This is a genomic window from Archangium violaceum, assembly GCF_016887565.1.
Taxonomy (GTDB): domain Bacteria; phylum Myxococcota; class Myxococcia; order Myxococcales; family Myxococcaceae; genus Archangium; species Archangium violaceum_B.
In genome coordinates, this window is the sequence record NZ_CP069396.1 from 870,565 (window position 1) to 926,595 (window position 56,031).

51 protein-coding genes (2 of these 51 cut by a window edge) are annotated in these 56,031 nt (G+C 70.1%); 18 read left to right on the top strand and 33 right to left on the bottom strand.

The window, feature by feature from the left end:
• The 3 genes from JRI60_RS03690 to JRI60_RS03700 form a co-directional block, all read right to left on the bottom strand.
• Positions 1-1,169: the 5' portion of a TIM44-like domain-containing protein gene (locus JRI60_RS03690; RefSeq protein ID WP_204224488.1), read on the bottom strand. 433 nt of this gene lie to the left of the window's left edge; only the first 1,169 of its 1,602 coding nucleotides appear in the window; its start codon is at positions 1,167-1,169; its stop codon lies beyond the left edge, outside the window.
• A 5-nt stretch (positions 1,170-1,174) separates the two neighbouring features.
• Positions 1,175-1,804: a hypothetical protein gene (locus JRI60_RS03695; RefSeq protein WP_204224489.1), complete on the bottom strand. Its 630-nt coding sequence runs from the start codon at positions 1,802-1,804 to the stop codon at positions 1,175-1,177.
• 76 nt (positions 1,805-1,880) lie between these two features.
• The gene (locus tag JRI60_RS03700) at positions 1,881-3,092 is read right to left on the bottom strand and encodes a tetratricopeptide repeat protein (RefSeq protein ID WP_204224490.1); all 1,212 of its coding nucleotides are present in this window, start codon (positions 3,090-3,092) and stop codon (positions 1,881-1,883) included.
• An 88-nt stretch (positions 3,093-3,180) separates the two neighbouring features.
• On the opposite strand from JRI60_RS03700, the gene JRI60_RS03705 reads away from it, so the two are divergent.
• Positions 3,181-4,002 (top strand): GNAT family N-acetyltransferase, encoded by an 822-nt coding sequence (locus tag JRI60_RS03705; RefSeq protein WP_204224491.1) that lies wholly within the window; start codon positions 3,181-3,183, stop codon positions 4,000-4,002.
• Positions 4,003-4,009: 7 nt separating this feature from the next.
• Here JRI60_RS03705 and JRI60_RS03710 read toward each other — a convergent pair whose 3' ends face one another.
• The 9 genes from JRI60_RS03710 to JRI60_RS03750 form a co-directional block, all read right to left on the bottom strand.
• The gene (locus tag JRI60_RS03710) at positions 4,010-5,116 is read right to left on the bottom strand and encodes a GNAT family N-acetyltransferase (RefSeq protein ID WP_204224492.1); all 1,107 of its coding nucleotides are present in this window, start codon (positions 5,114-5,116) and stop codon (positions 4,010-4,012) included.
• 100 nt (positions 5,117-5,216) lie between these two features.
• A complete protein-coding gene (locus tag JRI60_RS03715; protein WP_204224493.1) occupies positions 5,217-5,762 on the bottom strand; it encodes a hypothetical protein in 546 nt (181 codons plus the stop codon).
• A complete protein-coding gene (locus tag JRI60_RS03720; RefSeq protein WP_204224494.1) occupies positions 5,759-5,914 on the bottom strand; it encodes a hypothetical protein in 156 nt (51 codons plus the stop codon). Before JRI60_RS03720 ends, JRI60_RS03715 begins: the two co-directional genes overlap by 4 nt.
• Positions 5,915-5,940: 26 nt before the next feature.
• Positions 5,941-6,456, bottom strand: coding sequence for a hypothetical protein (locus tag JRI60_RS03725; protein WP_204224495.1), 516 nt, complete (start codon positions 6,454-6,456; stop codon positions 5,941-5,943).
• Positions 6,457-6,773: 317 nt separating this feature from the next.
• Positions 6,774-9,629: a type 2 lanthipeptide synthetase LanM family protein gene (locus JRI60_RS03730; protein ID WP_204224496.1), complete on the bottom strand. Its 2,856-nt coding sequence runs from the start codon at positions 9,627-9,629 to the stop codon at positions 6,774-6,776.
• Between the two features lie 116 nt (positions 9,630-9,745).
• Complete coding sequence (locus JRI60_RS03735; RefSeq protein WP_239470328.1) at positions 9,746-9,946, bottom strand: DUF6229 family protein; 201 nt, start codon at positions 9,944-9,946, stop codon at positions 9,746-9,748.
• Between the two features lie 247 nt (positions 9,947-10,193).
• Positions 10,194-10,661 carry an SRPBCC family protein gene (locus JRI60_RS03740; RefSeq protein WP_204224497.1) on the bottom strand — a complete coding sequence of 156 codons (468 nt, stop codon included), beginning with the start codon at positions 10,659-10,661 and terminating at the stop codon, positions 10,194-10,196.
• A 38-nt stretch (positions 10,662-10,699) separates the two neighbouring features.
• Positions 10,700-12,298, bottom strand: coding sequence for a sensor histidine kinase (locus JRI60_RS03745; RefSeq protein ID WP_239470329.1), 1,599 nt, complete (start codon positions 12,296-12,298; stop codon positions 10,700-10,702).
• 57 nt (positions 12,299-12,355) lie between these two features.
• On the bottom strand, positions 12,356-14,779 hold the full coding sequence (locus JRI60_RS03750) for an ATP-binding protein (protein WP_204224499.1): 2,424 nt from the start codon (positions 14,777-14,779) through the stop codon (positions 12,356-12,358).
• A 197-nt stretch (positions 14,780-14,976) separates the two neighbouring features.
• Here JRI60_RS03750 and JRI60_RS03755 point away from each other — a divergent pair, with 197 nt between their 5' ends.
• Positions 14,977-15,771, top strand: a complete 795-nt coding sequence (locus JRI60_RS03755) for an FKBP-type peptidyl-prolyl cis-trans isomerase (protein WP_204224500.1) — start codon at positions 14,977-14,979, stop codon at positions 15,769-15,771.
• 153 nt (positions 15,772-15,924) lie between these two features.
• Positions 15,925-16,773 carry a dienelactone hydrolase family protein gene (locus JRI60_RS03760; RefSeq protein ID WP_239470330.1) on the top strand — a complete coding sequence of 283 codons (849 nt, stop codon included), beginning with the start codon at positions 15,925-15,927 and terminating at the stop codon, positions 16,771-16,773.
• A 13-nt stretch (positions 16,774-16,786) separates the two neighbouring features.
• On the opposite strand, the gene JRI60_RS03765 is transcribed toward JRI60_RS03760, so the two are convergent.
• Entirely contained in the window at positions 16,787-17,362 is a 576-nt protein-coding gene (locus JRI60_RS03765) for a CAP domain-containing protein (RefSeq protein ID WP_204224501.1), read from the bottom strand.
• Between the two features lie 128 nt (positions 17,363-17,490).
• Here JRI60_RS03765 and JRI60_RS03770 point away from each other — a divergent pair, with 128 nt between their 5' ends.
• Positions 17,491-18,432 (top strand): agmatinase family protein, encoded by a 942-nt coding sequence (locus JRI60_RS03770; protein WP_204224502.1) that lies wholly within the window; start codon positions 17,491-17,493, stop codon positions 18,430-18,432.
• Positions 18,433-18,435: 3 nt separating this feature from the next.
• Here the strand turns inward: JRI60_RS03770 and JRI60_RS03775 are convergent, their stop codons facing one another.
• From JRI60_RS03775 to JRI60_RS03785, 3 genes are all read right to left on the bottom strand, one after another.
• On the bottom strand, positions 18,436-22,542 hold the full coding sequence (locus tag JRI60_RS03775; protein WP_204224503.1) for a protein kinase domain-containing protein: 4,107 nt from the start codon (positions 22,540-22,542) through the stop codon (positions 18,436-18,438).
• 118 nt (positions 22,543-22,660) lie between these two features.
• Positions 22,661-23,995, bottom strand: coding sequence for a DUF1552 domain-containing protein (locus JRI60_RS03780; protein ID WP_204224504.1), 1,335 nt, complete (start codon positions 23,993-23,995; stop codon positions 22,661-22,663).
• On the bottom strand, positions 23,992-25,686 hold the full coding sequence (locus JRI60_RS03785; protein WP_204228717.1) for a DUF1592 domain-containing protein: 1,695 nt from the start codon (positions 25,684-25,686) through the stop codon (positions 23,992-23,994). Before JRI60_RS03785 ends, JRI60_RS03780 begins: the two co-directional genes overlap by 4 nt.
• Before the next feature lie 351 nt (positions 25,687-26,037).
• Here JRI60_RS03785 and JRI60_RS03790 point away from each other — a divergent pair, with 351 nt between their 5' ends.
• A complete protein-coding gene (locus tag JRI60_RS03790; RefSeq protein ID WP_204224505.1) occupies positions 26,038-26,949 on the top strand; it encodes a DUF3396 domain-containing protein in 912 nt (303 codons plus the stop codon).
• A gap of 14 nt (positions 26,950-26,963) precedes the next feature.
• On the opposite strand, the gene JRI60_RS03795 is transcribed toward JRI60_RS03790, so the two are convergent.
• Complete coding sequence (locus JRI60_RS03795) at positions 26,964-28,349, bottom strand: hypothetical protein (protein WP_204224506.1); 1,386 nt, start codon at positions 28,347-28,349, stop codon at positions 26,964-26,966.
• A gap of 246 nt (positions 28,350-28,595) precedes the next feature.
• On the opposite strand from JRI60_RS03795, the gene JRI60_RS03800 reads away from it, so the two are divergent.
• The 5 genes from JRI60_RS03800 to JRI60_RS03820 all read left to right on the top strand — a co-directional run bounded on the left by JRI60_RS03800 (position 28,596) and on the right by JRI60_RS03820 (position 32,702).
• Entirely contained in the window at positions 28,596-29,423 is an 828-nt protein-coding gene (locus tag JRI60_RS03800) for a CheR family methyltransferase (protein WP_204224507.1), read from the top strand.
• A gap of 99 nt (positions 29,424-29,522) precedes the next feature.
• A complete protein-coding gene (locus JRI60_RS03805) occupies positions 29,523-30,425 on the top strand; it encodes a hypothetical protein (RefSeq protein WP_204224508.1) in 903 nt (300 codons plus the stop codon).
• Positions 30,425-30,814: a hypothetical protein gene (locus JRI60_RS03810; protein WP_204224509.1), complete on the top strand. Its 390-nt coding sequence runs from the start codon at positions 30,425-30,427 to the stop codon at positions 30,812-30,814. Before JRI60_RS03805 ends, JRI60_RS03810 begins: the two co-directional genes overlap by 1 nt.
• Before the next feature lie 43 nt (positions 30,815-30,857).
• Positions 30,858-31,433 carry a hypothetical protein gene (locus tag JRI60_RS03815; protein ID WP_204224510.1) on the top strand — a complete coding sequence of 192 codons (576 nt, stop codon included), beginning with the start codon at positions 30,858-30,860 and terminating at the stop codon, positions 31,431-31,433.
• Between the two features lie 201 nt (positions 31,434-31,634).
• Positions 31,635-32,702, top strand: coding sequence for a S1 family peptidase (locus JRI60_RS03820; protein WP_239470331.1), 1,068 nt, complete (start codon positions 31,635-31,637; stop codon positions 32,700-32,702).
• On the opposite strand, the gene JRI60_RS53000 is transcribed toward JRI60_RS03820, so the two are convergent.
• The 5 genes from JRI60_RS53000 to JRI60_RS03845 form a co-directional block, all read right to left on the bottom strand.
• Complete coding sequence (locus JRI60_RS53000; protein ID WP_239470332.1) at positions 32,653-33,156, bottom strand: hypothetical protein; 504 nt, start codon at positions 33,154-33,156, stop codon at positions 32,653-32,655. The genes JRI60_RS03820 and JRI60_RS53000 overlap by 50 nt on opposite strands.
• A gap of 96 nt (positions 33,157-33,252) precedes the next feature.
• Positions 33,253-33,531: a hypothetical protein gene (locus JRI60_RS03830; protein ID WP_204224512.1), complete on the bottom strand. Its 279-nt coding sequence runs from the start codon at positions 33,529-33,531 to the stop codon at positions 33,253-33,255.
• An 83-nt stretch (positions 33,532-33,614) separates the two neighbouring features.
• Positions 33,615-34,283, bottom strand: coding sequence for a hypothetical protein (locus JRI60_RS03835; RefSeq protein ID WP_204224513.1), 669 nt, complete (start codon positions 34,281-34,283; stop codon positions 33,615-33,617).
• A gap of 55 nt (positions 34,284-34,338) precedes the next feature.
• On the bottom strand, positions 34,339-34,605 hold the full coding sequence (locus JRI60_RS03840) for a hypothetical protein (protein WP_204224514.1): 267 nt from the start codon (positions 34,603-34,605) through the stop codon (positions 34,339-34,341).
• A gap of 103 nt (positions 34,606-34,708) precedes the next feature.
• Entirely contained in the window at positions 34,709-35,206 is a 498-nt protein-coding gene (locus tag JRI60_RS03845) for a hypothetical protein (protein WP_204224515.1), read from the bottom strand.
• Positions 35,207-35,381: 175 nt separating this feature from the next.
• Here JRI60_RS03845 and JRI60_RS03850 point away from each other — a divergent pair, with 175 nt between their 5' ends.
• Complete coding sequence (locus JRI60_RS03850) at positions 35,382-35,837, top strand: DUF2267 domain-containing protein (RefSeq protein WP_204224516.1); 456 nt, start codon at positions 35,382-35,384, stop codon at positions 35,835-35,837.
• A gap of 160 nt (positions 35,838-35,997) precedes the next feature.
• Complete coding sequence (locus JRI60_RS03855) at positions 35,998-38,598, top strand: response regulator (protein WP_204224517.1); 2,601 nt, start codon at positions 35,998-36,000, stop codon at positions 38,596-38,598.
• 38 nt (positions 38,599-38,636) lie between these two features.
• Here the strand turns inward: JRI60_RS03855 and JRI60_RS03860 are convergent, their stop codons facing one another.
• Positions 38,637-40,142 (bottom strand): HAD-IG family 5'-nucleotidase, encoded by a 1,506-nt coding sequence (locus JRI60_RS03860; RefSeq protein WP_204224518.1) that lies wholly within the window; start codon positions 40,140-40,142, stop codon positions 38,637-38,639.
• Positions 40,143-40,255: 113 nt separating this feature from the next.
• Here JRI60_RS03860 and JRI60_RS03865 point away from each other — a divergent pair, with 113 nt between their 5' ends.
• Positions 40,256-40,894: an SRPBCC family protein gene (locus JRI60_RS03865; protein ID WP_204224519.1), complete on the top strand. Its 639-nt coding sequence runs from the start codon at positions 40,256-40,258 to the stop codon at positions 40,892-40,894.
• 10 nt (positions 40,895-40,904) lie between these two features.
• On the top strand, positions 40,905-41,792 hold the full coding sequence (locus JRI60_RS03870; RefSeq protein ID WP_204224520.1) for an EamA family transporter: 888 nt from the start codon (positions 40,905-40,907) through the stop codon (positions 41,790-41,792).
• A 1-nt stretch (position 41,793) separates the two neighbouring features.
• Here JRI60_RS03870 and JRI60_RS03875 read toward each other — a convergent pair whose 3' ends face one another.
• The gene (locus JRI60_RS03875) at positions 41,794-42,606 is read right to left on the bottom strand and encodes a YwiC-like family protein (RefSeq protein ID WP_204224521.1); all 813 of its coding nucleotides are present in this window, start codon (positions 42,604-42,606) and stop codon (positions 41,794-41,796) included.
• Positions 42,607-42,877: 271 nt separating this feature from the next.
• On the opposite strand from JRI60_RS03875, the gene JRI60_RS03880 reads away from it, so the two are divergent.
• Positions 42,878-43,219 carry a TraR/DksA family transcriptional regulator gene (locus JRI60_RS03880; RefSeq protein ID WP_204224522.1) on the top strand — a complete coding sequence of 114 codons (342 nt, stop codon included), beginning with the start codon at positions 42,878-42,880 and terminating at the stop codon, positions 43,217-43,219.
• A 56-nt stretch (positions 43,220-43,275) separates the two neighbouring features.
• Here the strand turns inward: JRI60_RS03880 and JRI60_RS03885 are convergent, their stop codons facing one another.
• From JRI60_RS03885 to JRI60_RS03900, 4 genes are all read right to left on the bottom strand, one after another.
• The gene (locus JRI60_RS03885) at positions 43,276-43,899 is read right to left on the bottom strand and encodes a pentapeptide repeat-containing protein (protein ID WP_204224523.1); all 624 of its coding nucleotides are present in this window, start codon (positions 43,897-43,899) and stop codon (positions 43,276-43,278) included.
• A 2-nt stretch (positions 43,900-43,901) separates the two neighbouring features.
• Positions 43,902-45,098 carry a SitA5 family polymorphic toxin gene (gene sitA5 / locus JRI60_RS03890; RefSeq protein ID WP_204224524.1) on the bottom strand — a complete coding sequence of 399 codons (1,197 nt, stop codon included), beginning with the start codon at positions 45,096-45,098 and terminating at the stop codon, positions 43,902-43,904.
• Positions 45,099-45,140: 42 nt separating this feature from the next.
• On the bottom strand, positions 45,141-45,515 hold the full coding sequence (locus tag JRI60_RS03895) for a hypothetical protein (protein WP_204224525.1): 375 nt from the start codon (positions 45,513-45,515) through the stop codon (positions 45,141-45,143).
• 315 nt (positions 45,516-45,830) lie between these two features.
• Positions 45,831-46,100 carry a hypothetical protein gene (locus JRI60_RS03900; RefSeq protein ID WP_204224526.1) on the bottom strand — a complete coding sequence of 90 codons (270 nt, stop codon included), beginning with the start codon at positions 46,098-46,100 and terminating at the stop codon, positions 45,831-45,833.
• Positions 46,101-46,418: 318 nt separating this feature from the next.
• Here JRI60_RS03900 and JRI60_RS03905 point away from each other — a divergent pair, with 318 nt between their 5' ends.
• Positions 46,419-47,129 carry a DUF2381 family protein gene (locus tag JRI60_RS03905; protein WP_239470334.1) on the top strand — a complete coding sequence of 237 codons (711 nt, stop codon included), beginning with the start codon at positions 46,419-46,421 and terminating at the stop codon, positions 47,127-47,129.
• Positions 47,126-49,018, top strand: a complete 1,893-nt coding sequence (locus tag JRI60_RS03910; protein ID WP_204224528.1) for a serine/threonine protein kinase — start codon at positions 47,126-47,128, stop codon at positions 49,016-49,018. The genes JRI60_RS03905 and JRI60_RS03910 overlap by 4 nt, the downstream gene beginning before the upstream one ends.
• Here the strand turns inward: JRI60_RS03910 and JRI60_RS03915 are convergent, their stop codons facing one another.
• The 4 genes from JRI60_RS03915 to JRI60_RS03930 all read right to left on the bottom strand — a co-directional run bounded on the left by JRI60_RS03915 (position 49,019) and on the right by JRI60_RS03930 (position 52,470).
• Positions 49,019-49,621: a Uma2 family endonuclease gene (locus tag JRI60_RS03915; protein ID WP_204224529.1), complete on the bottom strand. Its 603-nt coding sequence runs from the start codon at positions 49,619-49,621 to the stop codon at positions 49,019-49,021.
• A gap of 137 nt (positions 49,622-49,758) precedes the next feature.
• Positions 49,759-49,935 (bottom strand): hypothetical protein, encoded by a 177-nt coding sequence (locus JRI60_RS03920; protein ID WP_204224530.1) that lies wholly within the window; start codon positions 49,933-49,935, stop codon positions 49,759-49,761.
• Positions 49,936-49,993: 58 nt separating this feature from the next.
• The gene (locus JRI60_RS03925; RefSeq protein WP_204224531.1) at positions 49,994-51,169 is read right to left on the bottom strand and encodes a hypothetical protein; all 1,176 of its coding nucleotides are present in this window, start codon (positions 51,167-51,169) and stop codon (positions 49,994-49,996) included.
• Positions 51,166-52,470, bottom strand: coding sequence for a hypothetical protein (locus JRI60_RS03930; RefSeq protein WP_204224532.1), 1,305 nt, complete (start codon positions 52,468-52,470; stop codon positions 51,166-51,168). The genes JRI60_RS03925 and JRI60_RS03930 overlap by 4 nt, the downstream gene beginning before the upstream one ends.
• 236 nt (positions 52,471-52,706) lie before the next feature.
• Between JRI60_RS03930 and map the strand changes: the two genes are divergently transcribed.
• Complete coding sequence (gene map, locus JRI60_RS03935; protein ID WP_204224533.1) at positions 52,707-53,711, top strand: type I methionyl aminopeptidase; 1,005 nt, start codon at positions 52,707-52,709, stop codon at positions 53,709-53,711.
• On the opposite strand, the gene JRI60_RS03940 is transcribed toward map, so the two are convergent.
• Positions 53,698-56,031 carry the 3' portion of a sensor histidine kinase gene (locus JRI60_RS03940; protein ID WP_204224534.1) on the bottom strand. 861 nt of this gene lie beyond the right edge of the window, so 2,334 of the gene's 3,195 nt are visible here — the last part of the coding sequence; the start codon falls outside the window, past its right edge — the gene reads right to left on this strand; the stop codon is at positions 53,698-53,700. The two genes, map and JRI60_RS03940, sit on opposite strands and share 14 nt — an antisense overlap.

Below are 56,031 nucleotides of genomic sequence, written 5' to 3' on the forward strand. Positions count from 1 at the left end.
GGACGGGCCCGCTCCCACTGGCGGTTGGACCAGGCCACCTGCATCTCCTGGAAGATGAGCCCGAGGCGCTGGTTGAGTGCGTCCCAGGTCATGTTCGGGTCCTGCGTCAGCAGCCGCCGCATGCGCTCGTCCACCTGGGACTGCTTCACGGTGGGCAGGTGCGTGCCCTCCTCGGGCGTGTCACCGCCGAGCTGCGGTCCGCGCGCCTCTCGCTCCAGCGGTTGCACGCTCTCCACCACCCAGTCGAACTCGCCCGTGTCCACCTTCTGCTCGCAGTACGAGCACGTGCTGCCCCTCATGCCGTCCAGCGGCGCGCCGCAGTTGGGGCACTTGAACACCCGCGCCTGGTCCGGCGAGCGCGACTTCACCGCCGTTCCACGCGACAGCGTCCAGTCCTCCGCCACGTAGTAGCTCTGCTCCGAGCCGCGCGAGCTCTGCTCGGTGTAGTTGGCCTCGAAGCGGATGCTCACGGTCACCCGCGTGCTGTTCGGCCACAGGGAGGAGGTGCTCAGGTACTGCATGGAGCCCACCACCACCGCCTGCACCCGCGCCGGCTGGCCGAGGTTCCGCAGGGCCTCGCGCGCCTGGGGCGACAGGTACGCGGCCAGCGTGTCCAGCCGTCCTCCGCCACGCGCCTCGTGGGCCTTGGCATAGAGCGCGTAGAGGAAGTCCTCGAAGGGCACCAGCGAGAAGTCCGGGTCGAACGGCACCGGCTTTCCATTCGCTCCGGGCGGGCCCACCGTGCGCAGCCGCGTCAGCCTCTCCCTCGCCGCTCCCGCGCGCTCCGCGTTACCTCCGGGCGGGGGCTGCTGGGGCACCGTCGTGCTCCAGTCACCCCCCTTCTTCTGCATCTGTTGCACGACGACGACCGCCCCGATGATGACCATCACCATCATCAGGGTGCAGCAGAAGCCTCCGCCGCTCGAGCTGGAGGAACCGTCGCTGTACGAGTAGCTGCTCCCGGAGTAGCTGGAGCCGCTGGAGTAGCTGCGCGACGAGCTGCTGGAGTAGCTCCGGGAGGAGCTGGAGCTGCTGGACGAGCCTCGGGAGGAGCTCGAGCCGCGGTAGGTGTTGCCACCGCCCGGCCGCGCCAGGCTCTCCGGCACCACGAGCACCAGCGCGAGCAGCAGGGGGGCGGCGAAGGCCAGCCAATGAAGGGAGCGTCTCATGGGTCTCACGCGGCGTGGGGAGCGTCGGGAAGCTCGTTGACGTCATCGGCGGAGCGCGGCAGCACCCGCTCCAACGGGGAGGCCAGCAGTCGCATCGCCTCGAAGAAGGGCTCGGGGGACTCGGAGGCGGCCACGGCGGCCGACAGCTTCGCCAGCGCCTCCTCCCACTCCTTGCCCAGCGCGGCGGTGTCCACTCCGATGTCGGGCACCACCTCCACGCGCCGCTCGAAGGTGGAGACGAACACGAGGATGCCCGTGCGCCCCGTGGTGCGGGAGATGCCGAGCTCCACGAAGGCCGCCCGCGCCGCCCTCCGCACGTTCTCCTCCAGCAGCTTGCGCGACGTGAGCCACCGGCGCACGCCGGGCAGGGCCGCGCTCACGGTCGCTCCCACCACGAAGGACAGCGCCACGTCGATGGGGAAGAACTCGAGCGGGAACTCCTGCGGCAGGTACAGCATGGCCACCAGCGTCACCAGCGCCAGCACGAAGCCCACGAGGTAGTCCGTGTGCCGGTAATGGCCAGAGGTGCGGTGCACGGACACCACCACCTCGGCGGCGGTCCGGGCCTCGATGGCCTTCACCTCGTCCGCGGCCTTCGCCTTGGCGGCGTCATCGAAGAATGCGCGAGCCCACATGGGTCATCTCCTGGGGCGCGCAGCCTAGCCGACCGGTCCCCGGGCCGCACCCCACCCCGGGTCTCCGCGCCACCCGTCACTGTTTTGGCTTCGAGGAGGACTGGGGCTTCAGCTCGCCCCGCAGGATGGAGACGAGCAGCTCCCGCGTCTCGTCATAGGAGGGCTCGCTCTGGAAGAAACCGAAGGTCTCGTGCACGTTGCCCGGGTAGTAGCCGTCCAGGTGGAACACGCGCGGCGCCGAGGGGTCCTTCTCCTTCACGAACGCGTTGGCGAAGGCGTAGGAGCCCAGCGACACGACGAACGCGGGCTGCTCCTTGTCCGGCTCGTACACCTGGAACTCGTAGCGCTTGGCCCAGTCCCCCTCCAGCTCGAAGTTCTCCACTACCAGTACGTTGCGGCCCGACTCCTGGAACTGGTCGCGGATGAAGTAGTCCTTGTCCACCTTGCCCGCCTGGTGCAGCAGCAGCACCGCCTCGCGCTCGGTGTCCCGCTGCTTCTTGTTCCCGAGCGCCTGGTGCATCTGCACCAGCTTGGCGCGCGTCTTCCAGTCCTGTGGCTCCAGGTCCGCCGCCTTCTGGAAGCACTCCAGCGCCAGGGCGGGCTCGCCGCGCAGCTGCCGCAACTGCCCGGCGTTGTAGTGCGCCAGGGCGAAGCCCGGCTCTGCCTCGCGTGCCTTCTCGTAGGCGTCCAGCGCTTCCTGGGGTCTTCCCTGATCCATGTGCAGCAGGCCGAGAAGGAAGAGCGCCTGCGCGTTGCGCGGCTCCAGCACGAGCGTCTGGTTGATGGCCGCCCGGGCCTCGGCCGGCCGATCGAGCTGCAGGTACAGCGTGCCCAGCAGATGCCAGTACCGGCCTCGCTTTGGCTCCAGCTCGGTGGCACGGATGGCGTCGGTGAGCGCGGCCTCGGCCTGGTCCCCGCCGCCGAGCAGGAAGGCCTTGATGTAGTGGGGCTCCGCGAGGTCCGGTGCCAGCGCGAGGGCTCGATCGGCCCCCTCGCGTCCCCAGTCTCCCCGGTGGAGGAGGAAGGTCACCCGCGCCAGCAGCGCGTGGAGCCGGGCATCCTGGGGGTTCTTTCCGACGCGGGACTCCAGCTCGCGCGAGAGCTTCTCCAGGTCCGCGAGCGAGGCCTCGCGCTCCGGTCCCCGAAGACCCAGGGCGGCCCGGTCCAGGCGCGCCTCGTCGGTGTCCGCCGGGGCGCTGGCCGGCGCCGTGGAGGCGTGGCGGGTGGCGCAGCCGGCGCCGAGCAGGAGTCCCGAGCTCAGGACACCCAGGAGTCGGAGTGTTTTCATCCACGAAGCATGGAGTGGACGACGTATACCTCGCAAGCGCGCTCGACCGGCTGGCTGCTCCCGCTCAGACTCGGGCCTGGAGGCTCGCATGACAGCCGTTTCCTTTTCCCACCTGGATCCCCGCGTGTTGGCGCTGCGCATCGAGAACGCCCAGGCGGAGCAGGTCGATCGGACTCCGTTTCCCTCGCGGCAGGGCGTGCCCTCGCTCCGGGTCGCGGGGGGGCGGGCCATCTACCTCGGGCCGCGCTCGCCCTACTCGGTGGCCATCGGTGTGGGGCTCGAGGGGTTGGTGGGAACGGAGGACCTCGAGCGCATCGAGTCCCACCTGGGCGCGGGCGGAGGCACCGTCCGCATCGAGCTGAATCCGTTCTGCGAGCCCTCGTTCTCGGTGAAGCTGGCCGCGCGCGGCTACCGCGTGGAGCGTTTCCTCCAGGTCTGGTGGCGGTCGCCGTCGCCCGTGCCACCGCCCGTTCCGGGTGTCGAGGTCCGGCCCGTGCGCCCGGGCGAGGAGCGGCTCTGGTCCGAGCTCTTCTTCCTCTGCTTCGTGGGGCGGCCTACTTCGTCCGAGGTGGAGCTGGCAGGGGGTCTGGGCATCGCCCGCACCGAGGGAAACACCTGCTTCCTGGCGCTCCAGGAGGGCGAGCCCCGCGGCGTGGGCGTGGTCTCGGCGACGGGCGGGGTGGCCTTGCTGTCGGCGGATGGTGTGGTGCCAGCGTTCCGGGGGCGGAGGCTCCAGCTCGCGCTCATCCACGCGCGGATGGCCTGGGCGGCGGAGCGGGGCTGCGACGTGGTGACCGCCTCGACGGAGCCCCAGACGGCCTCGCAGCGCAACTACGAGCGCGCGGGCTTCCGCTGCGCGTACCCGAAGCTCGTCATGATGCGGCAGCTCTCTCCGTGGGGCTGGGGCTGAGCGGGCTTCAGGCCAGCGCCATCTCGAAGCCGGTGCGCCCCGCGGGGAAGTGCTCGCGCGCCAGGCCCGCCGGTGTCACCGCGTAGAGGTGGAAGTCCAGCCTGCGCTGGAAGAAGCCCTTCAGCGCTGGCTCGTGCGGGTCGTCGTGGTCCATGTACAGCGAGAAGAAGTGGTACCCCTTGCCGTGGTGGTCCGCGTACACGTGCTCCACCAGGGCGCGCAGGATGTCCGGGTCCTCCCCCGTGATGCTGGTGTTGCACAGGTAGAAGTAGCGGAAGTCGTGTCCGGGCTCCGGCAGCCGCGGCGCGCGCAGCACCGTGGCCATCGCGTCGTAGCCCCACTTCACCCAGCGCATCGAGCCCCGGTACGCCAGCACCCGGTAGCGCTTCACCGCTTCCGGATCCCATACCGAGGTGCACCCCACCAGCCTCCCGCCTCCATCGAAGGCCAGGTAGCTGCCCTCCACGCTCAGGCCCGGCCAGCGCTCGAGACGGTGTTGCAGCTCTCCCTGGTCATAGCGGTAGCCAAAGGGCCTCGCGCGGTGGTCCGCGTCCAACAGTGCGCTCATGGCCGGCACGTCCCCGGGTGTGGCGCGCCGTACCTGGAAGCGGCTACGCCCCGGCTGGCGGCGGCGGGTGAAGTGCACGGACACGGCGGAGAAGCGGCGCAGCCGCGTGTAGTGCGGCTGGTTCACCCGGTTCGCCTTGCGCTTCACCAGCGCCTGCAGAGCCGCCGCGTTGCTGGCCATCACCGACGTGAGGAAGGCTTCCACGCCCAGCCGCTTCGCTGTTTCCTCCAGCACCGGTCCGTAGAAGCGTGCCAGGCCCCGGCTGCGTCTCGCGGAGAAGCGCGTGCGCAGGTCCCCCAGGTACCCCACCCGGCAGGGCCGGCCCTCCAGCCAGCCGTCTCTGACGAGGATGGTCCCCATCCCATCCAGCCCGTCCTCCACCTCGTGCACCCAGAGCTCCGTGTCTCCTCGTTGGATGTCGTAGAGGCTGAAGAAGTCCGGTGAGCGCTGGGTCGTCAGTACGAGCTCTCCCTGCATCGGCACCGAGCCGAAGAGATCGAGCAGGCGGGTGTTGTCTTCACGGGTCGCGCGGCGCAGACGGCTCATGGGGTGCCCCTAGATTACGCGAGCGGGGCTGGGAACGGTGGCAACCCGGGGGGCGGATACCCTCACCCCGTCCCTCTCCCAGAGGGAGAGGGGTTGTTTGTTACTTCAGCAGGCCCTCCAGGGTGGCGGCTCGTTTTGCGTCGTGCACCACGCTCTGGATGCGGCCCGAGTCTGGGAAGAGCTTCTCCGCCTGCTCGCTCAGCCGCAGCGCCTTCCCCAGTGACTCCTTCGTCCTCTCGTGCACCCAGGCTCGCAGCAGCCCCGCCCACGCGTCCTCCAGCGTCTCCAACGCCTTCGCCGCACCCTCCTCGTACAAAGGCATGGCCTTCTCGGGAGCGTTGCGGAGGGTGTCCAGGAAGTACCCCAACTCCACTACCGCCGGCGCGCTCCGCTCCGAGCCCACCACTGCCTGCTCCAGCAACCGCTGCGCCTCCGTGAAGGTCTCCTCCGCGTCTCGGCCCGGCTCGTCCGCGACCTGCAACTGCCTCGCGAGCTCCAGCAGGTTGGGCGTGAACGCGGGGTGCTCCGATGCCAGTTCGCGGTGCAGCCGCAGCCGCTCCTCGTCTCCCGGTGCGCCCGCCCGCCTCGCATCCCGGAGCCGCTCCGCCAACTCCTCCACGCTCGGGTGTGAGGCCCTCTTCGTCATCGCACCTTCTCCATCAACCGGTCCTGCTGCTCGATGAGCTTCTCGGCCAGCTTCAGCTGGGCTTGCGTCGCCAGCGTGAAGTCCTTGTGCTCCAACATCTGTTTGATTTGGAAGAGGGTGTGGTCGCGCAGCTGCGACGGGAAGTCCCGCATGTAGCCATCCACCCTCTGCCGTCGCTTTAGAAAGCGTAGCCCAGGGACAGGGAGAACACGGGGAAGTGCACGTACTGCTCGAAGGTCCTGTCCAGGTAGCCCTCGGCGAAGCGGGAGAAGGCGGTGACGAGCAGCGGTTGGCTCGGCTCGAACTGGGGCTCCACCCGGCTGTTGGAGTCGAGCGTGAAGGCCGCGCCCAGTGCCGTGCGCATCGTCCAGCCCGAGCCCAGTCCCCACCGCCAGCCCAACTCCACGTCCAACATGTGCAACACGGAGCGCACGCGGTACTCGCGGTTGAGCACGGACTCGCCCGCCGGAGGTTCCACGCCCGTCAGCGCCACCAGCACATCCTCCGGGTTCGTCTCGCCACCGAGCGCCACCAGCCCGTAGCCACCCTCCACGTAGAAGCCCGCGCTCGGGAAGGGGCGCCAGCCCACGTGCGTCCTCCACACCAGCGAGCTCTGCAGCGCCTCCTCGATGAGTGTCGCGCGGTCCCGCTCATAGGCGCCCAGCCCCACCGCCACGTCGTTCACCGCTCGCACGTATGTTGCTGGCAGGTAGCCCAGGGATGTCGACAGGCGCAGCCGCCATGGGGACTCCACGCCTACCCGTCCGCCCACCGACAGCGGGAAGTCCGTGTTGGCCTCCACCGTGATGTCCCAGCCGTGGCCCCGCTTCTCCTCGGCTCCCGCTTCCGCTCCCGCCAACAGCCCCGCGACTAGCAGCAGCGCGCCGACTCCACCCCGTGCCTTCATCGTCCTCCCCCGTGCGCGCGGTGCCCCGCTCGGGGGCAGGGTGGTCACGCGGGGCACGGGACGCCATGGGCCCCGAGGCGCCGAGAGGGGGCTCGGCGGGCTGGCTACCGCTCGCGCGCGGCGCGCACCTGCCGGAGCGATTGCCCGTACCTGCCGAGCAGCAGCGGCGTGGTCAGGGACTGCTCGGGGTGCATCCGCAGCAGCAGGTGGATGACACCCCCGAGTCCCGGCATCAACCCCGGAGAGAAGGCCTCCCGGGCCTGTCCTCCCACCGGCCCCCGCTCCTCCAGACCGGACAGCAGCTGCGTGTCCATCCACTCCCGGTCGGGTCCGCTGTCGTCCGGGTCGAGGCTCCGCGCGGTTTCCAGCAACTCCCACAACCCCAGGTCCCCGTGGCAGAGCGTGTGGCTCCAGCCGAAGCCCTCGCGCAGCCCCGCGGCGCGCGCCCGCCGGGCCACGTCCAGGTACCGCGCCTCGCCGGTGCGCGCATGGAGGTCGAACGCCGCCAGCCCGATGCCCATGCTGCCGTGGCACCACGCGTTGACGTACTCGACGGCGCTGCCACGCCGCACGTCCACCCAGACGCCCCTGTCGGCACGGTACAGCGACTCCTCGAAGGCGAAGGCCTGGTCGGCCAGCTCGCGCCACCGCTGGCGCTCCGCCTCCGTCCCGGCCGCGCTGAGCCCCAGCCGCGCCAGGGCCCAGCCGATCCCCGTCGCGCCGTGGGCGAAGCCTCCAATCGCCTCGGGGAACATCGAGGTGGCCCACCGGGCTCCCACCCCGTCGCGCATCGCGCCACCCTCCAACTTCCGGCCCGCCCTCGCGGCCAGCTCCAGCCACCGCGTCTCCCCGGTCTGCTCGGACAGGTTGAGCATCGGCACGATGACACCGGCCGCTCCTCCGAGCACCTCCAGCAGCCGGTCCTCCTCCTCCAGCCGCTTCTCGAGCACCTCGGCGCGGAGACGGGCGCGCTCCAACATCCACGGCTCGCCCATCAGGTCGTGCAGCGAGCTCCAGGTCCACACCTGCGACGCCACGCCCAGGAAGGCGCCGATGTGCGGGGTGGGGGCCTTGTCCTCGGTCGCCCGGAGCACCTCCAGCGTTCCCCTCACCGCCTCCGCCAGGCCCGCCACCTCATCGACCCGGCCCTGTCGCATCTCGTGCAGGTACTCGGCGAGCGCGAACGCCACTCCTCCCTGTCCGCTATACACGTCGGCCGTCAGCGGGCGGATGACCCAGCCCAGATCCGTGAGCACCGGACTGATCCACGTGAGGGTGCCATCCGCGCCCCGGATGGACGCCTCGAGCATCCGCCGCACCATGGCGGCGGCCAGCGTCCTGCGGCGGGCGTCCAACCGCTCCCCGCGTGGCTGCTTGAGGGCCTCCTGCGTGCGGGGCGGCAGCACGCGGTCGTTGAGATAGGCGCTGACGAGCGCCCCCTGGATGGTCATCTCCTCCAGGGCGAGGTCCGCCGAGCGCCAGCCGGCGACGCTCTTCTCGAGGAGCGCGTCATCCACCCGGACGGTGAAGACGGGCACATCGCCCGCGAGCAGATCGTCGATCTCCCGGTCGATGACGGTGGGGTCGGTCGGTGCGCCCGGCAACACCTCTGCGTTGCGCAGCAGCACGTCCTGGGCGCGCAGGCGTGCCTTGGGGGCGTCATGCAGCGACGCGGGATGCCACAGCATCCGGCCGATCTCCATGTACGCCTGGGTCGGCCGGAGGATGCGCCGCACCTCGCAGCCGGAGAAGTGCCGCAGCAGCCCGGTGATGTCCCCCCCGGCGTCCAGCTCCCGGAAGCGCGCGGTGAGCTCCCTGAAGCCGAGGACGATCTGCTCCCAATACTGGTAGAGAACCGGCTTGGGGCTGGGATGGTTCTTCGTGGGAGGCAGCTCCAGCTCGGTCATTCCCAGCCGCGCCGAGTCCGTGCCGCCCCCGATGATGGTGGGCGTGGGAATCTTCGGCTGCTGTCCCGGCAGCGCGCCCGCCGCCGAGATGTCCACGCCGCCCAGTGCGAGCCCCTTGGCGCGCAGCGGCAGCAGGCCCGTGCGCAGCACGGTGGTGCGGATGGTCTCCGCGGCGATGTCCACCGCCTGGCCCAGGCCGGAGGGGCTCGCCGGTGTGTCCTGATCGAACAGGCTCTCCACGTCCACCACCACGGGCACCGGCCCCTGCGCGACGAGGTTCTCCGAGTGCAGGTCGGTGCCACCCACCAGCCGCATCACCGCCAGCCAGTGGCCGAGGTTCTGGTAGAAGCGGATGAACTCGGCCTCGCCCTCGCAGTAGCGGTGCTCGACGAACTCCGCCCAGCCGTAGCCCTCGCGCGCGAGCACCTTGGGCACGCGGATGCGCTCCTGGGGCGGACGGTCCGCCAGCACGCGCTCCAGGAACGCCTCCAGGGCGAGGTCCACCTGGACGTCCCTCGGCTTGTACATCACCGAGCCCCGCTCGAAATCCAGCCGTGCCACGGTGTGGCCGCCACGGTGCGAATCCCCGGCGCCCAGGGAGATGGCGCGCAGCTCGCCCCCGGGCTGGCCCGGCAGTGTGCCCAGCAGCTCCCGGTCCGCGATGAAGCGCTCCACCAGCATGAGCACCGCGTCCATCTGGAGCTGGCAGAAGGTGGCGAGCCGCTCGTGCAGCGTGGGGTAGCGGCGGCGCAGGTGCTCGCTGAAGTCCTCCGTGCAGGCCAGGGCGATGAACTGCTCCCAGCGCTGGGTCTCCTCCGTGGCGTCGAGCTTCCCCGTCAGGGAGGCGGCGTGCAGCTCCAACAGGAACACCCGGTTGAGCCTCACCTGGGCGCCATTGCGCAGGCGCGTCCGGGCGGCCTCGAGCAGCAGGGCGTGCTCGGCTTCACCCAGGCCTTTCAACTGGCCGAATCGCTCGGTGAGCTTCCCCAGGAACGGTTGAATCAGCGCGACGACCGGGCGCACGAGCCATCCCGACTCGGGACTCTCAGCCATTGTGTTCCTCGTGACTTGTCCGAAGGGGCTTCGCGTCGCGCGGAGAGCACCCCACGGCACGCTCGGCGGAGCGCCGGGTGCCGCGGGGCTCTCGACGACGTCACTTCAACCGCGGCTCAACAGCAGTAGCTGCCGGCCGAGCCGCTGCACGAGCTGCACCGGGTGACCAGCGCGTCAGATGCGTCCGTCAGCGCGTTCTCGGTGGCCGCACCGCCCACGTACAGCGGGCCCGCGGGGTTGAGCATCCCGAGCGACGTCTCGGAACCCGACAGCCAACCCGACAGAATCTCCTCGACACGGGCATCAGTCATCTTCATGGGGGACTCTCCAATCCAGAGTGAGAAGCACGTCATGCGTCAGGAATTGCCCTCGTGGGCGCGACCGTTCCCAGCGCGATGTGAATTGAAACACACCGCCGGTTCAATCCGCAAATCGCGTGCTCCCCGACAGGGTGCGTCACGGCCTTCAGGCGGCTTCGGGGCTGTAGGCGGGAATGACGCGGACCGCGACGAGGAGCCGGTGGAGGCCCTCACCCCGGCCCTCTCCCAGAGGGAGAGGGGGTTGTCACGGAGGGGTCTCCACGTAGGATTTGAGACCTCCGCTTCCGAGCAGCGCTCGCCAGCCTTCTCTCAGCCTCGGTACCGTGTGCTCGTCCACCCGGCCGAAAATCGCGTCCTCCACCCGCACCACCGTCCGCTCTCCCTCGTCCTTCAATGTCAGGCGCGCCGTCGTCGTGGCCGGGCCTCCGAATGCCGGTGTCAGGTGCCCCGCCAGCTCCAACACCCCCGGCGGCTCCACCACCAGCACCGTGTACCAGAGCGCTCCCGCCTCGTTGCCCCAGTCCTCGTACACCCGCCCTCCCGGGCGCGCTTCGATGATGAAGCCCTTCGGCTCACGGCCTACGTAGAACTCCCGGGGCCACCACCGGCCCGTCTCCTCCACCAGCGCCCTCCACACCCGCTCCCTCGGCGCTCCCACCGTCACCTCCACCTCCGTCCTCGCCACGCCCACTCCGATCCCCGTCTGCGTCATTCCGTGCTCCTCTCGAATCGCTCGCGCGCGCCCCGCGCCTACTGCAGCGGCGGCCTGCACGGCAGCTCGACGGTGAAGGTGGCGCCTCGTCCCGGCTCGCTCTCCACGTGGATGCGGCCTCCCAGCGCCTCCACCACCTCCCGGGAGATGTAGAGCCCCAGTCCCAGGCCGCCGTAGTGTCGATCCGACACGCCCCGCTCGAAGCGGCCGAAGACACGCGCGCGCACGCCCTCGTCCATGCCGATGCCCTCGTCGCGCACCGTCAGCCGCGCCCACCCGTCCCGCTCCACCACGCGCAGGTGCACCGCCCGGCCCGCCCCGAACTTGAGCGCGTTGGACAGCAGGTTCGTCACCACCTGCTCCAGTCTCAGTACGTCCCAGCGGCCCAGGATCCGGCCCGCGGCCTCCACCACCAACGGGCAGTCCACGCGCGCCGCCTGCGTCTCGAAGTCGGTGGCCACGTCACGCACCAGCGCCGCCAGGTCCACGTCCTCCTCGAGGCGCAGCGTGAGCCGTCCGCTGGAGATGCGCGTGGCGTCCAACAGGCTGTCCGTCAGGGAGGTCAGCCGCCGCACCTGCCCGCGCGCCGCCTCCACGTGCCTGTGCAGGGGCTCCGCGTCCGGGCACTTCTCCTCCAACGCCTGTTGCAGCAGTTGCAGCCGCAGCGCCAGCGGCGTGAGGGGCGTCCTCAGCTCGTGGCTGGCCACGGACAGGAACTCCTCGCGCAGGCGCACGGCCTCGCGCAGCTCCGTCACCAGCCGCTCGCGCTCCATCTCCGCCGCCTTGCGGTCCGAGATGTCCGCGGCGAAGCCCTCGATGAAGCGCAGGGCCCCATCCGGATGGTAGATGCCCACCGAGCGGTCCCAGACCCACTTCACGCCGCCTTCCCGCGTCTGGATGCGGTACATCACCGTCAGCTGCCGCCCGGCCGCGAAGGCTTCCTCCGCCGCCTGCTCCACCCGGCCCACGTCCTCCGGGTGCAGCAGGTCCGTCCAACGGCGGGCGCCCGAGACGAACTCGGCGGCGGTATACCCGGTGAGCCCCAGGCACCCCTCGCTCACGAGCGCGAACGTCCGGTCCGGATGGCAGCGGAAGGCCATGCCGGGCAGGTTGTCCATCAGCGTCGACAGGGTGCGCTGGCTCTCGCGCAGCGCTTCCTCGGCCCGCCGTCGCGATGCCTCGAGCATCTCCCGCTCCCGCTCGTGCAGCTCGGCCTGCTGGCGCCGCAGCGACTCGCGCTCGCGGTGCAGGTCCACGAAGACGCGCACCTTGGCGCGCAGCGTCTCCGGCTCCACCGGCTTGCGCAGCCAGTCCACCGCTCCCGTCGAATACCCGTGCGCGACGGAGACCTCCTCGCGCGAGGCGCCCGTGAGGAAGATGAGCGGCACGTGCCTCCGCTCCGGCGCGTGCTTCCTCAGCAGCCGCGCCGTCTCGAGCCCATCCAGGCCCGGCATCTTCACGTCCATGAGCACCAGCGCGAAGTCCGCGTCCTCGAGCAGGTCGAGCGCCTCCTCGCCGGAGCGGGCCTTCACGATGTGCAGCTCGAAGGGTCTCAGATGGCGCTCCAGCGCGATGAGATCCGAGGGCTGGTCATCCACCAGCAGCACGCTGGTGCGTGGCGCATGCGCTGCTTGCACGACTCCTCCGACCCCTGGTGTTGGAGTACCGCCGCGCATGCTACCCCGGCTCGCGGCTCAATGCAGGCCCGTCTCCGCGGGCGCATGCGGTAGCGCATGTGTACCGGGCCCCGCCAGGGGCAGCGCGATGTGGAAGGTGGTGCCCTTGCCGGGCGTGCTCTCCGCGTCCACCGCTCCCCCCAGCGCCTCCACCAACTGGCGCACGATGTAGAGCCCCAGTCCAAACCCACCGTACTTTCGCACCGGCACTGCGCGCTCGAACTTCTCGAAGATGCGCGCCAGGTCGGCCGGAGAGATGCCGATGCCATGGTCCGTCACCTCCAGCAGCGCCAGGCTCCCACTGGAGCGCACGTGAAGCTCCACCGGCGCTCCCGCCCCGTACTTCAACGCGTTGGACACCAGGTTCGTCACCACCTGCTCCAGCCGCGTGCGGTCCCACCGTCCCACCACCGCGTCCTCTCCCTTCAGCTCCAGGTGCGTCCCCGTCCGCTGCGCCTCCTCCTGGAAGCGCTCCAACACCTCGCGCACCAGCCGCACCAGGTCCACCTCGCCCAGCTCCAGCCGCAGCTGCCCCTCCGCCACCCGCGACACGTCCAGGAGGTCGTCCATCATCCGCGCCAGCTTCTGCAGGTGCCGCTGGGCCTTCTCCAGCCGCCCCACCTGCTCGGTGTCCTCCGGCCGTTGTCCCTGGCGCGCCCGCTTCAACAGCGCGTGCAGTTGCAGGTTCAGCGAGGTGAGGGGTGTCTTCAGCTCGTGCGATGCGACGCTCAGGAAGTCGTCGCGCACCTTCACCGCGCGCTCCGCCACCGAGCGCGCCTCCTCCGCCTCCGCGAGCAGCTGGGCCCGCCAGCGCGCCTCGCGCTCCCGCTGGGTGACGTCCACCGCCAGCCCCAGGGTGCCCGCCAGCCGTCCGTCCGAGTCCCTCAGCGGCGTCCAGTGCGTCTCGTACACCAGCCCGGTGCTCAGCAACTCCACCGAGAAGAAGTCGTCCCCGGCGAGCGCCCGCCGCACGTGGGTCAGCACGGCCGGCTCGGAGCGGTAGACCTCGAACACGGACATGCCCACCACCTGCCCGGGCTTCAATCCCAGCACCCCGAGCCCCTGTCCCTCGGAGAGGGTGAAGACGCCGTCGCGGTCCAGCGCGAAGAGCACCACGGGGGCGTGGGAGATGAGGGACTGGAGCCGGCTCTCCACCTCACGGAGTGGGCCGCTCTCCGCCGGCTTCCAGTCCGACAGGTCCACCACGAACGTCGCCACGCGTCCCTCGTCCAGGCTCGCCGAGCCCAGCAGCACCCGCACGCCATCGCCGTCCTTGCGCAGCAACTCCCCCTCCATGGAGTGGAAGACCCCCTCGGAGCGCAGCCGCCGCAGGGCCCCCTCCAGGGTGATGCGCTGGCGCGGCGGCGTCAGCGTGGCCCACGTGAGGCGCTCCTCGCCCAGGTCCCTGCGCGAGTAGCCCAGCATCCGCAGCAGGGTGGCGTTGGCGTCCAGCAGCCGGCCGTGGTTGTTGCTGACGAACAGCCCCAGCAGGTCCGAGTCCCAGATGCGCCGCGGGGCGCTGCCGCGGACCAGCTCCGCCTCGCTCAGGCGCAGCCGGTCGAGGAACTGTCCAAACCGTTGGCCGATCGTGGTCGCGATGACCTCGTCCTCCCGCGGGTTCTGCCGGGGCTCGCGGCTGAACAGCTCCAGCACGCCGTACACCCGGCCACCGCCCACCACCGGGATGAAGAGTCCTCCGCGCAGGTTTCTCCGGGCCGCCACGTCCGCGCGGAAGAAGCCCGCCTCCTGGGTCACGTCCCGCACACACACCGGCTCCCGGAGGGACCACACCCGGCCCGGCAGCCCCTCGGGAGGGGTGAAGGTACGCCGCAGGGTGACGCTCGCGAAGTCGCCCAGCTCGCAGGACGACGTCCAAAAGGTGAGGGGCACCAGCACCTGCTCCTCGGGCTCCAGCTGCCAGTACGTGCCCACCACCCACTCCTCCGTTTCCCCGCAGGCCCGCAGGAGGGCGTGGGCCGCCTCCTCCTCGTCCGACGCCAGCGCGAGCACCTGGGTGAGCGCGGCATCCAGCACGTTCAGCCGCCTGCACAGCTCCAGTTGCCGCTCCAGCTCCACCTGGGCGTCCAGCTCGTGGATGGAGACGACGAGCAGGCCCTCGGCCTCGCCCCCCGGCCACGGGGAGAGTCGCGCCGCCACCTCCCGGACGCCGCCATCGTGCCGCAGGGCACGCACCCGCAGGGGCTGGCGGGGTGGGGGCGGCGTGGCTCTCCGACCCCAGGGAGGGACGCTCGGGCCTTCCCGGGGCAGCCCTGGCAGGCCGCTTGGAATCACCGTGGAGAGCGGGCGGCCGAGCAGCTCCAGGCGGGACCAGCCCAGCAGCTCCCTCACCCCGGCGTTGGAGTGGAGGATGAGGGCCGAGCGATCCACCACCAGTAGTGGGTCCCCCAAGGAGTCCAGCACACTCCGCACGTCCATCTCCATGCTCGGGTGCCTCCTGGGTCGTCGACCCGCCGGGAATCCCCCTACCGGCGGTGGACGGGTGGGGCCCCGTGGTTCCCGGCGCTCCGGAAAAAGATAAGGACACCCCGCTGCCGCGCCGGGCCGCCCGGTTCTTTTGTATAAGGACGCCCGCGCGGGCAGCGCTCGCTGCCCTGGTCATCGAAAGGCAGGACAGACACATGCGGAAGATTCTGGTGATGGCGGTGATGCTCGCCGTGGCGGGCTGTCAGCAGCAGGGCGGTACCAAGGAGGGGACCGGAGCCAACCCCCAGACGGACGAGCAGAAGACCTTCTACGCGCTCGGACTCTCCCTGGGCCGGCAGATCCAGGTGTTCGACATGTCGCCCGAGGAGCTGGAGTACGTGAAGGCGGGCCTCACGGCGTCGGTGCAGGGCAAGGAGCCCGTCGTGGACATCCAGACGTTCGGGCCGAAGCTGCCCGAGCTGGCTCGCACGCGCGCCACGTCCCGCGCGGAGAAGGAGAAGGTGAAGTCCAAGGCCTTCCTGGAGGAGCAGGCCAAGGCGCAGGGCGCGACGAAGACCGAGTCGGGCCTCATCTTCACGTCGCTGACCGAGGGCACCGGCGCACAGCCCGGCCCCACCGACGTGGTGAAGGTGAACTACAAGGGCACGCTGCCGGATGGCAAGGAGTTCGACAGCTCCTACAAGCGCAATGAGCCGGCCCAGTTCCCGCTCAACGGCGTCATCAAGTGCTGGACCGAGGGTCTGCAGAAGATGAAGGCCGGCGGCAAGGCCAAGCTGGTGTGCCCCTCCGACCTCGCCTACGGCGACCGCGGCACCCCGGGCATCCCGGGTGGCTCCGCGCTCGTCTTCGAGGTGGAGCTGCTCGAGGTGCAGAAGAACGAGCCGCCCCCGATGCCCGCCGGCACTCCGGGCGCTCCGGGCACTCCCGGCCAGCAGCAGGGTGGCCAGCAGCAGCAGGGCGGTCAGCAGCAGGGCCAGCCCAAGAAGTAGTCCCGCGGGTCAGGTCGTCCTTCACGGGCCATCCGGTTCCACCCCTCGCCGGGGCGGAGCGCCGGGTGGCCCGTCGTCTTTCCTCCACCTGGCGGAGAAGCCCCTGGAATGGGCGCGGGGGTCGCGCTACGCGAGGGCTCACAGGAGGAATCCATGAGTCTGCGGAAGATGTGGGCAGTCGCGGTGGTGGTGCTCGCCCTGGGCGGCTGTGCGACGAAGCAGGGCGCGGAGAAGGGCACGTCGGAGGAGCGGCGCGAGGAGCTGGGCGGGCTGACGGAGAAGCAGTTCCAGGAGCTGCACCAGCTGAAGACGGAGGCGGCGCCGCCTCGCAAGGGGCAGATGATTCAAGTGGCGGGCGAGCGGGCCTACCTGAGCCTGCCGGAGAACGCCCGGGTGCCGGTGCCGAGCGTGCTCGTCATCCACGAGTTCTGGGGGCTCAACGAGCACATCATGCACTGGGCGGACCGGCTGGCGGCCCAGGGCTACGCGGCCCTGGCGGTGGACCTGTACGGTGGCAAGGTGCTCACCACGCGCGAGGAGGCGATGGCCGCGATGAAGCAGGTGGACCCGAAGCGCGCGCGGGAGGTCCTCCAGGCGGCCCACCAGTTCCTGATGACCGACAGCCGGCTGCAGTCCAACCGCACGGGCGTCATCGGCTGGTGCTTCGGCGGGGCGTGGTCGCTCCAGGCGGGCATGAGCATCCCGGAGCTGAGCGCGGTCGTCATGTACTACGGGCGCCCGGTGACGAACGTGGACGAGCTCAAGTCCATCAAGGCGCCGCTGCTGGGCGTCTTCGGCACCCAGGACGCCTCCATCCCCAACGACGTGGTGGAGGAGTTCGACGAGGCACTGTCGGACGCCGGCGTGCCCCACCGCATCCTCAAATACGACGCGCCCCACGCCTTCGCCAACCCCTCCTCTCCGGACCGGTACAACGCGGAGGCCGCGGCCGCCGCCTGGGAGCAGGTGAAGGGCTTCCTCGCCGAGCACCTGAAGCAGTGAGCTCGCGCGTGGGTCAGTACGGCTTCTGCCCCACGACGTTGCCCGGCGGCGCGTAGTTGCACACCCAGAGCTGCCACTTGGGGAACTGCGCGCCAAAGGGCGAGTTCTTCGTGCAGGTGACCGTCGCGCACCCCACCTGCGTCGTGTTGCGCCACACCACCTGCGTGTAGTGCCCGCACATCTTCCCCGGCGCGCACTTGTTGCTCGCGTACGTGTAGTCCGCTACCTCCGCCGCCCAGTCCTTCACCGCCCCCTTGTTCGTCTTCGAACCCGGCGGCGCCGCCGCGGCCAGGTTCTCCCCGTGCTTGCCCCGGTTCGGGTTGTGCTCGAACCTGCACGGGCTCGCCCACGCCCTCGCCACCTTCGCCGCGTCCTCGGACCACGTGAGCGGCGGCAGTGCTGGCTTCGGCGCCGGCTTCGCGCTCGCCCTCGCCTCGTTGTGCGCGGACACCATGTCCGCCGCCAACTGCGTGTTGGCGCCGCTGGTCTTCCCGGTCTTCGTGGCCGCTTCGCTGCTCCCACTCCCCACCCCTCCCGCCGCCAGGCTGGTCAGCGACAGGGCGAGCAGGCGGAACTTCCTCGTGTTCATGGTCGGCTCCTTTTGCTGCAACTCTTCGATACAGGGGCGATTCGTGCCAAGGATGCAACCCGAGGGGCTCGATACCCTCACCCCGACCCTCTCCCGGAGGGAGAGGGGATATAGACACGGAGATGACCGTGGATACTCCTCATGACCCTCTCGCCGGCCTTCGTCCGGCCTCGGACCCCCGCGACCCTCGCGCCTCCTCCCTCCTTCTCCCCTTCACGCCCGGTGCTTCGCTTCGCGATCGCACCGTCGTCCTCGGTCTCCCCTATGACGGCGGCATCCCGTCCCGCCCTGGTGCCCGCTTCGGTCCCAAGGCCCTCCGCGAGGCCCTCTCCTCCTATGGCTCCTTCGATGGTCAGCGCGAGCTCGCCGACATCGTGGACATGGGAGACCTCGCCCTCTCCTCCATGAACGCCTCCAAGGCCCATGCCCGCATCGAGGAGGCCTCCCGGAATCTCTTCTCCACCGGCGCCCGCCCGTTCTTCATCGGCGGTGACCATGGCATCACCGGCTCGCTCCTCCGCGGGCTCGCCGCCGCTCGCCCCGGTCTGCGTCTCGCGCTCGTCACGCTCGATGCCCACCTGGATGTCCGTGAGTATGACGACGCCGCCTCGCTCTCCAGCGGCACTCCCTTCCGCCGCGCCCTGGAGACCTCCATCCTCACCGGCTCGCGCACCGCGATGATCGGCATCCGCCGCTTCGCCAACTCCCGGTACTACCTCTCCTGGGTCCGCGAGCAGGGGGTGCACGTCTACTCCGTCGAGGACGTCGCCGAGCGCGGTGCCGCCGCCATCGCCCGCGACGCCCTGACCCACGTCATGCGCGACGCGGATGCCCTCTACCTCAGCGTCGATATCGACGCCGCCGATGCCGCCGTCGCCCCGGGTGTCAGCGCCGTGGGCGTGGGCGGCCTGTCCTCGCGCGAGATGATCGACGTCATCCGCACCGTCTCCGCCGACCCCCGGCTCATCGGCGCCGACCTGATGGAGCTCTCCCCGCCCCACGACGAGAACCAGCGCACCGCCAAGCTCGCCGCGCGCCTGTTGTTGGAGGTGCTCTCGGCGCGCGGTTGAGGTTCACGCGTCGAGCAGCTCGCGCGCCTCCCGCAGGTCCACCGAGTCGGGGTCCGGTTCGAGCCGGGAGAGGATTCGCTCCAGTCTCCTCCGGGCCCGCTCCGGACAGCCCCGCTCCTTCAGCTGACGGCCCAGGCTCACCGTGGCCCGCAGCTCGAAGAGCCCCAGGCCCGCCTCGTGCCGGTGGGCCAGCGCCCTCGCCCGGAGGAAGCAGCGCAGCGCCTCGTCCTCCCGGCCCGTCTTCCGGAGCAGCTCCCCTCGGAGCCGGTGCAGCTCGGGCGCGAAGAAGTGTCCGCCCATCTTCTCCACCTCCCGGAGTGCCTCGTCCACGGTGGCCAGCCCTTCCTGCTCCTGTCCCAGGGCGAGGTGCGTTTCCGCCAACATGTCCAGGACGTAGGGCAGGAGCAGCCTGACCGCCAGGAACCGAGCGAGCTCCACACCGCCTCGCAGCTCCTCGAGTCCCTCCCGCCCTCGCCCCAGCCTGGCCAGAGCCCAGCCGTGAACCACCTTCGCGAGAGCCTGCACGGGTCTGACGGGGGTCGAGAGGACGGCGGGATTCCCGTCGAGCAGCTCCAGGGCACTCCGCACCTCCTGGCGGTTCTGATTGCCAAGGGCCAGGAAGGTCAGGCCATATGCCAGGGTATTGGGCGGACATCGTCCGCGGAGCAGCTCGAGCGCCTCGCGGCCACATCGCCGGGCCTCCCGCAGCTCACCTCGCAGCGAGTGGGTGATGGCCAGGAGCACCCAGGCATCCACCCTCTGGTCGATCCACATGTCCTGGACGAAGTCCACGCGCAGCCCGCCACTGGCCTCCATGAGCTGTCGCTGCCGCTCGAAGTGCTCCAGGGCCTGCTGGGTGGTGCCGCGATGGAGGGCCAGGACCCCCAGCGTCCGGTAGCCCTGGGCGAGCATCTGCGGCCCCCGCCGCCGGGGTCCTGGCGCGACGAGCTCCTCGGCGAGCTCCGACACCTTCTGGTACTCCGCCCTCAAGAGGAAGTAGTTGCACAGCCCCATCCAGAGGAGAACGTGCTGCGGAGTCTCCTGCTCCTTCTCCAGCTGACGGTACAGCTCCAGCTCCCGGGCATAGGTCCGCTCCAGCTCGGGGGAGTCGAACCCCTGGGAGTCGGCCAGCATCATGCCGAGCACATTGAGCAGCTCCAGCTCCCCGGCGCGGCGCTCGGGCGTGTCCGGCAGGCCCTTCATCAGCCGCAGGGCCTGCTTCAGGTGCGAGACCGTCTCCTCGATGGCCGGGCGCAGGAGGGCGAGCTCCGCGGCCCGCTTCCACGCCTGGATGGCCGCCACGGTGTCACCCGCCTCCGTGCGGTGGTGGGCGAGTACCTCGGGCCGGGAGTCCACCCGTCCGGGGAAGTGCTCCAGCAGGGCCTGGGCGATGCGCCGGTGATGCTGCCGCCGCAGGCCGCGAGGCAGGGACTGGTAGGCGGCTTCCTGGAGGAGCGCATGCCGGAACTGGTACCCGGCCCCGTCGCCCTCCTCGCGCCGCCGGAGCAGCCTCGCCGAGACCAGCTCCTCGACGCCCCGCCGCAGTGAGTCCTCGTCCCGCGCCGAGATACGCGAGAGCAGGGCCAGGTCGAAGTCGCGTCCCACCACCGCGCACAGCTGCGCCAGGGACTTCTGTCGCGGGGGAAGCGCATCCAGCCGGGCCAGCAGCAGCTCGTTCAGGGTGGCGGGGATGGTGGACAGGAGCCCCCCGGGCCCCTGCTCGAGCACCATGCGCGTCATCTCCTCCACGAAGAGCGGGACGCCGTCCGTCTTCGCCGCGAGCTGATGGACCGTCTCCTCCGGCAGCTCCCGGCTCCCGGCCATCCACCGCACCAGGGTCTCCGTGGGGGCTGTCTGCAATCGGTCGAGCACGAGCCGGTGCGACCACGGACGTGCCGGCCAGGAGGGCCGCAGCTCGGGGCGGGTGGTGAGGAGGACGAGCATCCTCGCCTCCTGGACGTGCTCGAGCAGCAGGCCGAGCAGCTCCAGCGTGGAGGGGTCGGCCCAGTGCAGATCCTCGACGATGAGGAGCAGGGGCCGCTGCTCCGCCACGTGCAACAGCAGGGACTGGAGGGCCTCGAGCATCTTCCGCTTGCGCTCGCGCTGCTGCTCCAGCGCGGACAGGAGGACCGCCGGAGTGCTCTCCGCCATGGGCCGTGCGAGGAGCTCCGCGAGCTGCTCCACGTGCTCCGGCTCCATGCCGAGCCCCGCCAGCCGCTCCTCCAACCCGCGTGGCTCCTCGGCGGCGGGGGCCTCCGGCTCGAGCTGGAAGAAGCGCCGCAGCATCTCGATGAGCGGATGGAAGGCGGTATGGCTGAGCTGCGACCAGCATTGGCAGAGCAGGCGGTGGCTCGACTCCGGAGGCACTTCGTCATGCAGTTCCTGGGTGAGGCGGGACTTGCCGACGCCCGCCTCGCCGCTGATCAGCGCGAAGGCGCCCTCGCCCCATCGGGCTCGCTCCCAGAGGCTCCGCAGTCGCGCCAGCTCCCGCTCGCGTCCCACCAGCGGGCTCAGGCCGGCCGAGAGGGCCCGCTCGAACCGGCACACCGACTTGTGCTCTCGCACCACGCGGCGGAGCTCCACGCACAGGTTGCCCGACAGCGCCTCGACGGCGTGGCGGCCGAGGGACACGGTGTCGAAGGCGCCGCGCACCAGCTTCCACGTGGCATCGCCGAGCACCACCGTGCCGGGATCGGCCCGCCGCGCCAGCCAGGCGGCGACGCGTGGGGCCTCGCCCTGCAGCGAGCCCCCGTCGAACACCACCAGGTCCGTGTGAATGCCCGCCGCCACGGAGAGTCCGAAGCGGGCCAACTGGGGGAGCCGCCCCGGGAGGGCCTGGGTCATCTGGAGCGCCGCGTGCACCGCGCGCACCGAGTCGTCCTCGTGGGCCGTGGGGTAGCCGAAGCAGGCGAGCACCTCGTTGCCGACGGAGAGCGCGACGGTGCCCTGCTGCTCGCGCAGCAGCTCCGCGCAGGCCTGGTGGAAGGCCGCCTGCAACTCGCTGGCGTCCTCGGGGTCGAGCTGCCCGGCGAGGCCCGAGAGCCACAAGGACACCAGCGTCACGTGCCGGCGCTGGGGGAGCACGGGCCGGGTGGGCTCGCGCCAGGGGCCGAGCTCCTCTTCCAGCCCGCGCAGCCGCTCCCGGAGCTCGGCGGCGCTGCGCAGCCGTTGCCCGGGGGCCTTGGTCAGCAGGGCGGCCACGAGCCGCTCCACCTCCTCGGGCAGCTCGGGGCGCCGCGTGCGCACCGAGGGCACCGGCTCGGCGGAGAGCACCCGGGCGCGCATCTCCTCGAGCGAGACCATGGGGTAGGGCAGCTCGCCGGTGAGCAGCTCGTACAGCATGACGCCCGCGGCCCAGAGGTCGGTGCGCTCGTCCTGCGGCTCTCCGCGCCACTGCTCCGGCGCCATGTACGCGGGCGTGCCCGCCGTGGGCAGGAAGGGGACGAGCGGCGAGCGCGGAGCCACGAGGTACGCCAGCCCGAAGTCGAGCAGCTTCGCGCAGCCCTCGCGGGTGATGATGACGTTGCTGGGCTTGAGGTCCCGGTGGATGACCTGGTGCGCGTGGGCGTGCGCCAGACCGGCGGCCACGGCGGACATGATGCCCAGAGTGCGGTGCAGGTCCGGCCGCTCGCGCCACAGCAGCGAGGCGAGGGACTCGCCCTCCAGACACTCCATGACGATGAAGGGGACGCGGGGCTCCCAGGGCTCCCCGCTCCACTCGGCCACGTCGAAGACACGGACGATGTTCTCGTGGTCGAGCCGCGCCACGGCCCGGGCCTCCTGCTTCAGCCGCGTGGCGGGCGCCTCTCCGGCCGGGGCCTCGCGCGGGAGCAGGAACTTGAGCGCCACCCTTCGCTGCAGCTCCTCGTCCCAGGCGCGGAACACCCGGCCCATCGCCCCTCCACCCAGCTCCTCGATGATCTCGAACCGCCGGCCATCCAGGCCGCCCAGCCGCTGCCCGGGATGGGGGATGCGCAGGGGCCACTCGTCGCTCCGGGACACCGCACCCAGGAGCGAGTCCTCGAAGTCCTCGCGGTCCTCGCCAGCGAGCGAGGCGTCATACTCGGGCAGGAAGTCCTGCTCGGCCTCGGGGATGTGAACCTCATGCATCGCGCGTCCCCCCGGTCCCCGTGAAGCGGGCTTGCTTCGTGGATAACCTTCCACCGGGCGCGGAGCGCGTGAGTCTCCAAGCGACGCGGCGCTCGCTCTCCGGTCCGGGGAGCGGGCCTCACTGCTTCAGGTTGGGCAGGGGGGCCGAGCCGTCGTCACCGAAGCCGTTCACGTTCACACCCACGGATTGCAGCATCGAGATGAAGAGGTTGGCGACCGGCTTGCCGCCGTAGCGCACGTGCCGCCCCGGCGTCACCGTGCCCCCGCCCCGCCCCGCGAGCAGCACCGGCATGTCCGAGTGCCCGTGCGAGTTGCCGTCCGCCACCTCGCTGCCGAAGTACACCAGCGAGTTGTCCAGGAGCGTGGCATCCCCCTCCTGCACGGACTTCATCCGCTGCAGCAGGTAGGAGAACTGCTCCACCTCCCACCGGTCGATCTTCGCCAGCGCGGCGTGGTTCTCCGGGACGTGCTGGTGGTGCGAGTACGTGTGGTGTCCGCTCGTCAGCCCGAGGAAGTCATACACCCGGTCGCTTCGCCCATTGCCCAGCATGAAGGTCGCCACCCGGGTCAGGTCGCACTGGAAGGCGAGCACCATCAGATCGCACATCACCTTCGTCTTCTGGCGCACGTCCTCGGTGTTCTCGGGCCGGGGGCCCTTGGAGCACGTGGGGGCCTGCTGGTCGAGCGCCTCCACGCGCAACTCCAGCTCGCGCACGCTGGTGAAGTACTCGTCCAGCTTCCGCCGGTCCCTCGTCCCCAGCTTCTGCTTCAGGGCCTGTGCGTCCTCGCGCACGAAGTCCAGGATGCTCTGCTCGTAGGCCTTGCGCTTCTCGAGCTGCGCCCGGGTGGCGTCCGGGTCGAAGCCCGCGAAGAGCCGGTCGAACACCGAGCGCGGGTGGGTGTCCTTGGCCACGGGCGAGGTGGGCGCGGCCCAGGCGATGTTGCGCGCGTAGGCGCAGCTGAAGTTGGCATCGCACGAGCCCGTTCCATCGCCTCCGTCGTTGCCCAGCTCCAGCGAGGGCAGCCGCGTGTGCGAGCGCAGGGCCCTGGCGGCGATCTGATCCATGGAGACGCCGGCGCGCACGTCGCTCTCGTGGCTCGCCTTGTGGATCTTCACGCAGGAGAGGAAGGCGCCCGTGCCCGCCGCGTGGTGACCGAACTGGTCCGGCCGCCCCGGCTCGTGTGACAGCCCGGAGAGCACCAGCACGTCGTCCTTCACCGGGGCCAGGGGTTGCAGCGTGGGCGACAACGCCCAGTCGCGCCCCGTGCCCCTCGGTGTCCAGTTGGGCATGTAGATGCCGCAGGGCACGTAGAAGACGGCCAGGCGGCGAGGCGCGGCTCCGGGCTCCGCCGCCCGCGCCACCGAGGGCACCATCTGCTCCAGCACCGGCAGCGCCATCAGCGTGCCCAGGCCCCGGAGCAACGTCCGCCGTGACAGCTTGAAGTCCTTCATGGCGCACTCCCCTCGTTCGTGTCCTCCGCCTCACCGCGCCGCCAGGTGAAGGACTGGCTCTGCGTGATGGCGAGGATGAGGTCCGACAGCCGGCCGCCGCGTGCCTCGGCCGTCTTGGAGACGCTCCGCAGCGTGCAGGCGTCCGCGTCCATCGGCCCGCGCCCCAGCCCGTAGGCGAGCAGGTGCTGGGCGATGCAGACGTCCAGCTCCGGGTCCGCCTTGAGGATGGCGCGCAGCTCCACGCCGTCCTTGAAGTGGACGTCTCCGGGCAGGTCTCCGCTCGGGTCCACCTGGGCGCCGCTCACCTCTTCCTTCAGCCGCCACGCGCCCACCACGTTGAAGTTCTCCATCCCGTAGCCGATGGGGTCCATCATGCTGTGGCACCCCGAGCACGTCGGGTCGCTGCGGTGCCGCGCCATGCGCTGCTTGATGCTCATCTTCGGGTCCACCGCGGGCGGCAGGCCCTCCACGTTGGGAGGTGGCGGCGGCGGTGCCTTGCACATGAGCTGCTCCAGCACCCAGAGCCCGCGCTTCACGGGCGAGGTCCGGTCCGGGTGCGAGGTGACGGCGAGGATGGAGCCCTGGCCCAGCAGGCCCGAACGCTCGGGGTGTCCGGCGAGGCTCACGCGCCGCATCTCCTGGGTGCCCGGCTTGGGAAGGCCGTAGTGCTGGGCGAGTGTGTCATTCACATAGGTGAAGTCCGCGTCCACGAGGTCGCGCGCGGGGTGGTCTCCGAGGAGGAACTCGCGGAAGACGAGCTGGGTCTCCTGGCGCATGGCCTCGCGCAGCCCGTCGTCGAACGGGTAGAGGAGCGGATCCGGGTGGAAGGAGTCGAGCGCGCGCGTGTACAGCCACTGCCCGGCGAAGTTGTCCACCAGCGCCTCCGCCTTCGGGTCCGCGAGCATCCGGCGCACCTGTTGCTCCAGGTGCTCCGGCGTCTGCAGGGCGCCCGCGTCGGCCGCCGCCAGGAGCGCTTCGTCCGGCATGCTGCTCCACAGGAAGTAGGAGAGCCGGCTGGCCAGCTCGTAATCGTTCAGCCGGTGCGGCTCCATCGAGGCCGGGTGGGGATCCAGCTCCACGCGGTAGAGGAAGTGCGGCGAGAGGAGCACCGCCCGCAGCGCCAGCTTCATGCCCGCGTCGAAGCCGTCTCCTTGCTGCTTCGCCAGCGAGAGGAATCCCGTGAGCCGGTCCACCTCGGTGGAGGTGACTGGCCGGCGCCAGGCGCGGCGGGCGAAGCGCTCCAGTATCTGTCGTCCACAGGGGAGCGGGTCCGCCGGGTCCGGCGCGCAGACGCGCACCAAGGGGGGGGTGCGGGAGGCGTCCTGCTTCCAGGTGGCCTCCACCAGCTTCTCCGCCGCGGCCGAGTACTTCTCCATCAGCAGCGGCCCCAGGCTGAGCACGTCCGCGTTGTTGTCGAAGCCGTAGCCGTGGTCGTCCGCGGGGAAGTCCCGCGAGGGGCGCGTGGTGTCCCCGAGCAGGTCCCTCACGGTGTTGTCGTACTCGGCGCGGTTGAGCCGGTGCAGGGTGACGCGGCCGGGGTCTCTCGGCCCCTGACACTCCGGGGGCGTTTGATCCGGGTCCGCCGGATCGGTGGGCGTCTCCTTGGCTCGCGATTCTTTATTGGTACAGCTGGCGAGCAACAGTGCGCAGGCCGCGCCCGCCAGCGCCATTCGCCAGCCGCGTGAGTCCATCTTGTTCACGTCGGATCTCCTCCTCACGGGGGCTCGAGCGGAATCCGGAGCAATTTCTCCACCAAGCAGTGTCTCCGTCGGACCGGATACGGAGAGCTCCGATGGCGGGACGAGCCCGTGTCGGAGACTCGTCGGATGCGTGGGAATGCGCGGGGCGGGGGAGGGAAGCCGTGTGCCCTGTGTTGGGCATGCCACGTGTCACGGTGGGGCATGCGCGTGAGCGGTTCGCCGCACCGTAGAATGCCTGTCTCCGCGACACCGCTATGCGGGTGAGCTCCAAGGCAATATCTACAAAGAGGCCTTCGGGCCCGCCGAGGTCGAAATCATCGGTCCCCGAAAAGGAGTCTTCTGGTGAGCGAGCGTTACCCGAGAATCCGCCTCCGTACGGAGTCCCACGGATACTGGATATTCGAGGGCTTGCGGCTGGACTTCTACATGCGCCGACCGCACACGCAGATGACGCGGGCGGTGATGCGCTCGCTGGATACCTACCTGGAAGCGGTGGGCGTGGAGAATCTCGGCTTCTACGTGGACGACGAAGGGGATTACCAGGAACTCGACGCCGCGGGTTGGGCTCTCACCCGGCGAAATCTGCTGGAGGACCCCTGGCCTCGCATCATCTTGAGCGACATCAGAACGAGTGGTCCGGAGCGGTACCGTTTCGAGTACTACGGCAGGCGACTCGACGACCCCAAATGGAGAAGTTCGGACAAGCATGCATGCGTTGCGTCGTTCTGGCTGCCCACGGAGTACCTGGAGGAGCAGGGACCCGGGCGGGTGCGGGCGCTGGCGCTGGAACTGGCGGCTCCCCTGCCTTTCTGCTCCGGCAACGGCGGACTGGCCTTCCTGGGTCCGAACGACGTGGTGGGAGTGACGAAGGAGATCCAGGACCGGTGCTTCCGCTACCCGGGCATGGACATCCCCGACGTGGCGTCCTACTCGTACAACATCGGCACGCGGGTACGAGGCCCCTCGTGGCTGACGTTCCTGGGTCAGCCAGTACTGGGAGAACTGGGCGGCGCGGATGCATTGCGCGCGCGGCTGCGCTCACCGGGCACCACGGTGCAGGAGTTGGACGGCGAGCGGGTGGTGGTGACGCTGGGTGAGTGGCCGGACGCGGGTGATACCGAGCAGGGCCGAACGCTTCCCGCCTACCGCGAGCTGGCGCGAGTGCTGGAGCCCTGGTTCTACGAAGGGCCCATGTACGAGAATCGATTCCGCCCGGAGGACAGGCGCCGTTGGGAGCGCCGGTTCCTCGACTGACCTCCGCTCCGTCTTCAGCGCTCCAACTGGAGGACGAAGGTGTTGGTGCCCGGGCCCGGAGTCAGCGGGCCGGTGCCGAGGTCCACCGGGGCCCGGAAGGTGCCAACGAGCGCACCCTCTCCGTGGCGTGACACGGAGAGGTCCACCGGCAGCGTCGCGGCGGAGGGGTAGCCGTGGAACCACTGGAGCTTCCCCGTGGGGCGCTGGAGCCGCAACATGTACAGGTTGGTCGCGCCCGGGTAGCCCGCGAGCGCGCCGAGTCCCAGGCCGAAGTCCTCGCCTCCCGTGTAGCGGCCGGCCACCACCATGCCCGCGTCCTGGTCCATCTCCACCAGCCCCCAGGTGGTGCCGAGCAGGAAGCCCCAGCGCTCGTCACCGTCCCGCTCGTACGCGAGCACCAGGCCGCGGCTCGTGGGCGCGGAGAGCCTCTCCTGGCGGAAGACGAAGCTTCCCGTGAAGTAGCCGGACACCACCACCTGGCCGCCCTGGGCCGCCACGCTCATGGCCAGCCCCGAGGCTCCGTCGAGCCGCCGCGTCCACCGATGCTTGCCCTCGGAGCTGATGCGGGTGAGGAAGGGCGTGAGGAGCGGCGAGGGTGGGACGAACTGACCGCCCGCCAGGTAGAGGTCTCCCGTGTCATCCTGCGCGAGGTCCATCGGGACGCCGCGCGCGGAGTCGACGAAGACCCAGCGCAACCGGCCCTCGGGTCCGTACTGGACGAGGTAGGGATTGCCGGTGCCCGAGACCGGACCATTGCCGAAGTCCACCTGGCCCGACAGCACGCCCGAGAGGGTGATGTCGCCCCACGTGTCCACGGCCAGCTCCGTGGCGCTGGTGGGCAGGGCCCGGCCCCAGCGCGGATGTCCCCCCGGGTCCAACCGCGCGAGGAACGCGCCGGCCGGCAGCGGTCCTCCGCCGAGGTCCAACCCGCCGCTCTGCTGGCCCGTGAGGAAGAGGTTCCCCTGCCTGTCGGCCGTGAGCGCCTGGGCCCGCACGTACGGCTTCACTCCCGCGCGCGCGGGCGCTTCGAGGAGGCGGATCCACAGCAACTCGCCGCCCGGCGAGTACTTCGACACGACGAGGACGGACGTCCCCGAGGGAGTGCCCAGGGGGCCATGTCCGAAATCGATGGGCGTGAGGTGATTGCCCACGGTGATGACGTTGTCCTGCCGGTCATGCGTGATGGCCACCGGCGCGTCGCTCCCTCCCGCGCTCCGCACCGTGCGCACCCACCGCGTCTCGCCTCCGGGCTGACGACGCTTGTCGGCCGTCTGCGAATCGAGGTCTTCGCCGAAGGAGCCTTCGGACAGGGGGTCTCCGCCCGCGCCGCAACCCGTGAGCACGGACACCATGAGGAACAGACACAGACGTCCGCATGCCCGCTTGCCGTTTCCAGCCATGACTGACTCCTGCCGGCCAGCGCCGGCTCCCGTCGGGCCAGGGTGGGGGTTGCCCGCCGATGCCTCAACAGTGAAGGTGGACGCCGGTGCAAATCTCCTGTCCGGGCGGATGGTGTGCGCGTCGGACCATGAACAGCCGTCTCCGACTGGTGACTTCCGGGCTCGGGGAACCTGCTCTCCTGTCGGCCCCGCTCCGACCGACCGGGGGACGGGATGACGCGGGGAGCAAGGGCCGGGAGGTGCCGCGTGACGGATGCCGAGTGTCTGGAGTTGCTGCGCTGGGCCGCGCCTCGTCTGGGCTTGCGCTACGAGGGTTTCCGCCGTGTGCGAGGACAGGTGTGCAAGCGCGTCGGCCGGAGGATGAAGGCGCTCGGGGTGCCGGGGCTGGTCGCCTACCTCGAGCGGCTGGAGGGAGATCCGGCCGAGCGCGCCGTGCTCGATGCGCTGTGCCGCGTCACCATCTCCCGCTTCTACCGGGACCAGGGGGTCTTCGACGCCCTGCGCGAGTCGCTCCTCCCCGAGGTGCTGGAGGCCGCACGGGCCCGGGGCGGGTCCGTGCTGCGCGTGTGGAGCGCCGGGTGCGCCTCGGGCGAGGAGCCCTACACCGTCTCCGTCCTCTTCCGGCTGGGCCTGGGGCCGCGCTTCCCGGACTTTCGCCTGGAGCTGGTGGCCACCGACGCGGACGCCTCGCTCCTGGAGCGCGCGCGGGAGGGCTGCTACCGGCGCGCCACGTTGCGGGAGCTGCCCTCCGCGTGGGTGGACCGGGCCTTCTCGCCGCGGGAAGACCTGCTGTGCCTGCGGCCCGAGTACCGCGAGGGGCTCGACTTCCGCCTGGAGGATCTGCGCCAGCGCATGCCCGAGGGCCCCTTCCACCTGGTGCTCTGCCGCAACGTGGCCTTCACCTACTTCGCGCCGCCCGTGCAGCGCGAGGTGCTGGCGCGCCTGTTGGAGCGATTGGAGCCCGGGGGGCTGCTGGCCATCGGCGCCCACGAGTCCCTCCCCGAGGGCATCACGGGCCTGGCTCGTGCCTCCGGGGCGCTCCCCCTGTTTCGCCGCCGGACCCCGACGGATTGACGCGTCTCGACTTGCTGGAATGTAAGAGTTCCGCTACATCCGGATTCTTCTTGAATTCTTTGCTTCTTGGAATTTTGGGACACAAGGGGATACGCGCCTATGCGGAAGGTACTCGGAGCAGTCGCGGCGATGGTGCTGTGGGGTTGCGGTGGGCAGGGCGGCGAGCCGAATCGCACGGACGAAGGGATGAAGACGGACGGGCTGGAGCTGAAGCAGGAGGCCGGGGTGGTGTCCGGCCGCTACGTGCAGGGAGGCACCGAGGTGGGCTTCTCCTCGCGTTCGGTGGAGGAGGGGGTCTACCGCATCGAGCTGCGGCAGAACGGGATGACGCTGACGGGCCTGGTGGACGCGGCCAACGGCGTGTCATCGCTGGACGGGTTCGCGGAGGAGAGCGGTCTGGACACGCAGATGCTGGACGGGGACCGCGAGCTGCTGACGGGCCTGTACGCGGCGCTCAACGCGCAGCTGCCGGCCAGTGACGCGGCGTCGCCCGAGGCGAAGTACCTGCGGCGCGCGGTGGGCCTGTGGTCCGAGCACCCGAGCACCGTGGAGCTGCAGCGCACGGTGATGGGCGAGCAGGGGCGCGGCTACACGATGCTGTGCAGCTACGCGAAGTGCAATGGCAGCTACACGGGCAGCTGCGGAGGCAGCTTCAACTGGTACTCGTACGCCAAGCACGACTGCCAGCATGGCGGCTTCGACGCCACCATCAACCAGCAGATCGCCCAGCTGGGCAACCACGCCACGTGCAGCGGTGACGAGTACTACATGAGCGGCGGCTCGTGGGTGTGCGGCGAGCCGGACCACTGGAGCCGCCCGAAGGTGCAGGGCAGCTGCTTCGGCCGCTGCGGTGGTGGCTGCGGTGGCGACACCCAGTACACGCTGGATGCGACCAACCACGACGGCTGCGTGCGCAACGGCCATGCGCTGGCGAGCGCCTACTGCGACGACCAGTTCGCCTCCGCGAGCGACGACGAGCTGTACGCTCCCAACTGCTACTGATGACACGCTCCAGGTGGGTGAGGGCGGTGCCGCGCGCCGTGGTGTGGCTGGGCCTGCTGGCCGCCCTCGCATGTAGACCCTCGGAGACGAGGAAGACGGAGGCCGCGCGGGCCACGGTGCAGCGCTTCTTCGAGGCGCTGCCCGCGGGGGACTGCGCGGTGCTCGGTCCGTTGCTGGTGGGCCAGGAGTCGGACGGCTGCCGGGCGACGGTGGACGAGCTGAACGAGCATGGAGTCTCCCTGGTGGAGGTGGTGGACGCGACGGTGGACGGGCGGGACCCGAGCGCGGTGATGGTGCGCGCGCGGGTGGCTCGGAACGGACGGGTCCGCGAGCAGCCGATGCTCCTGCGGGTGGAGGAGCACCCGGACGGCTGGAAGCTGCGCCTGTGAGTGAAGGCGCGGTGGGCCCCTCTTGGGGGAGAATGGACGAGCGATGAACAACCGGTCCCGATTCGTTCCACCGCTCGCCGCGGGCCTGCTGTTGGGGTCCGCGCTGGCGCTGCGCTTCTTGTGGCCCATGCCGGAAGCGGGCTCCTCGACGCGGCAGCCGCCGCCGTCCGTGGCGGTGTCCACGTCCACGGCCTCCGAGCCCGCGCCCGTGCCTTCCGTGACCGCGGCGGCGAAGCCCGAGCCGGTGAAGCTGGAGACACAGGCGCAGGTGGGGGAGGGGCCGAGGGCGACGGTGGTGCCGATTGGCCCTGGGGACGTGGTGCCGGAGCCCGAGGTGGCCAATCCCCTGCCGCAGGAGAACGACCCCATCGAGCCGGAGAAGCCGCAGACGGCGGCATGGCGGCACGAGAAGATGGTGCGAGTCACGGAGCTGTTGGGGCGGGACGTGGAGAGGCTGGAGCAGGAGCGGAAGGCGGCGCAGACGCGAGGGGACGAGACGGAGGCGAGGCGGCTGGCGGTCCAACTCACGCGGCACCAGGCGAGGCTGGGAAAGCTGAGAGAGGAGACGGAGGCGCTGAAGGAGGCGGCCCGTCAGGAAGAGCAAGCGAAGGCCGAGTGAGAGCAAAACCCCTCTCCCTTCGGGAGAGGGACGGGGTGAGGGTACCGGATGAACCCGGGTTGCGATCACCCTCTCCCTCTGGGAGAGGGCAGGGGTGAGGGTCGTCACGGAGTCACCGTCCTCCTCCTGGCGCTGTTGACGCTGAGCGCCTGCGGACCAACCCAATCCGCGCCTTTCGCGCCATCCACCCGAGAGAACCCGGTGGTCGGAGGCACATCCGCGCCGGATGACGAGGCGGTGGTGGCGTTGCTGGCGCGCCGGGCGAGGTGCACGGGAGAACCCCTGACGCTGCTGTGCACGGGGGCGCTGATCGCGCCGGACGTGGTGCTGACGGCGGCGCACTGCCTGGACATCTTCGGTACGGAGGGGGCCTACGAAATCTTCCTCGGGGCGAGGCTGCTGCCCGAGCCCGAGCCGCGAGGCCATTTCGCCCGGGTGGCACGAGCAGTGAAACACCCTGACTACGACCGTGCCAGCCACACCTTCGATGCGGCGCTGCTGCGTCTCGCCCGACCCCTGGACGCGCCACCCTTGCCCCTGCCCGAGCCGGGCTGGGGCGAGCTGGAAACCGGGCGGGAAGCGCGAGTGGTGGGTTTTGGCGACACGAAGGACGCGAGCACCCCATCGGGCGAGCGGAGACAGGGAACCCTCCGCGTGACGTCGGTGGATCCAGGAGCGTTCCATGCGGGGCCGTCGCCGGCGATGAGCTGCGTGGGAGACAGCGGGGGGCCGGTGCTGGTGCGAGGCTCGGACGGGCGCGAGGTGCTCGTGGGCATCACGGCGAGCGGCGACGTGGCGTGCCGGAGGGACGCCTTCAACGTCCGGGTGGACGCGCTGCTCGAGTCCTTCATCGCCCCCTTCCTGGCCGAGCGCCTCCCGCCCACGGGGCCGGTGCTCGCGCTCGAGACGCTCTGCACGGCGGCGTGCACGCGGGACGACGAGTGCCCCTCGGGGCTCGCCTGTGTCCCCGTGACGGAGGGCGGACCGGGCCGTTGCCTCCAGCCCGCGCTCCAGGAAGGGGACTACGGAGCGCTCTGCACCGAGGACGCCCACTGTGAAGCGGGGAGCGTGTGCGCGCGCCTGGAGCCCGAGGGCGAAGACGCGTGCCGGTGCTTCACGCCGTGCGGCCAGTCACAGCCGCCCGCGCCCGAGGAGGCGGGGGGCTGCACGGGAGCGCCAGGCCCGGGGGCGCTGGCGTGGCTCGTGTGGGCCGTGTGGCTCAGCCGCCGTGGAGGGGCAGGCGCTTGCGCGGGCCACCGCTGTGGGTGATGTCCATCTCGCTGGGGGCCTTCTTGCGGCCCTGCACGGGCGAGCCGCGCTTGCTGCGAGCCTCCTGACGCTGCTTCGCCTCGTTGCGGGGATTCTTGGGGCGCTCCTCGCGGCGGTAGGCGGCGGCGGACTCGGCGGCGACGGTCTTCCGGTGTGTTCCGTGGCGGTACTGGGCGGCGGCCTCGTCCGGAATCGTCTTGCGGCGCGAGGTGGAGCTCCCGGTCTCCGGGATGGGAAGCTTGAGGCTCTGGGCCGTCTTGCCCTCGCCTGGCGGACGGCGGCGGCTGACGGAGCGCTCGGTGGTGCGGGTGCGGCCGGCGATGCCCCGGCTCTTCTTGAGGGCGTGGGCGCTCTTGCCGGCGGGAACGTCGCCGATGTCCGAGGCCTTCACGGTCATGGTCGTGCCCTTCGCCTTGGCACGTTTGGCGCGCAGCTGCTTGGTTTTCTCTGGCATGGGTCCTCCCCAGCGTGAGGTAGGGATGGCCGGCCCGATTGACCAGGGGGGCCGGGCCATCACTGTCGGGTTTGAGAGGTAGGTGGGGCGCGAGCGCTACACGAGGTTGCCGCGCTTCGCCTTGCGCCGGGTGAGGGTCTTCTTTCCGGGCCGCACCTCGGTGGTGGCGGGCCCGTGTCCGACGGGCTCCGTCATGGCGGGGCCGGGCGTGGCCTTGCGCATCAGCTTCTGGCGGCGCAGGGCCGCGGCCTGGTCTCGCGGCACGGTCTTGCGTCCCCTGCTGAGCCCCTGGGCCTGCCGGTTGGGCTGCGTCTCGTCGACGCTCGTCACCCGCCTCTTGTTCTTGGTACCTGCTTCCCGCGTCCTGACCGCCATGTGTTGGCCTCCTGACTCGGAGGTAAGGACGCCCGGGCGGTTTTTCCATCCCCCCGCTCGCTCGGGTGCCGGTCTCTTCCGGCTCAGCGCTCCAGCGTGCCGGAGGCTCTGGGGCAGTCCGCCACGATGGCCTGGGCCTGCGTGTCGCCGCTCTCGGCCGCGCCCATCGCGCGCCACACCGAGGTGGAGCACTTGAAGGCCGAAGGTGGCGTCTTCGCGTGGCAGCAGCGCCACCCGTCCAGCCGCTTCAGGTAGGTGACGGCCTCGCGCCGGGTGGGCATGACGATGAACCACACCGACCCGAGCACCATCACCAGCCAGAAGACCTGCCAGCCCAGGCCGCGCTGCCAGCGCTTGGACAGCAGCGCCACCGCCTCGGGCTGCACCTTCAGGATGCGATCGAGATACCGCCGTTGGAGGAAGGGAGAGATGACCAGGTCCACTGGCACCACGAAGGCCCGGCCGAGCCCCCGCGCCCCACCCGGCGCGCTCCCATCCGTCACCAGCCGCAGGCCCACCAGGCCCCGCCACAACGTCCACCCGCTCAGCCCGCTCGCCAGCGACATCAGGAGCCATGTCACCACGCCGGCCACCACCAGCGCGCCGCGCGTGCGCTCCACGTCCACCATGCGCAGCACTCCCCAGCCCACCAGCGCCGAGGTGGCCAGGTCCAGCAGGTCCGCGAACCACAGCCGCCACAGGTAGCGTGTGTCGGCCGGTTCCACTTCCGAGGAGAACAGCGCGTCACTCATTTCGGTCCCAGCATAGACCGCGAATCGCGCCTGTCCCCGTTTTGTTGCCGCGGGCTCACCCGCCGTTGCGCTTGATGTGCATCTGGCTGGGGGGCTTCTTGCGCCCGCGCACGGGCGCCACCGTCCTTGGAATCTTCGGCAGGTGGGGCTCCGCGGCCGGGCCCAGCCGGGCTCGGGCCAGCAACCGCTCGCGCCTCAGCGCCGGGAGCTCGTCATGGAAGGGGAGGGGCCGCCCCTTGCTGGTCTGCTGGCCGGACTGTGCCGCATGCACGTCCGCCTGACGCAGGTTCTTGATCCCCACCGTATCCGTTCGAACCGCCATGTGCTCTCCCTCCTTGCCTCGTGAGGAATGAGCGCGTGTGGCGCCGTCGTCATCCCCAGGGGGAGCGGACGGAGGCCCCGGACGGCTGCCCGGACCCCAGGCCTCAGGAGTTGCGGCGCTTGCCGCCGCCGCCCAGCATCTCCGGCGGGAACAGCCAGCCGTCCTCGCGGACCGCGGCGCGGCGGGACTTCTCGGGCTTCTCCGGGGCCGTCTCCCCGTGCGGGGCCTTCACGTCCCGTCCCGAGGATTCCGGCACGGCCTTGAGCGGCGGCAGGTTCGTCTTCCGGCAGCTGCGGCACCAGGACTGCGGCCGGCGCTCGCCCCGGATGATGCGCGTGCCGAAGTCCCGCTGCGTCGGCCCCACGTGCCCACAGCGCGGGCAGCGCGACAGCGCCGTCTTGCCCACTTCCTTCGCGAGCTGCCGCCCCTGCTGCACCGCCAGCGCCAGCGCCGCGACGAAGCCCAGCTTCGGCGCCGCTTTCTTCTTGCGGGCCCTCTTCTTGCCTCCGGTTCCGCTCAGGCTAGGCACCAGATACGCCCCGTCGAGAAGATTGCCCTGCTCCAGGACTCGCAACGCGCCGTTGGTGGTCGAGTGGCTCACGGCACCACTGATACTAGAGGGGTCTGACATTCCTTGCTGATCAGCCAGGTGGGCTGCTCGCTCACCAGGCATGCGGCCCCGGCCCCCGTTCCCCACCGCCCGCCCTCCGATCAGCCATGGCCGCCTCCCTCCAGGGCATGTCCACCTTTCAGGAGACGCCACCGAGGAGCGTGAAATGGCTGATATTCCAGAGGAAACCCCCCTGAGCCGGAGCGAGAAGCGGCACCTGTCCCGCGTCGGCTCCACCTACGCCGCCTTCATCAGGCACCTGTGCGAGGTAGGGAAGTTGGAATCCGGGGTGGCCGAGTGTGCGGCGGTGTCGGTCGTCAACGCCCTGCTGCACCGCATCCAGCCAGGAGAGGCGAAGGATTTGAAGGCGCAGCTGCCGCGCAAGCTGTTGGAGTTCCTGCCCCAGGAGGGGGCGGACAAGCCGGTGCGCGCCTTCGGCAAGAACCGGGACGACTTCCTGCGGGTGGTGGCGGAGGATCTGGGCAAGGACGTGTCCGAGGTGGAGCCCCTGGTGCGCGCCGTCTTCCAGGGACTGCGCGAGCACATCTCGGAGGGCGAGGCCGAGGACGTCGAGAGCAACCTCTCGCCCGACCTGAGGGACCTCTGGCGTCGCACGCAATAGGACGCGCGGTGTCAGGCGAAGGATGATGGCGGGCACCGGCGGGGCCCGGGCTGGGATTTCGTGTCGCCTCCTCTCGATTGATTGTGTACCTGGGAATCACGGGCCCTTCAGGGGCCCGTGACAGGCAGGAGAGCGGAGGGGCTTCGGCCCACATTCAACAATGCCCGACACCATCGATTTCGAGACGCTCTTCAACCACTCGCCCAATCCCTACATGGTGGTGGACCGGGAGCTGCGGTACGTCGCGGCCAACGAGGCCTACCTGCGGGTCACGGCGAGCCGGGCCGAGGACATCCTGGGGCGGAGCATCTTCGAGGCGTTCCCCCACGACCCGAACGATCCCAACAACAGCAGCGCGCGCCAGCTGCGGGAGTCGTTCGACCGGGTCCTGAAGGGGCGCGTACCGGACATCCTGGCGCTCATCCCCTACCGGGTCCCCCGCCAGACCGACAGGGGGGTGGTCGCCGAGGACCGCTACTGGAGTGCCACCCATACGCCGCTCCTGGATGACCGGGGCGAGGTGGCCTTCATCCTCCAGCACACCGTGGACGTGACCGAGCTGCAACGGCTCAAGCAGGCCATGCGGGCCGCGGAGGTCGCCCGGGATGTGGCCCTTCCCTCGGAACAGGTAGAGGCGGGGGTCCTCCAGCGCGCGCGGCTCGTCCAGGAGGCCAACAGGAACCTGGACGCCGAGCGCCGTCACCTCCGCCGGCTGTTCGAACAGGCGCCCGGGTTCGTGGCCTTCCTCCGGGGGCGGGATCATGTCTTCGAGCTGGTCAACCCCTCCTACTACCAGCTCGTCGGCCACCGGGAGATCCTCGGCAAGCCGGTCCGGGACGCCCTTCCCGAGGTCGTGGGGCAGGGCTTCCTGGAGCTGCTCGACCGGGTGTTCACGACGGGAGAGCCGTTCGTCGGCCGGGGACAGCGGCTCCTCGTGCAGCGGGAGCCCGGTTCGACGCTCACGGAAGCGTATGTCGACTTCGTGTACCAGCCCATCATCGAGCCGGATGGGACCATCTCCGGCATCTTCGCCCAGGGCAACGACGTCACCGTGCAGAAGCACGCCCAGGACGAGCTGCGCCGCTACCGCGAGCACCTCGAGGAGCTGGTCCGCGAGCGCACCCGCGCCTTGGAGGAGAGCGAGGCCGAGCGGCGCCAGACCGAGGCCGCGTTGCGGCAGGCCCAGAAGATGGAGGCGGTGGGCAAGCTCACGGGCGGCGTGGCGCACGACTTCAACAACCTGCTCCAGGTCATCGGCGGCAATCTCCAGCTCCTGCAGCGGGACGTCGCCGGCAGCGAGCAGGCGCAGCGGCGTTTGCAGACCGCCGTCGGCGCCGTCGAGCGCGGGGCCCGGCTCGCCTCGCAGCTGCTCGCGTTCGCGCGGCGGCAGCCGCTCGAGCCCCTGGCCCTCAACATCGGGCGGCTGGTGCGCGGCATGGATGACCTGCTGCGACGCGCCCTGGGCGAGGACATCGAGCTCGAGACGGTCATCGCCGGGGGGCTCTGGAACACGTTCGCCGATCCCAACCAGCTGGAGAACGTCATCCTGAACCTGGCGATCAACGCCCGCGACGCGATGGAGGGCGAGGGCAAGCTGACCATCGAGGCCGGCAACGCCATGCTCGATGACCACTACGCCCAGCTCCACTCGGATGTCACGGCCGGCCAGTACGTGATGCTGGCCATCTCCGACACCGGCTGTGGCATGTCACCGGAGATCATGGAGCGGGTCTTCGAGCCCTTCTTCACGACCAAGCCCGAGGGCCGTGGCACGGGGCTGGGCTTGAGCATGGTGTATGGCTTCGTCAAGCAGACCGGCGGCCACATCAAGATCTACAGCGAGGTCGGGCACGGGACGACGATCAAGATCTACCTGCCGCGCTCGTTCCAGGCCGAGATGCAGCGCACCGAGGTCGCCTCGGGTCCGGTCGAGGGCGGCACGGAGACCATCCTGGTGGTCGAGGACGACGCCGGGGTGCGCGCCACCGTGGTGGAGCTGCTGACGGAGCTCGGGTATCGCGTGCTCAAGGCCACCGACGGGCAGAGCGCGTTGGCCGTCATCCAGAGCGGCCTGCCGGTGGACCTGCTGTTCACCGACGTGGTGATGCCCGGTCCGGTGCGCAGCCCGGAGCTCGCGAGGCAGGCCAAGGCGCTCCTGCCGGACCTCGAGGTGCTCTTCACGTCGGGCTACACGGAGAACGCCATCGTCCACGGCGGCCGGTTGGATCCCGGCGTCAACCTGCTGAGCAAGCCCTACCGCAGGGAGGACCTGGCCCGGAAGCTGCGCCAGCTGCTGCGCAACCGCCAGCAGCGCATGGCCGCGCGGGCCGCTCCCGCCGCCCCGGAGTACGCCAGTCCCGGACGCGCGCCGGAGCTCGCGAGCGAGGAGCTGCGCATCCTCCTGGTGGAGGATGACGAGGCCATCCGGTCCTCCGTCTGCGAGCTGTTGATGGAGGTGCTCGGGCACCGCGTGCTCGCCGTCCCGAGCGCGGAAGAGGCCCGGGAGGTGCTCGCCTCCGACGGTATCGACGTGCTGTTCACGGACGTGAGCCTGCCCGGCATGTCGGGAGTGGAGCTGGCCCGCGAGGCCGTCCGCCAGCGTCCCGGTCTCCGGGTCATCATCGCCTCCGGCCATGGCGGCGCGGTGGGTGACACGGTGCCGGGCGCCGTGCTGCTGCCCAAGCCCTACGAGCTCTCCCAGCTCGAGAGCGTGCTGGAGCGGATGGCGCACTCCCTCGCGGGACGGCCTTCCGGCGGGTGAAGGGGGAGGCCGCTGGGGAGTCCCAGCGGCCTCGGGGCTCAGGGAGCGCTCGTGTCTCCGGTGGCGCTGGCGGGGAACACGGGCGTGCCGCCGGGGGTGGTCGGGTCGTGCGGCAGGCTGCCGCGCGGGCTGCGCAGGTACACGAAGGGCGTGGCGAACAGGAAGTTGCTCACCCGCGACGTGTAGATGTCCGCGTAGCGCTCCACCTGGCGCGCCAGGTGGCTCTTGTCGTTGCCCGCCCGGGTCAGCAGGCCCCAGATGGGGTTGGCCAGCTCGCTGGCGGCGCGGGCCATCGGGCCGATCTCCGTGTCGAGCGCCTCCAGCTGGGTGCGCAGCTCGAGCGCGCGGGCATGCAGCTGCTCGTCGGAGGGCGAGGGCTCGCGCGGACCGTAGCCCAGCCGCCGCCGTTGCAGCTCCAGCCGCACCTGGCAGGACTCGGCTTCCAGGCGCTCCTTGTGCTGCATCCGCTCGGCCAGCCGCGCCTCGGTGCCCCGGAAGGCGCTGATGGCGCGGATCTCATCCTCCAGCTCGCGCAGGATGAGGGCGGTGCGCCAGCGCAGCACGTTCTTCGTCACGTGCACGTCACCGAACATGTGGTCGCCCACGTAGAGGATCTCATCCCCGCTCATGCCCAGGAAGCGCTCCACCTCGGTGGCGCTGCCGCCGAAGTAGGGCGTCCTCGGCTTGAGCGGCCCCGAGTGCGGACGCAGCAGGCCCTCCTGTCCCGGCGCCGTCACCACCTCGAAGAGCGAGGCGCGCGTGGTGAAGAACTCGGGCTTGCGGGCGCTGACGATGACCACGTCGAACAGCTCGCGCCACGTCATCCCCGGGGGGAGATACGGGTCGAACGCGGCGTGCATCATCGGCAGGGTGTAGGCCCACTCGCTGTTGGTGATGAGCAGCAGCTTCTTGCCCGCGTTCTTCTGGTCCAGCAGCGCGAGCGCCGTGTCGGACTCGGCCAGCACGTAGCGCCCCGGGTCGGCGATGATCTCCGCCTTGAGCGCGCCCTCCATGTGCGTGGCGTCCAGGCTGCGGCGCACATGCTCGTAGACGTCGCCGTAGCCCATGGGGCCCATGGGACCGGGCAGCTTGCCGGCATCCAGCAGGTCCACCACCTGCGCGTAGAGGCACGCCTCGGAGAGTGAGAAAAGGGTATTGAGGAACACCCAGCGCCGGTCGGCCAGGTCGATGATGGTGCCGGAGTACTCGTTGCGCTGGGCCTCGAAGTCCATGGGCCGGGTGCCATGGAGGGCCTTCTTCACGAAGCCGAAGCGGTTGGCCTTGAGGAGGTTTCCCTTCTCCGTGTCGATGATGAGGCCGCGCATGGCCAGCATCGGATCGAACGTCAGGTGGCCCACGGGCCAGCCCTGCGCCACGAGCCGGTTTCTCATATGCTCATAGGCTCGCTGTTCCCACGCTTCCACTTTGTAGTGAATGAGCGTGTAATCCATGTCATAACCGATGGCTTTGATGGCCCTCATGTTGAGGGTGCGATTGCAGAAAAGCCCTCGCTCGGGTGGGGGGGCTGGCAGGTGGCCGGTCATGGTCTACCTTCGTGCCCTGGCCGGTACCAAAAGTCGATGCTTCTGGTGGTGAGGGTGTTGGTGGAGGGCGGGAAACCGGCCGGTGACCCGCCTCAAAGTGAGGGGAGTCGAACATGCGGAACCTGCCGGGCCTGACGGCCCTGGTCGTGGTGCTGGTGATGGGTGGCGCCAGGGCGGCGGAGGATTGGGAGAAGGTCGCGGACGGTGATGTGGCCATCAAGGCCCGCAAGCGTCCGGACATCCCCGGGGGCCGGGAGGTCTGGGCCGAGGGCCACCTGGACGTCAGCATCCAGGACGTGCAGTCGGCGCTGAGGGACCACGAGAGCTTCCGGCACTGGATGCCGTACGTGACGGAGTCCAAGGTGGTGTCCCACGAGCCGGACGGGCGCGTGACGTACACCCAGCTGGACTTCCCCATCATCTCCAACCGGGACTACGTGCTGCGCGTGGTGGACGAGGAGCTGCTGGCCGCGGATGGGACGGGGGTGTTCCGCCAGCGGTGGTTCTCCCAGGGCAAGGCGCTGCCGGAGCGCAGCGGCGTGGTGCGGCTGTACCACAACGAGGGCAGCTGGCACTTCACCCCGGCCGGCGAGAGCCGGGTGCGCTTCATCTACCGCTTCACCGTGGAGCCCGGGGGCTCCATCCCCGGCTTCCTGGCCGGCGTGGGCCAGAAGGACGCGGTGATGGACACGGTGCGCGCGGTGGAGAAGCGGGCACGCAAGCTGGCGACGGAACGGGCCTCGGCGCGCTAGAAGCGGCGCCATGTCCGATGCACATGCTGGCCGCCGCGGTCTGACCCTTCCGCCCATTCCGGCGGTGCTGCTCTCCATGGTGAGCATCCAGGGAGGCGCGGCGCTCGCGAAGGGACTGTTCCCGGCGCTCGGCGCGACGGTGACGGCCGGCCTGCGCCTCACGCTGGCCGCGCTCGTGCTGCTCGCCGTCTTCCGTCCCCCCCTCGCGCGCCTCAGCCGCGCGCAGTGGGCCGCCGTCATCCCCTATGGCGTGGCGCTCGGCGCCATGAACCTCACCTTCTACCTCGCCATCGCGCGCATCCCCCTCGGGCTGGGCGTCACGCTGGAGTTCGTCGGGCCGCTCGTGCTCGCGGTGGCCGGCTCCCGGCGGCTGCTGGACTTCCTGTGGGTGGTGGTGGCCGCCGCGGGCATCGTCCTGCTCACGCCGTGGAGCGGGACGCCCGGCGCGCTCGACATGACGGGCGTGCTGCTGGCGCTCTTCGCGGGGGCGTGCTGGGCGGCGTACATCCTGCTCGGCGGGCGGCTGTCCCGGCTGCTCCCCGAGGGGCAGGGCGTCGCGGTCGGGATGGTGTTCGCGACCTTCACGGTGCTGCCCTTCGTCCTCACGAGCGTGGGCGAGGCGAGGTTCACCCCCGCGCTGCTCCTGGCGGGCCTGGGGGTGGCGATCCTGTCGAGCGCGCTGCCGTACACGCTGGAGATGATCGCCCTGCGTGCCCTGCCCAGCCGCACCTTCGGCATCCTGATGAGCCTGGAGCCCGCGGTGGGGACGCTCATGGGCCTGGTGTTCCTGGGCGAGCGGCTCACGCTCCTGCAGTGGCTCGCGGTGGGCCTGGTGAGCGCCGCCTCCGCGGGCTCCACGCTCACGGCCCGCCGCGTCCCTCCGCCCATCGAGGCGTGAATCAGGTCAGACCCACGCCGAGCAGCACCGACGTGAGGGTGCCGGCCACACCCAGCGTCCAGCCGATGGACTTGAGCCGCCGGGGCGAGGGCAGGGCCACGCACAGCCCGAGCGCCACGAGGCCCACGGGAAGCAGCGCCGCCACGCACAGGGGGTGCAGCCCGGAGCGCAGCGCCCAGGCCACGGCCGCGAGGAGGAAGGCGGTCACCAGGGCGGCGCCCGAGCAGCGCAGCCGCTCGCGGTGGGCGCGGGGGCGGTGACTGGCGATGACGGTGCGCACGGCCAGGGTGGCCAGGCCGAAGGCCAGTCCATAGGTGCCCCAGAGGGTCATCGCGGTGGAGGCGGGAAGGTCGCCGGCCATGGCGATGGGGACGGCCCAGGCGGCGAGCGCGAGCGCGGCGAGTACCTCGCCCGCGAGGGTGCGCTCCTGGTGGTTCCAGGCGAGCAGCAGCACCTCGCCGCCGAGGATGAGGGGCAGCGCGAGGAAGGGACGCGCCGCGGCCGGCAGGGACAGGGTGCCGAGCACGAGGCACAGCGCGCCGATGAGACCCACGGCGATACCCCACGAGCGGGCACGGCCTCCGTCGCGCTCACCGCGGCGGGCGCCCCGGTGGCCGAGCAGGAGGAGCAGGGGCTCGTGGGCGAGCAGGCAGGCGATGGCGGCGCCCGAGAGCCAGAGGGCGGCGGCGGGCGCGCCGGAGACGAGGAGGGCGGTGGCCAGGGGGAGGCCGAGCTGGAAATACGCGCCATGCTCGCGGGGGAGGAGTCCCTGGAGGAGCGGGCGGGGAGGGGTGGGGACGGTGAGGGAGGACATCGTGCGAGCGACCTCGTTCCAGGGGTGTCGGGACACCGGGAAGGGTGTGGCCGCCGACACTCGGAGCAAGGGGTGTTCCAGCGCGCGTACGGGAGGAGGTGGGGGGCTGGTGCGCAAGGGGTGCACAAGGGGCCTGGAGAAAGCCGCAAACCTTGCGCGCGGGAGGGGGCGTTCCGAGGAAGGAGGGGCGAGGCACGGTTTCTGAAATGGACCGGCGCGGACTCATACCCCGGTGGCCCACGAGGCCCGCCGCGCGAAGTGGGGAACCATCATGAACACGTGGACGAACCAGGCCCGGGAGGCCTTGCTGCAGCGACGGAGCAGCCTGCGCGGCCTGTTGCGTGACAACCGGGAGGAGGCCGAGGAGCTGAGGGAGGGGCGGGCGTCCGAGCAGGCCGACGAAGCGGCCGAGGAGAGCGTGGCGGAGGTGCTGGAGCGGCTGTCGGAGCGGGAGCGGAGGGAGCTGAGGGACATCGACGATGCGCTGGTGCGCATCGAGCAGGGTGGGTTCGGGCACTGCGCGCGCTGCGGTGGGGCCATCGGACGGCACCGGCTGCTGGCCATCCCGGAGGCACGTCACTGCATGGCGTGCAGCGCGCAGGTGGAGCGCTGATCCACCCGTGTCCGGGTATCGCTAGTGGCAGGATGAGGGCACCGGCGGGAATCACGTCACCGCACGATGAAGTCGAATCGCTCGACAGCCGCCTTGAACTCCTCCAGCGTCGCCCCCGAGCGCTTCGCCTCCGCCGGCGCGTAGATCGTCACCGCCGCGGTGTCCTCTGAGTCCCTGTGCTCTCCCTCTAGGATGACCGGGGTGAAGTCGCCCGGCCATGGAACGCTCAGCAGCTCCCGTCCGTGCTTGATGGGGTCCAAGATTGTGAAGCATGGCCACTGCGGGAGCCGGATCGTCCGCATGTCGCAGTTGTGGAAACTGCACTGGTCAAGTCGGGCCTCGGAGAAATCGCAGTTCTCGATTCCTCCGTGCTCCCACCACCTGTCAACACCAACTCGCTGACCAAACCCGACCCCCGAAAACCTGCCCGTGAACCGGCAGCCCTCGAATCGCATGGAGGTAAACCACTCCTTCGCGACCTCCCGCTTCGCCGTGATGGTGCAGTCGATGAATCTTCCCCACATCGGAACGAAGTGCCGTCCTCCCACCCCGAGGACCAGGGTGCAGCGCCGCAGCGTGATGTTCGGGCCAAGCCAGTAGATGGCCTCCTTATCCGTCAGCTCCAGCCGCTCGCCCTCGAGCTCTCGGTTCTCGATGTGAATGTTGGGAGTCGCGCGCATTTTCAGAAGAAGATCATACGGAAGAAGGTGCTCGCCATCCGCCGTCCGTGAAGCTCGAAGTTCCAGTCCGTCCCGGACAGGATTTCATAGTGGTACTTCTGACTCGCCGACCCCACCACGTCGACGCCCCGGCCTCTGCAGTCCAGCGACGGGAACAGCTTCTGGAGTTCTCTCTCCACCCACCGACCTCTCGCCTGGCGCTCGAGTAGGTTCGCGCGGTGCGCAAGACCTCTTCGGAGCAGCCGGTCGTAGGCCGCTCTCTCATCTCGGGTGAACATATGCCGCCCCCACTTCGTGCTCACCTGCTTCGCCGCCGCCTGGAGCTGGTCCCCCAAGGGGTCCGCAGCCGGAATGTCGTTGACGGACACTCCCCGTGGCAGGTGCCACCGCTCGCCATTTCGCTCCACCTGCCTGTTGCCACCGCGGTGCCGGTACACCTCGTTGGCCGAGGATCCGCTTGAACTGGCGCCCCCCGCGCTGTTGCGGCTCATCATGGCGCCAGCGAGCGCGCCTTCGGGCCCTACCGTGACCGCCAGGGCGCCCTCGGCCGAGGCCGCCACCGTCTGCACCTGCTCCAGCCGCACGAACACCCACGCCGGACCTCCCTGCCCCCCGAGTTGCAGCTGCGCGAGCCGGAAGCTCGGCAGTGAGCGCAACGCCGGGCCGACCTCCGCCATCGTCCGCCCCGAGAGCGCCGTCACCGCCATGACCATTGCCCGGGCCGCGTCCGTCCCCAGCACCTTGGCGAAGCCCACCCCGGCCTCACGCAGTTCGTCAAAGGTGGTGGCTACCCGCGCCTTCATGACGAGCTCCGCCCAGCCGTCCATGAGGCCCCACACGGTGTCGATGCCGAGCCAGGCCACCAGCGCCACCGTGAGCACCGCAGCTACTCCCTTCGTCACTGGCTCCGGCAGCAGCCACAGGCCCATGTAGATGCCTGCCATCCAGACAATAGAGGCCAGGAGCGCCTTGGGGTTCAGCTCCCGCCCAAGCGCCGCATGCGTCTCGTCCAGGACTGAGCCGAAGGCCAGGGCCAGGGCGAGAGTGCTCCTGTCATCGGCGCGAAGGTAGGGACCGTCCTCAAGCAGCCCGAGGCAGTCACCGCCCCCGCGAACGATGCAGAAACGCTCGTACCTTGCTCGAAGCTCTGCCTCGGCTTGTGGCTCGAGCCGGACGGGCCCCCACTGCTCCTCGGGCAAAAGGGCGTCTACCCGCCCCCGTCCTCCGTCCGCCCGCGGATCCTACTCCCCCGTAAACCTCCCCGCCCCTTCCACGTCCGAGACCGGCTTCGCCTCCCTGGCCTGGCGCAGCAACTCCTGGACCTCGAGCACTGCCGCCGCTACCTCTTGGGGACGGCCCTGAACCTGGCGGCCGTGCGCCAGCCGCGCAACGTCCTCCCGAAACTCCGCTTTGTTGATGGGAACCGGCCTCGTCCTCACCCGCGTCGGCTCGAGCACCACCACATCGAGCACTGGAGCGCCCTCAAGTCCTGGCTCCGTCGCTGGACCGGCCCGGGCCACGTCGTCCTCGGGCGCCTCACGCCAGCTGCGGTTCCGCCCTCCGCCCATCTCCGCCATTGGTGCGTGCGTCGCGCACGCCGCGAAGAGGAAGAGCACGATGAGCCCGAAGGCTCCTGCAGGCGCCCAGCGCGGAGGGCCCTCCGTCCTCCCTCTTCGAGCCTCGAGCTGAGTACCGCCGCCCTCCCCCGCCCCAGGCCTTCGGTACTCCTTCGACATGGTGCTGGCCTTTCCCCCAGGTGGACCAGCCTTGAAGGATACGGCCGTCGACTCCCAGGGCCTGATCTCCGGCTTCATCTCCACGCCTACGAGGAGCTGCCAAGCACTGCGGCAGCGGTAGCAAGCCCTGTGGCGACAGCTGCATCAGCTCCAGCTACGACTGCAAGAAGCCCGCAGGCTGCGCCTGCTACTTGGTTAGTAGGGCGTGGGCGTGTAGGGCGTGGGCGTGTAGGGCGTGCCGAAGTTACCGCCGCTGGTCGGGGTGGTCTGTCCGGAGGAGGGGGCGGGTGAGGCCATCAGGGGAGGCCGGAGGACGGGGCGCCGGTGGGAGCCGGGCAGGAGTCCCGCGAGAGGTGCCTTCGTGGCGCACCCACCGAGGAGCAGGAAGAGCGCCATGCCGAGGGCCCGTGCTCCGCGGCGCCTCCAGCTGACGACGAGTCGAGAGTCCGTGGAATCGGCGCGCATGGAACACCCCCTGGAAATCCTGCGTATCCGCTGATCATCCGGAAGTTCCAGGTGGCGCGTCAACGCGGGCCGGCTCACTGGGTTGAAAATACCGTAGGACACCATCCGAAAAGTCATCTCGGCCGAGGTGACGGCAAAAGTGGTTTTTCGCTTGCCCCATGAGCGGGTTCCACCTATGAGTAAGAGGTGCGTCCTGGTGCTTGGCTGCTGCTGCCTCTCCTCGTCTCCCTCCCTGTCTTCGGCGACTCCGGATGGGGTGGGGCGGAGCGGCCAGTGCACCAGCGACGCACACTCGTTCTTCCTTCCAGTCCCGGGCTGGTGCCACCGCTTGAGCTGCACCTCGCACCGGGCGTGGCCACGGTCGTCGAGTTCGAGGCGCCCCTGCTCGCCGGTTTCGAGCCGCCCGTGTGCGATGGTGGGTTCGTTCAGATCAGCCGCCTGAACGAGGGGGCTTGGGTCTTCGTCGCCACCCCGGCGCTGCCTGCGGACGCGCCGGTGCTCCTCACCGTCAACGCCGAGGATGGCGCCGAGCCGCTCCGCTTCTCGCTCGTCACGCGAGGTGACGCGGTGGACCTGTGGGTGCGCGTGGTGCGCGCTCCGGCGTCCACTGATGAGGATGGTGCGGAGCTGATGGCCAGACGGCTCCTCGACGCGCCGGATGCGCGTGCCACGCTCGCCGTCCCGCAGGAGGTGGCGGAGCTCAATGCACATGACTCGCGAGGGCAGGTCGAGTCCGTGCTGTGGCTGGGCCGACGCTTCTTCGCCACCGTGGCCGTGAGGAGCCGCAAGAAGGGGGCTCCACCGTGGAGACTGGTGCAGGGGCGGTTGCGGGTGATGCTCGCGGACGGTGTCCTGTTGGAGTGGCCCGCGCATGTGCTCTCGGGCGGGGCGAACGCGATAGGCCAGCGCCATGTCCTGACCGGGCTTCTTCCAGAGGGGGCCTCGCGTCTGGAACTGGCGTTGGATGGGCAGGACTCGCCAGGGACCTTCCAGCCGCTGCGCCTGGAAGAGGCTTTGTCGCGCCCATGAGCTCGCCGCTGCATCCCAATCAACTTCGCGCGGGAGACATGATTCGGGACTTCCGCATCGTGCGCCGGCTGGGCGTCGGGGGCTTCGCGTTCGTGTTCCTGGTGGAGCGCGCGGGTCGTCGCTCCTCGTTGAAGATGGCGGTTCGGCCCGCTTCGAAGGTGGACGAGGATCGGGTGGATGCCTGGATGCGCCGCGAGGTGGCTTCGCTGGAGCACCTGGAACATCCCAACCTGCTGCCGGTCATCGAGTGGGGGCGGTGGCCCGATTCGGAGACGGGCTACGCCTATTTCGTCACGCCCTACGTCTCCGGGAGCACCTTCCACGCATGGCGTTGGCGCGAGCGCGCGACCCTCTACCGCTGCGTGGGCGTGCTGTGCGAGGGGTTGAAGCTCCTGGAGGTGCTCCATGAGCGGGGCGTGTGCCACCGGGACCTCAAGGCGGACAACCTCCTGGTGAGGCGGGGAGATGACAAACCCTTCCTCATCGACTTCGGCTCGGTGCACCCGCCCTGGGCCCGCACGCTGACGGATGGGCTGGCGCCGGGCACGCTCCATTGCCAGCCACCCGAGGTCGTCACCTTCCTGGTGTCCGAGGCCTCGCGCCCGGGTGCGCGCCTGGCGGCCCGGCCCGCCGCGGACCTGTATGCCTTTGGTGTGCTGCTGTACGAGGCACTCACCAACTGCCGTCCCTTCAGCACCCGGCTGCCGCTGGAACAACTGCTGGTGGCCATCGCCTCCACACCTCCCGTGCATCCCCGGCGGCTCGACCCCGAGCTTCCCGAGGCCCTCTGTGCGATAGCGCTGTGGCTGTTGGAGAAGGAGCCCGGCAAGCGGCCCATGAGTGCCCGCGTCGTGCGCGAGGAGCTGGAGCGGGTACGCGCGGAAGAGGGACTGACGGCCTCCTGGCAGGCCCCGGCGAAATGGCCCGCTCAGTGCGCGTGGCTCCAGGAGTCATTCCCCGACGTGGACATCCTGGAGGAGGTGAAGGAGGAGCCACCGGAGCCGGAGTCCTTACTGTGTCCTCCCTTGATCGCCGCCGGGGTGGCTCGTCCGCATCGGTTCGCGGCATGGGTGGGACGTTGGTCGCGGCGACGGACGGCTCTTCCCTTCGTGCTGGGGCTGGTCGGGGTAGGGTGGATGCTCCTCCGTGTGGCGTGTGTACCTCCTGGGGAGGACGGCTTGCTCGCGGAGCCCACCGCGTCGGTTTCTCCGGCGTCATCCGCGAAAGGACCGCAGTCCGTGCTCTCCTCAGCCCCTACCGAATCACCCATCCACTCCTCCGCCTCTGAGCCGTCTCCGTCTCGTTGGTGTGCGCTGCTCACCAGCCTGCTGGGAGTGTCCACCGCACAGCTCGTGGGGTGCGCCACCGCTCCCGTGCGGCCGGATCCCATCGGTTACCTCGCCCACTGCTCTGCCGAGGCTCGCGCCACCCCCGTCAAGCTGGGCATCAAGCCTGACGAGCAGGGCTCCTTCCTGGAGACGGGGACCGCGGTCTCGGACGAATCCATCGAGGATGGAGGCGCGCTCAATCTCAAGCCGGGCCCCGTTACCGCCTCCATGTTCGTCGACATGAAGGGCCAGGAGCTGTACCTGAAGATCACGGGCGAAGCGGTGACGACGCCCAACCGCGTCTACATCCAGTTCGATCGCCTCTACCTTCTGGACGGCACTTCGCTGCCCATCTGTGGTGTGGCCGTGGATGGCCTGCACCAGTACGGAATTCCGACGTACGGGAAGCTGCCCATGCTGGGCGCCAAGGTGGACCCGGCCCGGGTGGACAAGAGCCCCGGCAGCGTGGTGCTCAATGATCCGCGTTTCGAGACGGTGTTGCAGGGGCCCGAGGGCTACTACGTGCCGCGCATCGAGCTGGCGCCGCCGGACTGGCGCTGACTATTCGGACCAGACGAGCGCCAGCTCGAGGTCGATGGCCTCGAAGGGTTCGGCGCGGACGGTCTCCTCTCCGGCGAAGGCATGGACGAGGAGCCACTGGCCCTCCATGAGCCGGAAGATGTCGAGCGTGCGCGCGAGCGGGTCCACGTGCCATACGTGCCGCACGCCTTCGCGGGCGTAGATGCGCATCTTCTGGCCCTTGTCCCTGCTGCGTGTGCGTTCGGAGAGGACCTCGCAGACCCAGTCCGGGGCGAGGTCGTAATGGGCCGGGGCCTCGTCCCCTCCGACGGCGCGAGGCAGGCGCTCGCGCCTCCACCCGGCGAGGTCCGGCACGAGCTTGTCGGGCCGGGGGCCGAGGTGGAGCTCCGGCATGTGGAGGATGACCCATCCGCCCGGTCCTCCCCTGCCGAGTGCGAAGGGCGCTCCGATGAGTGGAAGCAGGTTCGATGTCACGTTGACATGTGGGCGGGCCGGATGAGGACTGACGTGCAACTCACCGTCGAGGATCTCCGCCACCTTCTCCGGCGGAACCGCCTGGAAGGCTGCCTCGACGGACGCGGCGTTTCGCTCGGTCCCATTCTCAGGAGCGCGACGGGAGGCCATGAGGGAGGATTTCAGCATCCCCCTGGCGCTGTGCAATCCCGAGGCCCGGGGATCGTCACCGAGGGCAGACCCGCGAATGTTCACGTCGGGTCTGCCCAGGGAGGGAGGCCACCCTCAACAGGCCTCCCATCACCCGACTACTCGCACATGGTCTGGCCGACGCACTCGCAGCAGTAACCGATCAGCGCGAGAGGCTGACCCGCCGCGAGGGTCACCGTCATCTCCAGGCGAGATTCCAGCTCGGTCAGCTGGAACTCATCCATCGTCTCATCGGCAGCGACCTGCATCTCTTGTCCGGGCTTCAGTGCGTCCATGGTGTTTCCTCCGGTTGTGCTACGTGCAACGACAAACAGGAATGGGTGCTGGCGTGGGTCAGCCAGCACGAGGCTCAGCCGTTTCGGCGCGCGTCAGCGCGCCCACGTCGATCAGTTTGCGAATCCGCGCATTCGACAGATCCAGTGCGTCTCGTGCGGAGGGGCGCTCGACCGCCGTGCGGAACACGTCGGCTGACGCGGGGTCGAGCATGATGCAGCTGTGGCGTGCCTTGTCGAGCAGGACCGGCTGGTCGCCGTACAGCAGCAGCGCGAACCGGTCGGTATCGGCGCGCAGCTCCGCGGCGCTCTCCTCGCTGGTCCGCGCGGCGGGACGCACGTCGGTGCTTCGCTGGAGATAGCGCTCGACGTAGAGCCAGCCTTCCCACTGCCCCGGAGCATCGGCGACCGACTGTTCCAGCAGGCTGTACAGCGCCTGCGTCGTGTCCGCGGCGTATTGCTCACGATCGTCCCCGGTCGGGACGATCGGCGGATGAAAGGTCAGCGACAGCGCATGAGTGGCGTCGCGCCGGCACACCACGGGCACCACGGGAACGCGCGCGAGGTGGCTCAGATAGGCGATTCCAGCACGCGCCATGATGTGCTGACCGAAGAACCGCACGGGCACCATGCTGCCGCTTTCCTTGTTGCTGCCGACTCCCGCGTTGCCGTCGATATAGATGACGAGCGATGCGCCGCGCTTGAGGGCTCGCAGGCCGAACAGGACGCTGTTGCGGTCCTGCGCGTTGACGGTGCGGAGCGTGCCCGTCCAGCCCCGTGCCCGCGCGGCGTCCTGCGCGACATCGAGGATGTCCTGCCCCTGCTTGTTCAGCGTATTGCCGGCCAGGAACAGCACGCACTCGGTTCCGGCGCGCAGCAGGAAGTGGAACAGGTGCCGGTAGGAACCGGTGTGATAGGTGCAGAAGATGTGACCGCCCGTCTGTCGTCCGCCCGAGACGATGCCGGCCAGGTCATCCAGGCGCGTCGTCTCCACCAGGTCGTATTGCTTCTGGTCGAGCACGGCCATGTTCTGCAGGAACAACACCTCCGCGATGACCTCGTCCCGGCGCTCGCGCGACAGGTGCGGAAAGAAATAGCGCAGGTTGGCGTCGCACAGGTGGTAGGCGTTGTTGAACGCATCGTGCCGTCGGGGCGCGGCGACGACACCGCCCAGCGCGCGGCGCAGCGCCGCGTCGATCTCGTTCGCCTTGCGGACGTATCGTTCATCCAGGCTCATGCGGCACCTCCCTGCGCGTTGGTGGCGGAACGCCGGGGTGGGGTGGCGAGCGCGAGCCGCACGAGCCCCACTCCCCGTCCCAGCGTGGACAGGACCATCAGCGCCGAGAAGAGCGCGCCGACCAGGTACGCCAGCACCATCGCCGCGCTACCCGATACGGCGACGAGCGCCTCGAGCGGCCGTGTACTCGCGAACCTGGCCTCGACCGCGCCCAGCAGCGTCGGCAACGACGTCACGAGGAGCCAGGTGGTACGCGCGGCGAGCAGCGCGAAGAGGGTGAAGAAGAGGGTCGACGCCAGCGCATAGACGCGCAGCGCCATCGGGGCGCCCGCCAGGGGCGACGGCACCACGTCCCGACGTCCCGTCAGGACGCGGGCCACGCGGGTCAGCACGTGCGCGCTCCAGGCGCGCGCCTGGTCGCGCAGGTTGGGCAGGCGGAACAGGTCGGAGTAGACCCAGTAGCCATCGAACCGGAAGAACGGGTTGAGCGTCACGCAGAGCGTGGTCACGCTGGCGCCGATGAAGGCGGCAATCACGGCGCTGTGGGTTGCCAGTTGTACGGGCACGGCCAGCGCCGTGACGATCAACTGGAAGTAGACACCGCCGAGGTTGACGCGCATCCGGCTGGCGCGCGGCAGCCGCCACGACTCGGTGACGTTGCAGAACAGCACCGGAAAAACCAGATACAGGCCGATTCCGATCTCGGCGGGGTCGGCGCCGGAATAACGCGACGCCGCCGCGTGCCCGAGCTCATGGAACGCGAACGCGCCGAACAGCAGGGCGTAGAACAGCAGGGCGTCGCCCAGCGTCATGTCGAGAGCGGCGCCGGTCGCGCTCCAGCCGCCGACCTGGGTGAGCGTGGCCAGCATCCACCCGCCCAGCAGGCCGCCGCACGCCAGCAGCGTCACGGCCAGCATGCGCGGTGCGAACAGGAAGGTGAACGGGGAACAGGCGCGCGTGACCATGGCGGGGTCGGCCAGCCGCCTCGCGAAGAACAGGTAGGGGGAGCGTCCGCTGGCCGCTGGCCCGGCCTGCTTGTCTGTCGATACCAACCCCGCTGGCAGCAATTGGGTTTGGATCACCGAGCGGATCTGCTCGACGCTGACCCTCGTGCCACCTTCATTCATGCGCTCGACGACCGCATCCAGCGACGACTCGCGTGCCAGGCACTCGAGCAGCCGCGCCAGACGTTCGGATCCATGAAAGGCGCGGCGCCCGATGAAGATGCAATAGCGCCGGTCAACCTGGGGATCGTCTGTCTGGGACAGCGAGAGTTCGTCTGTCAGGTAGTAGCGCTCCAAAGTGGCCCTTGGGTGCGGCGGAGTGTCTCCGCTGACGTGCATTCAATAGTAGCGAAAGTGTAAAATTATGGCAAACCTGGATTCGCCGTGATGACGGGTACTACCTGAGGGGTTGGCGCGCGGGCGCCGACGCGTCGCACAGGCTGGGTACCCGAGACACTCGTGCTCCGCTGGAGGGGAATCGACCGGCCGAGAAGGCGTGCGCGCTCCGTCTCCAGGAGCTATAGGTCCACGATATGACCGATGTCTCCACCGTGCGGATTGCACCCGCAGTGTTGCCGAAGCCCAACGACCCGTGCTGGTGCGGCAGTGGCACCAAGTACAAGAAGTGCCACCGGGGCGCGGACTCCGTCGATGCTCGCAAGCGAGGGCCCGAGGCCCGCCCGCGGGGCATCCGGCCGGGCCTCATCAGCCCCATCCGCTCCGTTCCTCCCCACATCCCGCGTCCCGACTACGCGGACACGGTCTCGGGGCGGCCGAGCCGCACTCCCGCCTACTCCGAGGTGAAGAGCCCCGAGGTCATCGCCCGCATCCGCCGCGCCTGCAAGGCCGCCGCCGAGGTGCTCAACGCGGTGGGGGCCCACGTGCGCCCCGGCATCACCACGGACGAGCTCGATGCCATCACGCACGAGGAGTACATCAAGCGCGGCGGCTACCCCAGCACGCTCAACTACTACAACTTCCCCAAGTCCCTCTGCACCTCCGTCAACGAGGTCATCTGCCACGGCATCCCCGACAACCGGCCGCTCGAGGACGGGGACATCATCAACCTCGACGTCACCATCTTCCTGGACGGGGTGCACGGCGACTGCTCGGCCACCTTCTTCGCGGGCACGAAGGACCCCGAGGACGAGCGCCTGGTGCGCATCACCTACGAGTCCATGATGCTCGGCATCGAGGCGGTCAAGCCGGGCCTGCCCATCAACGTGATTGGCCGGGCCATCGAGAACCACGCCCACAAGCACAACCTGGGCGTGGTGCGCGCCTTCTGCGGCCATGGCATCGGCGAGCGCTTCCAGACCGGGCTCCAGATTCCGCACAACTATGACCCCTCGGCCAACACCATCATGCAGCCCGGCATGGTGTTCACCATCGAGCCCATGCTCACGCTCGGCCACTGGCACCACCGGGTGTGGGACGACGGCTGGACGGCGGTGACGGCGGATGGCAGCCGCACGGCCCAGTTCGAGCACACCGTCCTGGTGACGGACACGGGCGTGGAAATCCTCACCGTGGCCTGAAGCGTGGCAGGCGCACGGTGAAGGTGGTCCCCTCCGCCTCCGTGGAGCGCACCTCGAGGGTGCCCCCGTGGCCGAGGACGATGCGCCGGGTGATGAAGAGCCCCAGGCCGAGGCTCCCCTGGCGCGCCCCCGCCTCCGGCCCCCGCCGGTAGGGCTCGAAGAGGCCCGGCAACACCTCGGCGGGGATGGGGCGCCCCTCGTTGTGCACCTCGAGCAGGACGCTCGAGTCCTCGCTCCGGGTGGACACCCGCACGGGCCTGCCCTCCGGCCCGTGCTGGAGCGCGTTGCCCACCAGGTTGGTCACCACCTGGGCCAGCCGGTCCCCATCCCATTCACCCCGGCCCTCTCCGCTGGAGTGGAACGCGACCTGCCGCTCGGGCCACGCGAGCCGCACCTCCTTGACCACCCGGAGGATGTGCTCGTGGAAGTCCAGGGGCTCGACGTGGACGGGGAGGCCCCGGGTGCGCGCCTGGTGGAGGTCGAGCAGGTCGCGGATCATCCGGCTGGCCCGCTCCGCCGCGGCGTGGATGCGGCCGGCCGCCTTCGTGGTGCGCTCGTCCACGTCCTGGCGCTTGAGCAGGGTGGTGGCCGACAGGGCGATGGCGTTGAGGGGCGTGCGCAGGTCATGGCTGACGATGGCCACCACGTCCTCGCGCACCCGGATGGACTCCTGGGCCTCCTGGTAGAGCCGCGCGTTGTCCAGCGCCATGGCCGCGCGATCCGCCACGCCCCGGGCCAACTCCAGGTCCGTCGTGGTGCACGTGGGGCGCGGCCGGGTCCACATGAAGTTGATGACGCCGAGCTTGCGGCCCCGGGCCAGCAGGGGCGCGAGGATCAACGACCTCGGGGCGAGTCGCCCCAGGAGCTCCCGGTGCTCCGGGTTGAGGGCGTTGGCATCCATCCACTCGGGGGTGATCTCCGGCAGGACCAGGGGCACGCCCCGCTCCATGACGTGGTTGAAGAGGGGAGCGGCCTCGCCCATCGTCGGTGGGTGGCGCCGCAATTCCTGGAGGAGCTTCAGTCGCTCCGGGTCGCTCGTCGCCACCTCATGCCGGTGGAGCTGTCCGTCCTCGCCCACCAGGTACACCAGGCAGTCGTCGGCCAGGTGGGTCACCACGAGCGAGGCGATGCTCCTCAAGGTGGTGGGGACATCGAGGGACTGGGACAGCAGCGTCCCCAGCTCGATGAACAGGGCCTGCGCCTTCTCGGCGCACTTGCGCGCGGTGATGTCGCGCGTGATGCAGGTGAAGAAGCGCCCCTGGGGTAGGTGCATCTCGCTCGTGGAGAGCTCCAGGGGGAAGAGGCTGCCGTCCTCGCGCCGGCCCCGCACCTCGCGCCGGGTGCCCGTCATGCCCGGCTTCTGCTTCGCGCGCGGGTGGAACCCGGGCACCAGGTGGTGGATGTCACGGCCGAGGAGCACCTCGGGCGGATGGCCGAAGATGCGCTCCGTGGCCGGGTTGGTGCTCTGGATGCGGCCCCGCTCGTCGAGGGTGAGGATGCCGTCCGCGGCCGTCTCCAGGATGGCCTGGAGCCGTTGGGTCGTCGCGCGCAGGTCCTCCTCGGCCCGCCGCCGCGAGGAGATGTCCCGGGTAATCTTGGCGAAGCCTCGCAGGTTGCCCCGCTCGTCCCGCAGGGCGGTGAGGAGGATGTCCGCCCAGTACTGGTGGCCGTCCTTGCGCAGCAGCAGCGCCTCCGTGCGGTACTGCCCCTCGGTGGCGGCGATGCGCAGGGACTGCTCGGGCACCCCGGCCATCACGTCCCCGGGCAGGTAGAAGAGGGAGATGGAGCGGCCGAGCACCTCCTCCTCCTTCCAGCCCTTGATGCGCTCGGCCCCGGGATTCCAGCTGGCCACGCGGCCTTCCGGGTCCAACATGAGGATGGCGTAGTCCTCCACGCCCTCCACCAGCAGGCGGAAGCGCTCCTCGGTCTCGTTCTCCGCGCGCTTGCGATCCGTGATGTCCAGCACCGAGGTGCCCACGAGGAAGACCTCGCCCGCCGGGTTGCGCACCGGGTAGTGGCTGACGAGATAGTGGTGGAGCCTTCCTCCCTGTCCGGCGGGACGTCCCGTCACCTCGTAGTCGAGGAGGGGCTGCCCCGTGTCCAGCACCCATTGGTGGAGGATGGGCAGGCAGGCGTCCAGGGCGGGAGCGATTTCATACAGGGTGTGGCCCAGGGCCTGCTCCATGGACACGCCGGTGATGTCGGCCAGGAGCCGGTTGATGCGCACGTAGCGCATGTCCTTGTCGACGAAGCACAGGCCCACCGGGGCATTGGTGAGCAGGGTGTCCACCAGCGCTCGCTCCTCCTCGGCCCGCTGGCG

Excerpts from the sequence above, each read along its gene's own strand:
- JRI60_RS03695 (WP_204224489.1), bottom strand. The coding sequence starts at position 1,804 with ATGTGGGCTCGCGCATTCTTCGATGACGCCGCCAAGGCGAAGGCCGCG.
- JRI60_RS03700 (WP_204224490.1), bottom strand. The coding sequence starts at position 3,092 with ATGAAAACACTCCGACTCCTGGGTGTCCTGAGCTCGGGACTCCTGCTC.
- JRI60_RS03705 (WP_204224491.1), top strand. The coding sequence starts at position 3,181 with ATGACAGCCGTTTCCTTTTCCCACCTGGATCCCCGCGTGTTGGCGCTG.
- JRI60_RS03710 (WP_204224492.1), bottom strand. The coding sequence starts at position 5,116 with ATGAGCCGTCTGCGCCGCGCGACCCGTGAAGACAACACCCGCCTGCTC.
- JRI60_RS03715 (WP_204224493.1), bottom strand. The coding sequence starts at position 5,762 with ATGACGAAGAGGGCCTCACACCCGAGCGTGGAGGAGTTGGCGGAGCGG.
- JRI60_RS03720 (WP_204224494.1), bottom strand. The coding sequence starts at position 5,914 with ATGCGGGACTTCCCGTCGCAGCTGCGCGACCACACCCTCTTCCAAATC.
- JRI60_RS03730 (WP_204224496.1), bottom strand. The coding sequence starts at position 9,629 with ATGGCTGAGAGTCCCGAGTCGGGATGGCTCGTGCGCCCGGTCGTCGCG.
- JRI60_RS03735 (WP_239470328.1), bottom strand. The coding sequence starts at position 9,946 with ATGAAGATGACTGATGCCCGTGTCGAGGAGATTCTGTCGGGTTGGCTG.
- JRI60_RS03740 (WP_204224497.1), bottom strand. The coding sequence starts at position 10,661 with ATGACGCAGACGGGGATCGGAGTGGGCGTGGCGAGGACGGAGGTGGAG.
- JRI60_RS03750 (WP_204224499.1), bottom strand. The coding sequence starts at position 14,779 with ATGGAGATGGACGTGCGGAGTGTGCTGGACTCCTTGGGGGACCCACTA.
- JRI60_RS03755 (WP_204224500.1), top strand. The coding sequence starts at position 14,977 with ATGCGGAAGATTCTGGTGATGGCGGTGATGCTCGCCGTGGCGGGCTGT.
- JRI60_RS03760 (WP_239470330.1), top strand. The coding sequence starts at position 15,925 with ATGAGTCTGCGGAAGATGTGGGCAGTCGCGGTGGTGGTGCTCGCCCTG.
- JRI60_RS03765 (WP_204224501.1), bottom strand. The coding sequence starts at position 17,362 with ATGAACACGAGGAAGTTCCGCCTGCTCGCCCTGTCGCTGACCAGCCTG.
- JRI60_RS03775 (WP_204224503.1), bottom strand. The coding sequence starts at position 22,542 with ATGCATGAGGTTCACATCCCCGAGGCCGAGCAGGACTTCCTGCCCGAG.
- JRI60_RS03780 (WP_204224504.1), bottom strand. The coding sequence starts at position 23,995 with ATGAAGGACTTCAAGCTGTCACGGCGGACGTTGCTCCGGGGCCTGGGC.
- JRI60_RS03785 (WP_204228717.1), bottom strand. The coding sequence starts at position 25,686 with ATGGACTCACGCGGCTGGCGAATGGCGCTGGCGGGCGCGGCCTGCGCA.
- JRI60_RS03795 (WP_204224506.1), bottom strand. The coding sequence starts at position 28,349 with ATGGCTGGAAACGGCAAGCGGGCATGCGGACGTCTGTGTCTGTTCCTC.
- JRI60_RS03805 (WP_204224508.1), top strand. The coding sequence starts at position 29,523 with ATGCGGAAGGTACTCGGAGCAGTCGCGGCGATGGTGCTGTGGGGTTGC.
- JRI60_RS03810 (WP_204224509.1), top strand. The coding sequence starts at position 30,425 with ATGACACGCTCCAGGTGGGTGAGGGCGGTGCCGCGCGCCGTGGTGTGG.
- JRI60_RS03815 (WP_204224510.1), top strand. The coding sequence starts at position 30,858 with ATGAACAACCGGTCCCGATTCGTTCCACCGCTCGCCGCGGGCCTGCTG.
- JRI60_RS53000 (WP_239470332.1), bottom strand. The coding sequence starts at position 33,156 with ATGCCAGAGAAAACCAAGCAGCTGCGCGCCAAACGTGCCAAGGCGAAG.
- JRI60_RS03830 (WP_204224512.1), bottom strand. The coding sequence starts at position 33,531 with ATGGCGGTCAGGACGCGGGAAGCAGGTACCAAGAACAAGAGGCGGGTG.
- JRI60_RS03835 (WP_204224513.1), bottom strand. The coding sequence starts at position 34,283 with ATGAGTGACGCGCTGTTCTCCTCGGAAGTGGAACCGGCCGACACACGC.
- JRI60_RS03840 (WP_204224514.1), bottom strand. The coding sequence starts at position 34,605 with ATGGCGGTTCGAACGGATACGGTGGGGATCAAGAACCTGCGTCAGGCG.
- JRI60_RS03850 (WP_204224516.1), top strand. The coding sequence starts at position 35,382 with ATGGCTGATATTCCAGAGGAAACCCCCCTGAGCCGGAGCGAGAAGCGG.
- JRI60_RS03855 (WP_204224517.1), top strand. The coding sequence starts at position 35,998 with ATGCCCGACACCATCGATTTCGAGACGCTCTTCAACCACTCGCCCAAT.
- JRI60_RS03860 (WP_204224518.1), bottom strand. The coding sequence starts at position 40,142 with ATGACCGGCCACCTGCCAGCCCCCCCACCCGAGCGAGGGCTTTTCTGC.
- JRI60_RS03865 (WP_204224519.1), top strand. The coding sequence starts at position 40,256 with ATGCGGAACCTGCCGGGCCTGACGGCCCTGGTCGTGGTGCTGGTGATG.
- JRI60_RS03870 (WP_204224520.1), top strand. The coding sequence starts at position 40,905 with ATGTCCGATGCACATGCTGGCCGCCGCGGTCTGACCCTTCCGCCCATT.
- JRI60_RS03875 (WP_204224521.1), bottom strand. The coding sequence starts at position 42,606 with ATGTCCTCCCTCACCGTCCCCACCCCTCCCCGCCCGCTCCTCCAGGGA.
- JRI60_RS03880 (WP_204224522.1), top strand. The coding sequence starts at position 42,878 with ATGAACACGTGGACGAACCAGGCCCGGGAGGCCTTGCTGCAGCGACGG.
- JRI60_RS03885 (WP_204224523.1), bottom strand. The coding sequence starts at position 43,899 with ATGCGCGCGACTCCCAACATTCACATCGAGAACCGAGAGCTCGAGGGC.
- JRI60_RS03900 (WP_204224526.1), bottom strand. The coding sequence starts at position 46,100 with ATGCGCGCCGATTCCACGGACTCTCGACTCGTCGTCAGCTGGAGGCGC.
- JRI60_RS03910 (WP_204224528.1), top strand. The coding sequence starts at position 47,126 with ATGAGCTCGCCGCTGCATCCCAATCAACTTCGCGCGGGAGACATGATT.
- JRI60_RS03915 (WP_204224529.1), bottom strand. The coding sequence starts at position 49,621 with ATGGCCTCCCGTCGCGCTCCTGAGAATGGGACCGAGCGAAACGCCGCG.
- JRI60_RS03920 (WP_204224530.1), bottom strand. The coding sequence starts at position 49,935 with ATGGACGCACTGAAGCCCGGACAAGAGATGCAGGTCGCTGCCGATGAG.
- JRI60_RS03925 (WP_204224531.1), bottom strand. The coding sequence starts at position 51,169 with ATGAGCCTGGATGAACGATACGTCCGCAAGGCGAACGAGATCGACGCG.
- map (WP_204224533.1), top strand. The coding sequence starts at position 52,707 with ATGACCGATGTCTCCACCGTGCGGATTGCACCCGCAGTGTTGCCGAAG.